Annotated in this window: 53 protein-coding genes (2 of these 53 running past the window's edge); 20 read left to right on the top strand and 33 right to left on the bottom strand. The window is 57.2% G+C overall.

Annotation, left to right across the window (positions count from 1 at the left end; genetic code table 11):
- A protein-coding gene (gene hslO, locus R2940_13970) for an Hsp33 family molecular chaperone HslO (GenBank protein MEZ4600890.1) crosses the window boundary here: on the bottom strand, positions 1–864 show its 5' portion. 21 nt of this gene lie to the left of the window's left edge; 864 of the gene's 885 nt are visible here — the first part of the coding sequence; it begins with the start codon at positions 862–864; the stop codon falls past the left edge of the window.
- Between the two features lie 209 nt (positions 865–1,073).
- Between hslO and R2940_13965 the strand changes: the two genes are divergently transcribed.
- From R2940_13965 to R2940_13950, 4 genes are all read left to right on the top strand, one after another.
- Complete coding sequence (locus R2940_13965) at positions 1,074–2,066, top strand: sugar phosphate nucleotidyltransferase (protein ID MEZ4600889.1); 993 nt, start codon at positions 1,074–1,076, stop codon at positions 2,064–2,066.
- Positions 2,067–2,159: 93 nt separating this feature from the next.
- Positions 2,160–3,755, top strand: a complete 1,596-nt coding sequence (locus tag R2940_13960) for a DUF445 family protein (protein ID MEZ4600888.1) — start codon at positions 2,160–2,162, stop codon at positions 3,753–3,755.
- A 55-nt stretch (positions 3,756–3,810) separates the two neighbouring features.
- Positions 3,811–5,058: a nucleoside transporter C-terminal domain-containing protein gene (locus tag R2940_13955; GenBank protein ID MEZ4600887.1), complete on the top strand. Its 1,248-nt coding sequence runs from the start codon at positions 3,811–3,813 to the stop codon at positions 5,056–5,058.
- A gap of 192 nt (positions 5,059–5,250) precedes the next feature.
- The gene (locus R2940_13950; GenBank protein ID MEZ4600886.1) at positions 5,251–6,411 is read left to right on the top strand and encodes a phosphatidylserine/phosphatidylglycerophosphate/cardiolipin synthase family protein; all 1,161 of its coding nucleotides are present in this window, start codon (positions 5,251–5,253) and stop codon (positions 6,409–6,411) included.
- Between the two features lie 76 nt (positions 6,412–6,487).
- Here R2940_13950 and hemL read toward each other — a convergent pair whose 3' ends face one another.
- From hemL to R2940_13925, 5 genes are all read right to left on the bottom strand, one after another.
- The gene (hemL, locus tag R2940_13945; protein ID MEZ4600885.1) at positions 6,488–7,771 is read right to left on the bottom strand and encodes a glutamate-1-semialdehyde 2,1-aminomutase; all 1,284 of its coding nucleotides are present in this window, start codon (positions 7,769–7,771) and stop codon (positions 6,488–6,490) included.
- 71 nt (positions 7,772–7,842) lie between these two features.
- On the bottom strand, positions 7,843–9,372 hold the full coding sequence (locus R2940_13940; GenBank protein ID MEZ4600884.1) for a sigma-54 dependent transcriptional regulator: 1,530 nt from the start codon (positions 9,370–9,372) through the stop codon (positions 7,843–7,845).
- A gap of 40 nt (positions 9,373–9,412) precedes the next feature.
- Entirely contained in the window at positions 9,413–11,116 is a 1,704-nt protein-coding gene (locus tag R2940_13935; protein MEZ4600883.1) for an ATP-binding protein, read from the bottom strand.
- 19 nt (positions 11,117–11,135) lie between these two features.
- Positions 11,136–12,284 (bottom strand): iron-containing alcohol dehydrogenase, encoded by a 1,149-nt coding sequence (locus tag R2940_13930; GenBank protein ID MEZ4600882.1) that lies wholly within the window; start codon positions 12,282–12,284, stop codon positions 11,136–11,138.
- A 269-nt stretch (positions 12,285–12,553) separates the two neighbouring features.
- Positions 12,554–13,771 carry a molybdopterin molybdotransferase MoeA gene (locus R2940_13925; GenBank protein ID MEZ4600881.1) on the bottom strand — a complete coding sequence of 406 codons (1,218 nt, stop codon included), beginning with the start codon at positions 13,769–13,771 and terminating at the stop codon, positions 12,554–12,556.
- A gap of 547 nt (positions 13,772–14,318) precedes the next feature.
- Between R2940_13925 and R2940_13920 the strand changes: the two genes are divergently transcribed.
- The 13 genes from R2940_13920 (at position 14,319) to R2940_13860 (ending at position 27,077) form a co-directional block, all read left to right on the top strand.
- Entirely contained in the window at positions 14,319–15,137 is an 819-nt protein-coding gene (locus tag R2940_13920; protein ID MEZ4600880.1) for a HesA/MoeB/ThiF family protein, read from the top strand.
- Positions 15,138–15,325: 188 nt separating this feature from the next.
- Positions 15,326–15,823 (top strand): 2-amino-4-hydroxy-6-hydroxymethyldihydropteridine diphosphokinase, encoded by a 498-nt coding sequence (gene folK, locus R2940_13915; protein MEZ4600879.1) that lies wholly within the window; start codon positions 15,326–15,328, stop codon positions 15,821–15,823.
- 325 nt (positions 15,824–16,148) lie between these two features.
- Positions 16,149–16,793: a fructose-6-phosphate aldolase gene (gene fsa / locus R2940_13910; protein MEZ4600878.1), complete on the top strand. Its 645-nt coding sequence runs from the start codon at positions 16,149–16,151 to the stop codon at positions 16,791–16,793.
- 57 nt (positions 16,794–16,850) lie between these two features.
- Positions 16,851–18,020 carry an ADP-forming succinate--CoA ligase subunit beta gene (gene sucC, locus R2940_13905; GenBank protein MEZ4600877.1) on the top strand — a complete coding sequence of 390 codons (1,170 nt, stop codon included), beginning with the start codon at positions 16,851–16,853 and terminating at the stop codon, positions 18,018–18,020.
- Positions 18,021–18,121: 101 nt separating this feature from the next.
- Positions 18,122–19,015 (top strand): succinate--CoA ligase subunit alpha, encoded by an 894-nt coding sequence (gene sucD, locus R2940_13900; GenBank protein ID MEZ4600876.1) that lies wholly within the window; start codon positions 18,122–18,124, stop codon positions 19,013–19,015.
- A 94-nt stretch (positions 19,016–19,109) separates the two neighbouring features.
- Positions 19,110–19,628 (top strand): peptide deformylase, encoded by a 519-nt coding sequence (gene def / locus R2940_13895; protein MEZ4600875.1) that lies wholly within the window; start codon positions 19,110–19,112, stop codon positions 19,626–19,628.
- Positions 19,625–20,572, top strand: a complete 948-nt coding sequence (fmt, locus tag R2940_13890) for a methionyl-tRNA formyltransferase (GenBank protein MEZ4600874.1) — start codon at positions 19,625–19,627, stop codon at positions 20,570–20,572. The genes def and fmt overlap by 4 nt, the downstream gene beginning before the upstream one ends.
- 1 nt (position 20,573) lies before the next feature.
- Positions 20,574–21,353 carry a DUF116 domain-containing protein gene (locus R2940_13885; GenBank protein MEZ4600873.1) on the top strand — a complete coding sequence of 260 codons (780 nt, stop codon included), beginning with the start codon at positions 20,574–20,576 and terminating at the stop codon, positions 21,351–21,353.
- A 29-nt stretch (positions 21,354–21,382) separates the two neighbouring features.
- Positions 21,383–22,222, top strand: coding sequence for a zinc metalloprotease HtpX (gene htpX / locus R2940_13880; protein MEZ4600872.1), 840 nt, complete (start codon positions 21,383–21,385; stop codon positions 22,220–22,222).
- Positions 22,223–22,343: 121 nt separating this feature from the next.
- A complete protein-coding gene (gene rsmB, locus R2940_13875; GenBank protein ID MEZ4600871.1) occupies positions 22,344–23,696 on the top strand; it encodes a 16S rRNA (cytosine(967)-C(5))-methyltransferase RsmB in 1,353 nt (450 codons plus the stop codon).
- A 288-nt stretch (positions 23,697–23,984) separates the two neighbouring features.
- The gene (gene rpe, locus R2940_13870) at positions 23,985–24,650 is read left to right on the top strand and encodes a ribulose-phosphate 3-epimerase (GenBank protein MEZ4600870.1); all 666 of its coding nucleotides are present in this window, start codon (positions 23,985–23,987) and stop codon (positions 24,648–24,650) included.
- Entirely contained in the window at positions 24,650–25,219 is a 570-nt protein-coding gene (locus R2940_13865) for a CoA pyrophosphatase (GenBank protein ID MEZ4600869.1), read from the top strand. Before rpe ends, R2940_13865 begins: the two co-directional genes overlap by 1 nt.
- Before the next feature lie 25 nt (positions 25,220–25,244).
- Positions 25,245–27,077 (top strand): bifunctional homocysteine S-methyltransferase/methylenetetrahydrofolate reductase, encoded by a 1,833-nt coding sequence (locus R2940_13860; GenBank protein ID MEZ4600868.1) that lies wholly within the window; start codon positions 25,245–25,247, stop codon positions 27,075–27,077.
- Positions 27,078–27,155: 78 nt separating this feature from the next.
- Here the strand turns inward: R2940_13860 and grxC are convergent, their stop codons facing one another.
- On the bottom strand, positions 27,156–27,410 hold the full coding sequence (grxC, locus tag R2940_13855) for a glutaredoxin 3 (protein MEZ4600867.1): 255 nt from the start codon (positions 27,408–27,410) through the stop codon (positions 27,156–27,158).
- 32 nt (positions 27,411–27,442) lie between these two features.
- On the opposite strand from grxC, the gene R2940_13850 reads away from it, so the two are divergent.
- The 3 genes from R2940_13850 (at position 27,443) to R2940_13840 (ending at position 30,917) form a co-directional block, all read left to right on the top strand.
- The gene (locus R2940_13850) at positions 27,443–27,850 is read left to right on the top strand and encodes a hypothetical protein (protein MEZ4600866.1); all 408 of its coding nucleotides are present in this window, start codon (positions 27,443–27,445) and stop codon (positions 27,848–27,850) included.
- 244 nt (positions 27,851–28,094) lie between these two features.
- A complete protein-coding gene (locus tag R2940_13845) occupies positions 28,095–28,262 on the top strand; it encodes a hypothetical protein (GenBank protein MEZ4600865.1) in 168 nt (55 codons plus the stop codon).
- A 393-nt stretch (positions 28,263–28,655) separates the two neighbouring features.
- Positions 28,656–30,917, top strand: a complete 2,262-nt coding sequence (locus R2940_13840) for a TonB-dependent receptor (protein MEZ4600864.1) — start codon at positions 28,656–28,658, stop codon at positions 30,915–30,917.
- 476 nt (positions 30,918–31,393) lie between these two features.
- Here R2940_13840 and modA read toward each other — a convergent pair whose 3' ends face one another.
- From modA to nuoL, 26 genes are all read right to left on the bottom strand, one after another.
- On the bottom strand, positions 31,394–32,182 hold the full coding sequence (modA, locus tag R2940_13835; protein MEZ4600863.1) for a molybdate ABC transporter substrate-binding protein: 789 nt from the start codon (positions 32,180–32,182) through the stop codon (positions 31,394–31,396).
- A gap of 16 nt (positions 32,183–32,198) precedes the next feature.
- Positions 32,199–33,353, bottom strand: a complete 1,155-nt coding sequence (locus R2940_13830; GenBank protein ID MEZ4600862.1) for an aminotransferase class V-fold PLP-dependent enzyme — start codon at positions 33,351–33,353, stop codon at positions 32,199–32,201.
- A gap of 15 nt (positions 33,354–33,368) precedes the next feature.
- On the bottom strand, positions 33,369–33,638 hold the full coding sequence (locus R2940_13825; GenBank protein ID MEZ4600861.1) for a DUF3343 domain-containing protein: 270 nt from the start codon (positions 33,636–33,638) through the stop codon (positions 33,369–33,371).
- A 14-nt stretch (positions 33,639–33,652) separates the two neighbouring features.
- Positions 33,653–34,399, bottom strand: a complete 747-nt coding sequence (locus R2940_13820; GenBank protein ID MEZ4600860.1) for a DUF364 domain-containing protein — start codon at positions 34,397–34,399, stop codon at positions 33,653–33,655.
- An 84-nt stretch (positions 34,400–34,483) separates the two neighbouring features.
- A complete protein-coding gene (gene cobC / locus R2940_13815; GenBank protein ID MEZ4600859.1) occupies positions 34,484–35,155 on the bottom strand; it encodes an alpha-ribazole phosphatase in 672 nt (223 codons plus the stop codon).
- Positions 35,127–36,272 (bottom strand): NTP transferase domain-containing protein, encoded by a 1,146-nt coding sequence (locus R2940_13810; protein MEZ4600858.1) that lies wholly within the window; start codon positions 36,270–36,272, stop codon positions 35,127–35,129. The genes cobC and R2940_13810 overlap by 29 nt, the downstream gene beginning before the upstream one ends.
- The gene (locus R2940_13805) at positions 36,265–37,320 is read right to left on the bottom strand and encodes an XdhC family protein (GenBank protein ID MEZ4600857.1); all 1,056 of its coding nucleotides are present in this window, start codon (positions 37,318–37,320) and stop codon (positions 36,265–36,267) included. The genes R2940_13810 and R2940_13805 overlap by 8 nt, the downstream gene beginning before the upstream one ends.
- A 4-nt stretch (positions 37,321–37,324) precedes the next feature.
- On the bottom strand, positions 37,325–38,659 hold the full coding sequence (locus R2940_13800) for an AMP-binding protein (protein ID MEZ4600856.1): 1,335 nt from the start codon (positions 38,657–38,659) through the stop codon (positions 37,325–37,327).
- On the bottom strand, positions 38,649–40,016 hold the full coding sequence (locus R2940_13795; protein MEZ4600855.1) for a radical SAM protein: 1,368 nt from the start codon (positions 40,014–40,016) through the stop codon (positions 38,649–38,651). Before R2940_13795 ends, R2940_13800 begins: the two co-directional genes overlap by 11 nt.
- Positions 40,013–40,453, bottom strand: coding sequence for a C-GCAxxG-C-C family protein (locus R2940_13790; protein MEZ4600854.1), 441 nt, complete (start codon positions 40,451–40,453; stop codon positions 40,013–40,015). Before R2940_13790 ends, R2940_13795 begins: the two co-directional genes overlap by 4 nt.
- A 78-nt stretch (positions 40,454–40,531) precedes the next feature.
- On the bottom strand, positions 40,532–41,263 hold the full coding sequence (locus tag R2940_13785; GenBank protein ID MEZ4600853.1) for a class I SAM-dependent methyltransferase: 732 nt from the start codon (positions 41,261–41,263) through the stop codon (positions 40,532–40,534).
- 39 nt (positions 41,264–41,302) lie between these two features.
- Entirely contained in the window at positions 41,303–41,506 is a 204-nt protein-coding gene (locus R2940_13780) for a DNA-binding protein (GenBank protein MEZ4600852.1), read from the bottom strand.
- Positions 41,503–43,815, bottom strand: coding sequence for a 4Fe-4S dicluster domain-containing protein (locus tag R2940_13775; GenBank protein MEZ4600851.1), 2,313 nt, complete (start codon positions 43,813–43,815; stop codon positions 41,503–41,505). Before R2940_13775 ends, R2940_13780 begins: the two co-directional genes overlap by 4 nt.
- Before the next feature lie 243 nt (positions 43,816–44,058).
- Complete coding sequence (locus R2940_13770) at positions 44,059–46,890, bottom strand: molybdopterin cofactor-binding domain-containing protein (protein MEZ4600850.1); 2,832 nt, start codon at positions 46,888–46,890, stop codon at positions 44,059–44,061.
- 120 nt (positions 46,891–47,010) lie between these two features.
- Positions 47,011–48,033 carry a molybdopterin-binding protein gene (locus R2940_13765; protein MEZ4600849.1) on the bottom strand — a complete coding sequence of 341 codons (1,023 nt, stop codon included), beginning with the start codon at positions 48,031–48,033 and terminating at the stop codon, positions 47,011–47,013.
- Between the two features lie 141 nt (positions 48,034–48,174).
- Positions 48,175–48,390 (bottom strand): hypothetical protein, encoded by a 216-nt coding sequence (locus R2940_13760; GenBank protein ID MEZ4600848.1) that lies wholly within the window; start codon positions 48,388–48,390, stop codon positions 48,175–48,177.
- Between the two features lie 331 nt (positions 48,391–48,721).
- Positions 48,722–49,210, bottom strand: coding sequence for a NifB/NifX family molybdenum-iron cluster-binding protein (locus R2940_13755; protein ID MEZ4600847.1), 489 nt, complete (start codon positions 49,208–49,210; stop codon positions 48,722–48,724).
- 105 nt (positions 49,211–49,315) lie between these two features.
- Positions 49,316–50,659, bottom strand: coding sequence for a (Fe-S)-binding protein (locus R2940_13750; protein ID MEZ4600846.1), 1,344 nt, complete (start codon positions 50,657–50,659; stop codon positions 49,316–49,318).
- Positions 50,656–51,462, bottom strand: a complete 807-nt coding sequence (locus tag R2940_13745; GenBank protein ID MEZ4600845.1) for a respiratory nitrate reductase subunit gamma — start codon at positions 51,460–51,462, stop codon at positions 50,656–50,658. The genes R2940_13750 and R2940_13745 overlap by 4 nt, the downstream gene beginning before the upstream one ends.
- 34 nt (positions 51,463–51,496) lie before the next feature.
- The gene (locus tag R2940_13740) at positions 51,497–51,823 is read right to left on the bottom strand and encodes a TusE/DsrC/DsvC family sulfur relay protein (GenBank protein MEZ4600844.1); all 327 of its coding nucleotides are present in this window, start codon (positions 51,821–51,823) and stop codon (positions 51,497–51,499) included.
- 33 nt (positions 51,824–51,856) lie between these two features.
- Positions 51,857–52,762, bottom strand: a complete 906-nt coding sequence (locus tag R2940_13735) for a TylF/MycF/NovP-related O-methyltransferase (GenBank protein ID MEZ4600843.1) — start codon at positions 52,760–52,762, stop codon at positions 51,857–51,859.
- Between the two features lie 118 nt (positions 52,763–52,880).
- On the bottom strand, positions 52,881–53,075 hold the full coding sequence (locus R2940_13730) for a hypothetical protein (protein MEZ4600842.1): 195 nt from the start codon (positions 53,073–53,075) through the stop codon (positions 52,881–52,883).
- Between the two features lie 410 nt (positions 53,076–53,485).
- Positions 53,486–53,884, bottom strand: a complete 399-nt coding sequence (locus R2940_13725) for a CoA-binding protein (protein MEZ4600841.1) — start codon at positions 53,882–53,884, stop codon at positions 53,486–53,488.
- Between the two features lie 22 nt (positions 53,885–53,906).
- Positions 53,907–55,331, bottom strand: coding sequence for an NADH-quinone oxidoreductase subunit N (locus R2940_13720; protein ID MEZ4600840.1), 1,425 nt, complete (start codon positions 55,329–55,331; stop codon positions 53,907–53,909).
- Positions 55,328–56,839, bottom strand: a complete 1,512-nt coding sequence (locus R2940_13715) for an NADH-quinone oxidoreductase subunit M (GenBank protein MEZ4600839.1) — start codon at positions 56,837–56,839, stop codon at positions 55,328–55,330. Before R2940_13715 ends, R2940_13720 begins: the two co-directional genes overlap by 4 nt.
- Positions 56,840–56,892: 53 nt before the next feature.
- Positions 56,893–57,671, bottom strand: the 3' portion of a protein-coding gene (nuoL, locus tag R2940_13710; GenBank protein MEZ4600838.1) for an NADH-quinone oxidoreductase subunit L. Its footprint extends 1,078 nt past the window's final position; the window shows 779 of its 1,857 coding nt (coding positions 1,079–1,857); its start codon lies beyond the right edge, outside the window — the gene reads right to left on this strand; its stop codon occupies positions 56,893–56,895.

Below are 57,671 nucleotides of genomic sequence, written 5' to 3'. Positions count from 1 at the left end.
ATGGAGCAGTTCGACCAGTTCCTGCCGGGGAAAGTTGTATTTTTCCATGCAGAATTCGCAGGTCACGAAGGTCTCCTCCTCCTCGGCAATCATGTCCCGCAACTCGTCTGGGCCCAAAGCCTTCAACACCCGGCGAATCTGCTCACGGCTGCAGGAGCAGCGAAAGGAAAGGTCGGTTTTTTCCATTTTGCCAAGAGGTATGTCGGTGAAGAGCTGTTCCAGGATTTCCTGCGGCCCTTTACCTTCCCGCAACAGGGCGGTAATGGGGGGCAGGGCGATGAGCCGCTGTTCGAGCAGAGCGACCAGCGATTCCTCGCCTGCCGGCAGGGCCTGGACCAGTAACCCCCCGGCCGCTGAAACCCGGCCATCCACTTCCACGAACACCCCGAGAGCGACTGTCGAGGGGACCTGCTCGGAAGTGGTCAGATAGTAGGCAAGATCCTCGGCAATCTCACTGCTGTAGAGCATGACCATGCCGCGGTAAGGTTCCTTCAGCCCCAGGTCCTTGATTACATGGAGGAAACCGGCCTTGCCCACGGCGGCCGGCACATCGAACCCCCGTGCGCCTACAGGCACCCCGGAAACCGGATTTTTGACCGATCCCCTGATATGTCCGGCGCTATCGGTTTCCGCATGGAGCTTCTGCAGAGGGCCATTGGCCTCGACCATCAGCACCAGCCGCTGATCGTTCTTGAGCAGGCTTCCCATGAGGGCAGCGCCGGTCACCAGTCGACCGAGGGCCACTGTGCCGGTGGCGTCCGTACCCTGGCGGCTGCAGATGGCTTCCACCAGATTGGTGGTAATGGCGGCAGTGGCACGAAGTGCCCCGTCAGCAGTGACAACGCGAACAAGATGGTCTCTCACATTCAGGTCCTTATGCAGGGGCTTGGGCCAAAGAAAAACGGCGACGCGGGCCAACCTCCCCGCCCAAAATCAGGTCATGCAGGCAAGTAGCGGTTGTTAACTGCGGAAAATGCAGCTATCATTCGAAGGCGCCAGGGCAGACCCCGGGCGTTCCTATGCATGCTACCGGATAGCATCCGATCTGACAATAACCTTGACAGGAGGAAAAAATGAAAATGATTCTGCCGGTGGCGGGGAAGGGCACCCGCCTTCGTCCGCATACCCATACCAAGGCCAAGTCGCTGGTGCAGGTTGCGGGAAAAACCGTGCTGGAACATATCGTGGAACGCCTGCTGACCCTGTCTGCGGAGGAACTCGTTTTTATTACCGACGATAACGGCCAGCAGATCGAGCAATTCATGCAGCGGAAGTTCCCCGACCTGAAATGCAGTTATGTAGTCCAGCACGAAAGACTCGGTCCCGCCCATGCGGTGGCATTGGCAAAACCTCGCATCGAAGAGGGGGACGATGTCCTGGTGGTTTTCAACGATACCATTTTCGTAACCGATTTGAGGCGCATTCCCGAGCTCTGCCGGGAAGCCGACGGCCTGATCTATTCCAAGGAGGTCGAGGATTACCAGCGGTTCGGAGTCAACGTGCTCAAGGACGGTTTCATCGTAGACATGGTGGAAAAGCCCGATACCCCCGTATCCCGTCTGGCCCAGGTCGGCCTCTACTATCTGAAGGACGGGCGAAAGTTCATGGAGTATCTTGACCGGACCATTGGAGCCGGGGAGACGGTCAAAGGGGAATATTATCTGCCTTCGGTCTTCATGCGCATGATTCGGGACGGGATGAAATTCCGTGCTCCCGAAATCGACGACTGGCTGGATTGCGGCAAACCGGAAACCCTGCTTGAAACCAACCGCTTTCTGCTGCAGAACAGGCATTATTGCGGTGGGGAGACCATCGATACGGTGATCATCGAACCGGTGCACCTGGCCGAGGGAGCCCGAGTACGGGGCTCTATCCTCGGCCCCAACGTTTCGATAGCGGCCGGGACAGTGATCGAGGAGAGCATCATCAAGGATTCCATCATCAATGCCGAATGCCAGGTGTCCTGCATGAATCTGATGAGCAGCATTCTCGGGGACGAGGTAAGGCTGGTGGGCAATCCCCGACGGATGAACGTTGGAGATCATTCGCTGATCGAGATGGAATAGGGGAAGCTTGAGTCCAGCGGATAACCAATAATGTTTGACAGGAAAGGAATGACGGCTCCCGGATATGGAATCGGAGGGGCGGTCTGAGTGCAGATGATCAGTTTTCAGCAGATTTTGCCCTTTGTGCTGCCCCCCCTGCTGGGGGCATTTATCGGTTACGTTACGAATTACATCGCTATTCGGATGCTGTTCCGGCCTCTGAGGGCCTGGAGGCTTTTCGGAATCAGAATTCCGCTGACACCGGGAATCATCCCCTCCAAGCGCCATGAACTGGCGCAGAAAATGGGTGAGATGGTCGGCAGCCATCTCCTGACGGCAGAGGATGTCGGCCATGCCCTGGAGAAAGAAGCCTTCCGGCGGGAGCTGCAGCTGGCGGTGTCGGAAAAACTCGATGCTTTCCTGGATCGGGATCTGGGACCGGTGGCGACCCTGGTTCCGGAAAAATTCCGCGACCGCTTTCGGGACCTTGTCGAGGTGCTGCGCTGGCGGTCGGTCAAGGCGCTGTTCGAGTATCTGGAGAGCGAAGAATTCGAAAAAACCTTCCGCAGTTATCTGCAGCATCATCTGGATGAACTGCTGCAACGGAATCCTGCCAGTTACCTGTCCGGTCCAAAACGCCTCCTGCTGATGAGTCATGTCAACCGTCGTCTGGGCGCTCTGCTGGCTTCGGAAGAGATCGGCCGTGCCCTGGAGAGACTGATAGACGAGCAGTTGGGCAAGCTGCTGGAATCTCAACGTCCTCTCAAGGATTTGCTGCCGGCTGATCTGGTCGATGCCCTGCTGGCCCAGCTGGAGAAGGAAATTCCGGCACTGCTGGAACATTTCAGCGGGATGCTTTACGATCCCGATTTTCGTGAACGTTTGATTGTCAAGGCTCGGGAAGCCCTGGAAAAATTCCTGGGCTCCCTCGGCGGCATCAGCAATCTTCTCAAAGGTTTCATCAACGTCGACAAGCTGGCCGAACGCATTCCCGGCTTCCTGGATCAGGCCGGGGAGGAGATCGCGGCCTGGCTGCGGGAGGAAAAGACCCAGCAACAGGTGGCGGAACTGCTCCGCAGAAGGGTGGAAAACCTGCTGGATCGTCCGTTGAAAAGCTATGTTCAGGGTGTTCCCTACGAAAAGGTCTCCGGGGTGCGCCGCTATATCCGCTCGAGGGCGGTAGCCTGGGTGCAGGGCCCTTCGGCCGTGCAGACCCTGCAGGGTCTCCTGAACAGGGGGTTCGACGCCGTAAAGGACCGCTCCTTCGGCGAAATGCTCGAGCAGGTGCTGCCCTCCGGAGGGCTTGATCGGGCCCGGGAGATGCTGGCCGCCCGTCTGCTGGAAGCCATCCGCAGCCCGGCTCTGCGCCAGGGAATGGACAGGCTCCTGGCGGACAAGGCTGAACACTGGTTGTTCCGGCACCCTCTTGGCCGGCTTTCGTCGCGGGTTTCGGCCGATGTACAGATGGAGCTACAGGAGGGGCTGTTCCAGCAGCTCTGCGAAATTCTCAAGAAGGAAGTTCCGCCGCTGGTGGAAACCCTCAACATCCAGCGGGTGGTGGAGGAAAAGGTCAACAGCCTGGACATCCTCAAGGTGGAAAACCTGCTGATGGGCATCATGAAGGAACAGTTCAAGTATATCAATCTGTTTGGAGCCCTCCTGGGCGCTTTGATCGGCCTGATCAACCTGTTGGTGATCGGCCTGGGCTGAGACGGGAAAACTGTTCGTGCATTGAGCTGCAAAGCTGTTACAGGGAGGGAACCTGATGGAGGTGTGGCGCAGCCTTGCCGGGCTGCTCGGGCTGCTGGCCGTCGCCTGGCTGCTCAGCGAAAATCGTCGACGAATTCCGGTCAGAACCGCAGGCCTGGGGGTGCTTTTACAACTCGGAATAGCCCTTGTGCTTTTCAAGGTGCCAGCCTGTCGCAGTTTTTTTCTCGTCCTGAACGAAGCCATCCTCGCCCTGGATCGGGCCGCCACGGCAGGAACCAGCCTGGTGTTCGGTTTTCTTGGCGGCGCTCCCCTGCCTTATGTGGAAGCGGTTTCCGGGATGTCTTTCATCCTGGCCTTTCGGGCTCTGCCCCTGGTGCTGGTGGTCAGCGCTCTATCGGCTCTGCTGTTTCACTGGGGGATTCTGCAGAGAGTGGTGGGGATTTTTTCCTGGCTGCTGAGACGGGTGCTGACTGTAGGTGGGGCGGTGGCTGTAGCCGCCTCGGCCAATGTTTTCGTCGGCATGGTTGAAGCGCCCCTGCTGATACGCCCTTATCTGCAACGCATGTCCCGCAGCGAACTCTTTACCGTCATGGCCTGCGGGATGAGCACCATTGCCGGAACCGTCCTGGTCCTGTACGCCCGGGTTCTGCAGCCGGCGATCCCCGACGCCCTCGGCCATATTCTGACCGCTTCCCTGATCAGTGCTCCCGCTGCCATCGTCGTAGCTCAAATGATGATTCCGCCTCTGGAACCGGCCACCAATGGCGGACTGGCCGAAATCGAACCGGCCTCCGGGACCATGGATGCGGTGACCCGCGGCACGATCGAAGGTCTCAAGCTTCTGCTCAACATTGTCGCTCTGCTCATTGTCCTTGTCGCCCTGGTCCACCTGTCCAACGAGCTGCTTGGACTGCTGCCTTCCGTAGCCGGAGCTCCGCTGACCCTGCAGCGACTGCTTGGCTGGCTGCTGGCGCCTCTTGCCTGGCTGATCGGGGTTCCCTGGTCGGAAGCCCTTGCTGCCGGCGCTCTGCTCGGCACCAAAACCATCCTCAACGAATTGATCGCTTACCTCGATCTTGCCGCTCTGCCGCCGGGAGCGTTAAGCCCTCGCAGCCGGCTGATGATGATGTATGCTCTCTGCGGATTCGCGAATTTCGGGTCCCTGGGAATCATGCTGGGTGGTCTCGGAACCATGGTGCCGGAGCGGAGAACGGAGATAACCGCCCTGGGAGTGAAGTCGATTGTGGCGGGAACCCTGGCCACCTGCATGACGGGGGCGGTCGCCGGTATTTTTTATTCATGACCGGCGAAAAGAAATAACTTCCGGTCATGCTTTCCATTGAAATGGACGGGCAAAAATCAGGTAACCTGATTAGGCACTTTGGGCAAGATGTCCGATGAATGATCGATAGCGGGCGGCGACGGTTTCGGGCAGTCTTTTTTCGACTCCGATACCGTTACCGCCGGAACACATTGAGTCGAGCGGATTTCCAGCATGCGAAAATATCGCTATCCTCAACGCCGGGGTGACACATATCGATTACTGGTGGGAGGCGGGGAATTTTTCCCGGAAATGGAAAAGAGCATTGCCGAGGCCGAATGTCAGGTGCTGCTGGAGATGTATCTTTTCGAATCCGGCGGAGTGGCCGATCGTTTCATCCGGTTGTTGGTGGATGCCGTCCAACGCAATGTCAGGGTCTGCCTGATGCTGGATGCTTACGGCGCCCTTGCCTTGCGCAAAAGCGATCGGCAGCAACTGGTGGCGGGGGGCGTCGAGCTGACTTTTTACAATCCTCTGGGATTGAAGCGCTGGTCCCACAATCTGCTGCGCAACCACCGTAAACTGCTTCTGGTTGACGATCGGGTGGCCTTTACGGGGGGAGCGGGCATCACCGACTCCTTCGATCCCTCGCTGAACCCGTCCCATTGGCAGGATACCATGTTGGCCATCAGCGGTCCCAGCCTTCGGGATTGGCGGCATCTGTTCACCCAGACCTGGAACCGCTGGGCGGAAAGGTCCCTCGACCCCGGTCCTGTGAAACCTGCGCAGCCGCAGAACCCCGAAACCCTCGGCCGTGTGACGGCCGGACGGAGGGTGGGCAGCTCGGAGATCATGCGCTCCTATATCCGGCTGGTAAGACGGGCCAAACAGCGCATCTGGCTGGCCACCCCCTACTTCGTGCCCCCCTGGAAGCTGCGCAGGGCCTTGCGCAGGCAGGCGCGGCAAGGCCGGGATGTCCGCCTGCTTTTACCCGGGCCTTACACGGATCACCCGGCGGTGCGGATAATGGGAGGACGATTCTATCACCGGATGCTGGTCAACGGGGTACGGATCTTCGAATACCAGCCCCGCTTTCTGCATACCAAGATGCTGTTGTGCGATGCCTGGGTCAGCACCGGTTCCTGCAACGCCGACGGCTGGAACTATCGCTGGAACCTGGAGGCCAATCAGGAGGCCCGGGATGAGGATCTGGCTTTGCAGGTGGAAAGGATGTTCCATGAAGAGTTTGCCCAAAGCCGGGAAATCTTAGGTCAGGAGTGGGGCCGTCGGGGTTGGACCCGGCGTTTGCGGGAATGGTTCTGGGGACGGGTGGCCGCCTGGCTGGTCCGTTTCAGTGACCGGGACGGCAGCGGGCGCGGGCCGGATGGGCCGTAACAAGCCAAAAGCTCTCACCACAGAGCTCTGTGTCCTCTAGTGAGCGAAGCGTACATGTGGTGAAAAGCTTTCTGGGTTAGAGGCTGCGGAAGGCTCGCCGGGCCACATCGATAGTACGGTCCAGGTCCTCCTGGCTGTGAGCGATGCTGACGAAGCCGGCTTCGAACTGGGAAGGTGCCAGGTTGATGCCGTTCTCGAGCATGGCGCGGAAGAAACGGCCGAAAGTTTCGGTATCGCTCTTCGCCGCATCGGCAAAGGAGTGCACCGGGCCGGGGTGGAAGTAGGTGCACAGCATCGATCCGACCCGCTGCAGGCAGGTGGGCCGACTGCATTCCGAGGCGGCCTGCCGCAGCCCCTTTTCGAGGTAGGCGCTCTTTTCTTCCAGCCGTTCGTAGAAGCCATCCTCCTGCAGCAACTCCAAGGTGGCGAGCCCGGCGCTCATGGCCAGGGGATTGCCCGAAAGGGTTCCGGCCTGATAGACCGGCCCTTCCGGGGCCAGCCGGGCCATGATATCCTGCCTGCCGCCAAAGGCGCCGACCGGCAATCCTCCACCGAGAATCTTGCCGAGACAGACCAGATCGCCGAGTACCCCGTAAAGCTGCTGGGCTCCGCCATAGGCGAGCCTGAAACCGGTCATCACCTCGTCGACGATCAGCAGGATCTCCTCGCTGTCGCAAAGCTCCCGCAACCCTTGGAGAAATCCGGGCAGAGGCGGCACGCACCCCATGTTTCCGGCCACCGGTTCGAGAATGATGGCGGCCAGTTGCCCCCGATGGGCGGCCGCCAGTTCTCTGACCTGGTCGAGATCGTTGAAGCCGGCTGTCAGTGTATGGCGGGCGAAATCGGCCGGCACGCCCGGCGAGGTCGGAACCCCGAAAGTCGCGGCGCCGCTGCCGGCCTTGACCAGCAGACTGTCTGCGTGTCCGTGATAGCAGCCTTCAAATTTGAGAATTTTATCCCGGCCGGTAAAACCCCGGGCCAACCGGATGGCGCTCATGGTCGCCTCGGTTCCCGAGGAAACCATTCTCAGCCGCTCCATCTGCGGGAACGCCTTCCGCACCATTTCCGCCAATTTAATTTCTACCTCCGTCGGCGCGCCGAAAGAGGCGCCGCATGCAGCAGCTTGGGCGATGGCTTCAACAACCTTTGGATGACTGTGACCGAGAATCATCGGTCCCCAGGAGCCGACATAATCGACAAAAACATTCCCGTCCACATCCGTGATCTTGCTGCCGGAGGCGCTGCTGATGAAAAGCGGATCGCAGCCAACCGACCGGAAAGCCCGGACCGGGCTGTTGACCCCCCCGGGAATTACCTGGCGGGCACGGCCGAAAAGAGCTGCGGACTTGGCGTGATTCATGGCGTTTTTCTCCAATAAATAAATGGGACCTATAGGACGTATAGGTCCTATAGGTCCCATTGTTCAACATCCTACTGATTATGCAGGTTGTACTTCTTGATCTTCCGATGCAGGGTATTCCGTGCAATGCCGAGGGCTCGGGCGGCCTCGGTGATATTCCAGCGGTGCTGCACCAGGGTGCGTTTGATGGAGGCCGCCTCGGAATCCTTCAGGCACTCGGTGCCGAGGGAGGATATCCCTTTCTTTCGCATAATCGAGTAAAGACTGTTTTCGAGTCCGCGCAGGGAGTGGAGCAACTGCGTCAGTTCTCCGCTGGTCAGGCGTTCGAGCACTTCGGGTTTGCCGTAATGTTCCCAGAAGTTGTCAAGGGAAGGAACCCCGTCTGCCGGTAAGGACTGTCTAAGGGCTTTTCCTGTATTGGTAAAGGGGATCAGTTTCTTGCCGTTGGAAAGTTTTCCGGCGAAATGTTTCGGTTCAATGACGGGACCATCGCAAAGGGCCACGGCCTGACGGAGGGTGTTGGCCAGTTCGCGGATATTACCCGGCCAGTCATATTGACAGAGCATCTCCATGATTTCCGGCGATAAAGTCAGTCCGGGATTGAACTGATCGACGAAATACTCGGACAGCATGGGAATGTCTTCCCGGCGGGAGCGTAGCGGCGGAATTTCCAGCTTCACGACGTTGAGCCGATAGAAGAGGTCTTCGCGAATTTCCTTTCGCAGCATGGCTTGTTCAAGGTCGACGTTCGAGGCGGAAATAACCCGGACGTCGCAATGAACCATTTTTTCCCCGCCGAGGCGCATGAACTCCCCGGTTTCCAGTACCCGCAGCAGCTTGACCTGAATGGCCAGGCTGGATTCCCCGACCTCGTCGAGGAACAGGGTGCCGTTGTTGGCCAGCTCGAAGATCCCCCTCCGCATGCTTCCGGCTCCGGTAAACGATCCCCGCTCGTGGCCAAAAAGTTCGCTTTCAAGCAGGTTGTCGGCCAAGGCCCCGCAGTTGATGGGAATAAACATCTGATGAGAGCGCAGGGATGTTGCATGAATGAACCGGGCCAGCACCTCCTTGTCGGTTCCGGTCTCCCCCTGGATCAGGATGCTGATGTCCTTTTTTGCCAGCCGGTGTGCGAGGGAGGCCAGCTGCTGCATGGCGGTCGTTTTCCCCACCAGAAATCCCTGGGCCTTGGCCATTTCGCGCCAGCCCTCTTCCTCTCTCGGCTTTCCCTCCAGGGCCGAGGCGGCGGCTTCCTGGACCAGACGCTCGATTTCGGCGATGTCGTCGAAGGGTTTTTCGACATATTCGAAAGCGCCGAGCTGCATGGCCTTGACCGCTGTCTTGATAGTACTGAAGCCGGTCATGATGATAACTTCACAATGGGGTTGCCGATTCTTGATGTGGCGAAGCAGGGTAAGGCCATCCGTATCGGGAAGCTTCAGATCGATCATCGCCACCTGGAATTTCCTGCTGTCCAGCTCCCGCAGGGCATCCGCTTCATTGGTGGCCGTGGCGCAGCGATAGCCGTTGCGCAGCAGCAAACGTTGAAAGAAACTGCATACGGATTCCTCGTCGTCGATAATCAGAACATCAATCGAGCTCAATGGATACCTCTTTTCCGGACGGTTTCAAGGGCTGCTGCCATCATTCGTACACGCTTTGGCAGGCTCCCCGAGACCCGACCCCTTCGTTTTTTAACGGCAGCAGCAGGGAAAAAACGCTGCCTTCTCCAAAAGTGCTTTCCACTTCCAGCGTTCCGCCATGCGCCTGAGCGATGCCGAAACTGAGGGACAGGCCCAATCCGGTCCCTTTGGTCGCCTCCTTGCTGGTAAAGAAGGGAGTGAATATTTTCTGAAGATTCTCTTTTTCGATGCCCTGGCCGTTGTCGCGCACCGACACCACGGCCCAAACACCGTCGCGGCACTCCTTGAGAAAGGTTTCGAGTTGAATGGTTTTGGGTCCTTTGGTCTTATCCAGCGCATCGCGGGCATTGATCATGAGATTGGTCACGACCTGCTGGATCTGCAGGCCGTTGGCCATGATTCTGGGAAGGTCGGGAGCCAGGTTTTTAATGATCCGGATATCGCTCTTGTCGATCAGATAGTCGACCAGGGCCATGGCTCGCTCGATTTCCCGGTTAAGATCGGTTTCCGTCATCGGCACCTGATCCTGACGGGAAAAAGTGAGCAGATTTTTAATGATGCGTTTGCAGCGCAGACCACAGTTGGCAACCTCTTCCAGGGATTCGGCCAATTCCGCACGATCGACCCACTCGCAGCGGAGCAGCTGCGCGGTACCGATGATCGCTGTCAGCGGGCTGTTGAGCTCGTGAGCCACCCCGGCCGCCATTTCCCCGATGGCCGCGAGTCTTTCCGAATGCAGCAACCGGCTTTCCATCTGGCTCTTTTCGGTCACATCCTTGACCGTTTTGGTCATGGCCACCAGTTCGCCGTTGTCGCCCAATACTGGATAAAAAGCGAAGTCGAGCACTCTCTGAGTTTCTGTTTCTGCCCGGCGATAAACCGGTTCCCGGGTCTGCCGCAGGATGTCCATCGGGCAGTCGGGACAGGGGGTGTTGCGGCCGTAGAGGATCGCATGGCACTTTTCTCCAATGACGGCGGGTGCGGACTGAAGAACGATCTTCGGCAGGGGGCGGTTGTTTCGCAGCAAAAGTTTGTGATCGGTATCGATAAGGAGAATCGGGTCGGGCACCGCATTGAAGGTGGATTCCCAACCCTTTCTGGCGCGGGAAACATCCTCATAAAGCTGTGCATTCTGAATACTGATGACCAGTTGATCGCCCAGATGCTGCAGAAAATCAAGATCCTCCTGAGTGTAGGCGGCCGACTGAAAGCTTCCCACCAGCAGGATTCCCTTGGCCACCGACCGCTGCAGCAGAGGAATGACCACCAGTGAACGCAGTTGCTCGGCAATTGCAGGATTGGAGATGAAAAAGGGGTCCTCGGCCGGCAGCTTGGACAGCAGCAGAGGCGTTTTGCCCGAGAAGGGGGACCACAGGAAGGACTCCCGGCTTACGGGCTGATGCAGAAGATTATTGAAGGGCAGCAGGGTTTTGATCTGAAGTTCGCCGCTCTTCAGCATGGCCAGACCAAGCAACTCGCAGCGCAATGCGCGCGGCAGCAGCTTGAAGGTTTCCCTGATCATGTCTTCCACGGACATTTCCAGGTTGATGGCCCGGGACAGGCGATAGAGAATCTCCAGCCGGACATTTTGACGGCTGATCTCCTCGTTCCGCTTCTTCAGCTCGGCATAATAATTCAGTTTGGAGGCGTTGACACCCGTCAAATCCTCGATCAGCTTGTTCTGCCCGGTGAGCTTCTGATCCATGGTCCCCTCGACGATTGTGCTAGAGAGCTCTTCTAAACAAATCGAAAAGATCGTTTGGTGTCACCGCCCGGGGGTTGGTCAGTAGACAGGCGTCCTTCATGGTGTTTTCGATCAATTGGGGCAGCAGTTCCTCGGTCAATCCGAAATCCGAAAGGGTATGCTGCAGACCGATGTCCGCCGCTAGCCGTCGCACGGCCTGAATGGCCTGTTCGGCATCGGGAAGGTTTTCGCCGGAAAGGGACTCTTCGCCCATGGCTGCGGCCATCTCCCGGAATTGGCGCCGGCAATTGGGAAGATTGAATTCCATGACATGGGGCAGGAGCACGGCATCGGTCTCGCCATGATGGGTGTCGAGGAGTCCGTCCACCTGATGGGTCATGGCATGGCCGGCGCCGAATATGGCATTGGAAAAGGCGATGCCGGCATTGAGGCTGGCCAGGGCCATGTTGGAGTTGGCTTTCATGTCATCCCGATCGGACACTGCCTGACGGAGATTGGCGAAGATCAGCTCGATGGCATTCAGGGCGTGGAGATTGGTCAGGGGAGTCGCTGCAAGAGACACATAGGCTTCAATTGCATGGGTCAGGGCATCCATCCCGGTTGATGCCGCAAGCTGCGGGGTGACGGTGGTGAGCAGATCAGGGTCGATCACAGCGATATCTGGTATAAGCGATTTGGAGATGAAGGACATCTTCAAATGGCGCTCAAGGTCTGTGATCCTGGAAAATTGGGTGACTTCGGTGCCGGTGCCCGCGGTGGAGGGCGCCACGATCATCGGAGGCAGGGGGTTGCAGATCTTGTTGATGCCTTCATAACTGCGAAGAGAACCGTCATTGGTCGCCAGCATGGCGATAGCCTTGGCCATATCCGCGCAGCTTCCGCCGCCCACTGCAATAATCCCGTCGCATTTCGAGGAATGGTAGAGAGACAATCCCTCATGGACCTGGAAATCCTTCGGATTGGAAGAAACAGAAGAAAAAACGACGAATTTCAGCTCCGCCTTGTTCAGAAAGTGAAGGGTTTTTTCGACCCAGCCGGCCTCGATCAAGCCGGCATCGGAGACAACCAGCACCTTCGAAGCGCCGATACGGGCCGCACTTTCCCCGATATGCCGGAGGGCACCCGTTCCGAAGATGATTTCCGGAACAACAAATTTACTGATGTCCATAGCGAAATTCCGGAAAAAGGTTCGGCCTTCAACCAAAATGGACGATGACTCCGAGGAGGAAGTTCATGTTTCTAGGACCGATGGGACCGATCAGAGGCCGAAGCGGAAACCGGTCTGTCGCCACAGGTCATCGAGCGGGGAGCCTCCCCGCCGGATAAACATGACGTATACCATATAATGATTAAGGCAGCGAAGTCAAAAGGAATAGCAAATGCAGCGACGGGAAGGACTAAGGCATAAAGGGCACCCGATTTTGGGAAAAAGTTCTGTTATCCTTTCAACATATCCACATGGCTTCCAAGCAGATGGATATTCACCTTGTCTCCCGCATTGAAATGATCCCGGGATTCAGGCAGAAGCGCCAGGGCATCCGCCTTGACCATGGTTTTCAAAATTCCTGTATTTTGATCGCCGGAGCAGCTGACATAATATTTTCCTTCGCGGACTTCGACACTGACCCGCTGGAAGTTGAGAACTCCAAGGCGTTTTTTGTTCAGATCAGTCAGCAGGGTGGCCTCGATCAAAGGCTTCAGAACCCTTTCATGCCCCATCATCTTCAGCAGCGCAGGACGAACCAGTTCCTCGAAGGTGATCATGGTCGAAACCGGATTGCCGGGCAGGCAGAACAAGGGCTGCTTGCCGATCAGGCCGAAGGTCGTGGGGCGGCCGGGCTTAATATCGATTTTATTGAAGATGAATTCGGCTCCCAGTTCCTCCAGAACGTCCCGGACATAATCCCGGTCCCCGGTGGAAACGCCGGCGGACGTGATGAGTACGTCGGCTTTGAGCCCTTCACGCATTTTCTGGATATGGTCTTCCCGGTTGTCCCTGGCGATGCCGAGCATGGTTATATCGGCGCCGATTTCCTTGAGGGCAGCCGCCAGGGCCAGGGTATTGCTGTTGATGATCTTTTCATCCGTCAGCGATTCGCCAAGTTCGGCGAGCTCGTCCCCCGTCGACAGAACGGCCACCCGCACACGACGGAAAACCGAAACGAACACTTTGCCGAAGGAGGCCAGCATGCCGATTTCGGCCGGACGTAACACGGTGCCGGACGGGATGATGCATTCCCCTGCTTTTACATCCTCGGCCTGCAATCGGATGTGAGCCCCTTTTTTGACCGGGCTTTTGATTGTAACCCTCTGTTCGGATTCTTCCGTCTCCTCGACCGGAACGATGGCATCGGCACCGAAAGGCAATGGGGCTCCGGTCATTATTTTTATGGCTGTTCCGGGTTGCAGTTCCATGTCGGCGGTGGCACCGGCGGGAAGAAAGCCGACAACGCTCAGGGTCGCCCGCCCCTGGCAATCAGAGGCACGCACAGCGTAGCCGTCCATGGCCGAATTGGTCCAGCGGGGCATGTTCCAAGGGGCGGCGATATCCTGGGTAAGAACCCTTCCGGCCCCCTCAAGGAGGAATACCCGTTCCGTGCCCATCAGGGGAACACGTTCAAGAATTATTTTTCTTGCTTCTTCAAATCGTGGCATGAGGCCCTTTCTTTCCTGCTGGGGATACAGCGGAGAAGTCCAATGCCGGAACAGGCATGTTTGTTTCCGGGTCGGCGTCGGTATCGGGGTCGGTAACGAGAGGACTCCAGTAGTTGGATCATAACTAATGAAAGGAAAAGAATCGACCCCTATTCCGATACCGCCCGATTCGATTCTTTCCCTCTATTTTGACCTTCTGTATTTCCTTGTATTCTGCCAAATGGTGCGTCAATGGGCAATGACCCTGGGACATAATGCTCTTCACACTTAAAGTTTTTGCGGCGCCACTATTTCCAAAAATTGCAGGAAACGCATCTGATTTAGGAGAGAGAGCCCCTTCTGCCAAATTTCCATCTATAATGAAATCAGGTTTCATCGGAGAGGGCGTGTAAAATGGAGAAAGCCAGCAAGCTTGAATTCGATTGATTTCAGGATCGGGATCTGAGACCATGTTGCACTGATTTTTTCAATTGTTACGGTAAGGAACCTTAGGGGATCGAACGTCATTTTTGATCTCTTGGCCTTGAATAAGTTGGAAAGGTGTGAGATGTCGGAATTGGTATCCTGGCTTAAGAACCGCGCCCAGAATGGACTGTTGCTCTGGGCTGACCATCAGTCTGCCGCTCACCGTTTCGGTGTGAGCTATCGTGCAGTCGAAAAAGCGGCGCTGGAAAACGGCCTCCTTCCTGGTCGGTATCAGCGAAACCGCAGCATGATCTCACTTGAGGACCAGCTGAAACTTTTCAGAAGCAGGGTGGCGGTCATCGGATGCGGCGGCCTTGGCGGGTTCATTATCGAGGAACTGGCCCGGCTGGGTGTCGGCCAGATCGTTGCCGTTGATCCCGATGTTTTCGAAGAGCATAATCTGAACCGTCAGCTGCTAGCCACACCTGAATTTTTAGGACTCAAAAAGGTGGCTGCCGCAGCCCGGCGAATCGACCGCCTCAATCCATCCGTCGACCTGATTCCTGTTGCTGCCGCCTTCGGCAAGGCCAACGGGAAGGAGATACTTCAGGGAGCAAATGTCGCCGTTGACGGGCTGGATAGTATTGCCGTCCGCCTGGAATTGTCCCAGGTTTGCCGGGAGGAGGGAATTCCAATGGTTTACGGCTCTATTGCCGGCTGGTATGGTTACGTGGGCAGCCAATTCCCGGGAGAGGATACCGTCGAAAAGATTTTCTCCAATAGCGGTACCGAATGCGGATTGGAGAAAAAGCTCGGCAACCCCTCCTTTACCCCTGCTGTGGTTGCCAGTCTTGAGGTTGCCGAAGTCTGTAAAATTCTTCTTGATCGGGGAACCCCGGCTCGCAGGCGGTGCTTGTCCATCGACCTCCTCGACCTCGAATTTGTGGAAATAGAATGCTGACAGCAAAGTTGGATAGGGGGTAGGGGCTTCGGGAATCTTTGAAGCTCTGTCCTGTTTTCCTGATAGAAGCTTAGGAACCGGTTCGGCATCCGCCCTGCCGGTTGCTTTTTTCAAAATCGTATAGACGGGTAAAGTTGACTGAACCGCACGGTCTATGTTTAAATTTACCGAGTTTTAAGGTGAGAGAAATGGTTACCGCTTATCTGGCCTTGGGGGCAAATCTAGGCAACCGGAGGGCAAGTCTGGCTGGGGCCCGAAGGGCTCTTGCCAATAAACCGGGAATAAGGGTGGTTGCCAAATCCTGTCTCTATGAAACCGATCCCGTGGGCGGTCCGCCGGACCAGAAACAGTTTCTGAATGCCGTTCTCAAAATCGAGACGGAACTTGAGGCGGATAGATTACTGGAAACCTGTCTGGAGGTGGAAAAACAGTTCGGTAGACGCCGGGTCGGGCACTGGGGTCCTCGCACCCTGGATGTTGATCTTCTGTTCTACGGTTCTGAAGTTTTCAGCAAGAAACAATTGACCGTTCCCCATCCCCGCCTTCATGAACGGGCTTTTGTCCTGGCGCCTCTGCTTGATGTCGCCCCTGGATTGAGGCATCCTGTGCTCAATCGCACCATCAACGAACTGTACCGGCAGTTGCCTTCAAGCAGGGGTGTAGAACGTCTCTGCGATAGCTGGTGATCGGATGTTTTTGCGTGTCCTTCAACTCCTGCTGGCCGCCTGGCTGATCTATATTCTATGGCGGCTTTTTTTCCGTGCGGCCATCTCGGGGCACAGCCCGAGGGAGCCTGAAAAATCGTTCGAGGGGGAAGATATGGTCCAGGACCCCCAGTGTGGCACTTATGTCCCTGTCAGTCTCGCACTGAAGAAGACGATTGATGGTCGACCGTTCTTTTTTTGTTCTGAGGAGTGCAGGAAGGCATACAAACCCCCGGTCGACGCCTCTCACGATACAGATTAAACCTCAGCGAAAAAAGACCTTCACCATTTTCAAAGGAACCTGACAATGAAATTTTTTATCGATACGGCTGATGTGGAAGAAATACGTGCTGCCCACGAGATGGGGCTGGTGGATGGGGTTACGACAAATCCCTCCCTTGTCGCCAAAAGTGGCCGCGACTTCAAGGAAGTGATCACCGAAATCACGACCATTGTTGATGGTCCGATTTCTGCCGAAGTGATCGCCCTCGATGCTCCGGGCATGCTCAAGGAAGCCCGTGAACTGGCCAAAATACATTCCAATATTGTCGTCAAGGTCCCGATGACCGGCGACGGCCTCAAAGCGACCCGCCAACTGGCGGAAGAAAACATCGGTGTCAACATGACCCTGGTCTTTTCCCCCTTGCAGGCTTTGCTTGCAGCCAAAGCCGGTGCGGCCTATATTTCGCCCTTCGTCGGGCGGCTTGATGATGTGGGGCATGACGGCATGGAGGGCGTTGAGCAGATCAAGACCATTCTTGACAATTACGGCTATCCTTCAGAAATCATCGTCGCTTCCGTGCGCAGTCCGCTCCATGTGCTGAATGCTGCGCTGGTCGGAGCCGATATCTGCACCATCCCCTTCAGCGTGCTCAAGCAACTGGTCAAGCATCCCTTGACCGACGTTGGTATTGAAAAGTTTCTGGCGGACTGGAAAAAGGGGCTTAAGTAGGGAAACTCCTGCAGACCGGGGGAAGTCCTAACCTGAAAAGTCAAGGATGTAAAAGCCATGAATATCCACGAATATCAGGCCAAGGCATTGTTTCGCCGATACGGCATTCCGGTTCCGGAAGGGGAGGTCGTTCAGAGTGCGGAAGAGGCGGAGTGCCTGGCCGCACGTTTTTCAGGGCGCTGTGCCCTCAAGGCTCAGGTCTATGCCGGAGGGCGCGGCAAGGGCGGTGGAATCCGCCTGGTGGCAACACCGGCAGAGGCGAGAGATGTTGCTGCACAAATGCTCGGCAAACAACTGGTGACACCCCAGACTGGCCCACAGGGTTTACCGGTCGAGAAACTCCTGGTCGAGAAGGCGGAGGACATCGATCGGGAGTATTATCTGTCCGTTGCCCTGGATCGGGGCGCGGGACGATATTCGGTAATCGCGTCGGCAGCCGGTGGGGTCGATATCGAAACAACCGCCCGTTTCTCCCCGGAAAAAATTCATCGCCAGCTGATCGACCCCTTTCTGGGCCTACGCTCTTTTCAGGCCCGCCGCATCGCCCTTGCCTTGGGCTTTAGCGGAAAGCAGGCCGAGTCCTGTGTCGGCCTGATACAGGCTCTCTATCGCTGTTTTCTGGAAAACGATTGCTCCCTGGCGGAGGTGAATCCGTTGGTTGTCACCAAAGACGGTCGCCTGCTGGCGATGGACGCCAAAATCAATTTCGACGACAATGCCCTTTTTAGGCATCAGGAAGAGCAGAACATGCTCGATCATGCACAGCTCGATCCCCTGGAAGTGCAGGCCGGAAAATTCGATATCGCCTATATCAAGATGGACGGCAACATCGGATGCCTGGTCAATGGTGCCGGATTGGCGATGGCGACCCTCGACATGCTGCAGGAGTCCGGCGGTCAACCGGCCAATTTTCTTGATGTCGGCGGCGGAGCAAGCCGCGAAAAAATTGCCGAAGCTTTTCGCATCATCCTTCAGGATCGTGACGTGGAAGGGGTTTTCGTCAATATTTTCGGTGGCATCATGCGGTGTGATATCGTCGCCAACGGCATTATCGATGCGGCGGGAGAGGGCGGATGCAACCTGCCGATCGTGGTTCGCATGGCCGGCTCCCAGGTTGAGGACGGCAAACGCCTGCTGAATGATTCGGGTTTGAACGTGACCTGTGTCGACAGCCTGGGCGATGGGGCGGCCCGAATCGTGGAGCGGCTTGCCCTGGACTTGGAGTAGGTTTTTCGGGGTCGGCGTCGGTATCGGGATCATAACTTTTTCGACCCCCATTCCGATACCGATAGCGAGCCCGATTTTTCAAAATCTGGCAGGGAGACAAGATGTCCATCCTGATTGACAACCGGTCCCGCATCCTGGTGCAGGGGATTACTGGCCGCGCCGGGCTTTTTCATGCAATGCGCTGCCGGGAGTATGGCAGCTGTGTGGTCGGCGGGGTGACCCCCGGCAAGGGGGGGACCAGCATCGAAGGTTTTCCCGTAGCGGATACCGTCGAACAAGCTGTCGGTGAATGGGGTGCCGACGTATCAATGATCTTTGTCCCTCCGCCGGCGGCAGCCGATGCCATTCTCGAGGCCGAAGAAGCGGGAATCAAACTGGCCGTCTGCATTACCGAGGGTATTCCCGTTCGGGACATGGTGCCGGTCAGGAAGTTATTGGAAACCAGCAGCATGCGGCTCATCGGCCCCAATTGTCCCGGGGTCATCACTCCTGGTCAATGCAAGGTTGGCATCATGCCCGGCGACATTCATTGTCTTGGAACGATCGGCGTGGTTTCCCGCAGCGGCACCCTGACCTATGAGGCGGTTCAGCAGTTGACCGATGCCGGTTTGGGTCAATCGACCTGTGTGGGGATTGGGGGCGATCCGATCATCGGTACCGGATTCATTGACATTCTGCGCATGTTCAATGAGGATCCGGGAACCGAGGGGGTTTTCATGATCGGGGAAATCGGCGGCAGCGCCGAGGAGGAGGCGGCAGAATGGATTCAGCGGCACATGACCAAGCCGGTGGCCGCGTTCATTGCCGGAGTGACTGCTCCCCCCGGCAAGCGCATGGGTCATGCCGGAGCCATCGTGAGCGGTGGCCGGGGTCGGGCGCGAGACAAGATCGAGGCCCTTGCCGGCAGCGGAGTCGAAATAGCGGTCAGCCCCGCCCGGATGGCCGAAGCCATGCTGCAGGCCCTGATACACAGCGGGCGCCGGCCGGCCGGTTGACTTGCGGCCGAGGCAACCTTATCATGAAGGCTGGCTGTTAAAGGTATCATATATGACGAGCCGTAATTCAGGCTGAGAAACGGATTGAAAAGCTATGGCGATCCTGGAAATAAGAGTTTATCCCGATCCGGTGCTGAAAGAGAAGGCCGCACCGGTAGCAGAAATCGATGAAGGCATAAGAACCCTGGCCAGGGACATGGCGGAAACCATGTATGCGGCCCCCGGGGTGGGCCTGGCTGCAACCCAGGTGGGAATATCCAAACGCCTTGCCGTGCTTGACTGTTCTCCCAAGGAAGGGCCGCGAGAGCTGATCACTGCAATCAATCCCCAGATATTAGTCGTGGAAGGGGAGTCCCTCGAGGAAGAGGGGTGCCTTTCGGTGCCCGGATTCTATGCCCCTGTGCACCGCGCGGCCAAGGTGCGCGTCCGTTATCAGGACCTGGATGGGAAGCTGGTGGAACGCGATGCCGAGGGTCTGCTGGCCGTGGCTTTCCAGCATGAAATCGACCACCTGGACGGGATCCTGTTTGTGGATCATCTGTCCTCGTTGAAGAGGGGAATGTTTCGCAAAAAGTATCAGAAGCTCAGACAGCAGGAGGAGCAGCGACTTTGATCAGGCCGGAGGGGTTACGTACCGTGTTCATGGGCACGCCGGATTTTGCGCTGCCTACCCTTGAGGGCCTCGTAGAGGCGGGCGTTTCTGTCTGCGCTGTCTACACCCAGCCTGACCGCCCGAGTGGCCGGGGAAAAAAGCTGACGGCACCTCCGGTCAAGGAACTGGCCTGCAGGCTCGGCATTCCCGTGCATCAGCCGGGACGTCTGCGCGACCCGGCAGTGATCGAGGAGCTGCGGCAGATTTCTCCAGATCTGATCGTGGTGGTGGCTTATGGGCAGATCCTGCCGAAAAGCGTCCTGGAGATCCCCCGCTTCGGCTGCATCAACGTGCATGCCTCCCTGCTGCCCCGTTATCGCGGAGCTGCGCCGATCAACAAGGCGGTGATGGACGGGGAACAGGTTACCGGAGTCACCACCATGTTGATGGATGTGGGCCTTGATACTGGAGACATTCTGGTCAAGCGGGCCACTGAGATCGGCCCTGATGAAACCGCCGGTGAACTGCACGACCGCCTGGCGCTGCTGGGCCGGGAAGCCATGGAAGAAACACTGCAGCGGCTTGTCGCCGGTAAATTGACCAGGGAGCCGCAGGATGACCGGCTCAGCTCCTACGCGCCCATGCTGAAAAAAGAAGACGGGCTGGTGGACTGGGAACAGGATGCCCGCTCACTGCACAATCTGGTGCGGGGACTGAATCCCTGGCCCGGGGCCTTTACCTATCTGCAGGGTGAAATGTTGAAAATTAGCGGCACCTCGGTGGAAAACGGTTCGGGAGGTGCCCCTGGAACAATCCAGGAAGCCGGGCCGGACGGGATCCGAATCGCCTGCGGCCAAGGTGTTCTGCGGGTCCGGGAACTTCAGCTTCCGGGGAAAAAACGTTTGTCTGTCGCCGACTTTCTTCGCGGTCGGCCCCTGCCGGCGGGCATCCGCCTGGGAGATTGATGTGAGTAACGCCTGTTGTACTGAGAAGGCTTACGGATCTTCGCAGGCGGTTTTTCTCGGGGTCCTGGCCATTATCGGATTGCTGCTGCTGCTACTGTCCTTTTTTGTCTGGTGGGTTCCGAGCATAGGGCTGGCCAATATTCATCCCCAGCTGCCCCGCTGGTTTGGCATACTGCTGGGGGTCGGCGTCATTGCTATCCTCACCGTTCTGCTGCTGTTGGGCCTGACTCTGGTCAGCGGCAAAGACCTTTTCTTTTCCAGGCGCCTTCGCGGCCTGGCCATTAAATATCTGCTGCCCGCTATCATTGGCATAGGGCAGGTCCTGGGTGTGGATCGGGATTCCCTGCAGCGTTCCTTTATTTCCTTGAACAACAAGCTGGTACGGGGACGCGGCTTGCGTGTCCCGGCCAGCCAGGCCATCATCCTGCTGCCCCATTGCCTGCAACTGCATGATTGTCCGATCAAGGTTACCGGAGACATCGAAAAATGTATACGCTGCGGCAAATGCTGCATCGGGGGATTGGCGGAACTGGCCAAGGAACGGGGTATCTCCATTGCCGTTGCCACCGGAGGAACCCTTGCGCGCAAGATTTTGACGGAAAAACGGCCCCGCTTCGTGCTGGCGGTGGCCTGCGAAAGGGACCTGACGGCGGGCATCCGCGATGCCTATCCCCTGCCGGTGATCGGTGTTTTCAACCAGCGCCCCGCAGGTCCCTGCTATAATACCCATATCGACCTTGCTGATGTTCGCAAGGCCCTCGATGAGCACGTCATTTCCTGAAAAGATACTCCTGGAGGAGTTGCAAACCCATGAACCTGTTTCGAACGATTCTGCTGATGACGGTCCTGACCCTTCTTCTGGTTTGGGCCGGAGGAATGATAGGTGGACAGAATGGGGCTTTGATCGCCCTGATTTTGGCCGGAGTGATGAATCTGGGCTCCTACTGGTTTTCGGATAAAATCGTGATCCGGATGTATCGGGGACGGCAGGTGGAAAGCGGTCCGCTTTACGAGGTCGTGCGGGAGATTTGCCAGCGCAACGCCCTGCCCATGCCCCGCGTCTACATGCTGCCCCAGACCACTCCAAACGCCTTTGCCACTGGACGCAACCCCCAGCACGCCGCTGTTGCTGCCACCGAGGGGATTTTGCAGATTCTCAGCCGCGAAGAGCTGATGGGAGTCATGGCCCATGAAATGAGCCATGTCAAACACCGGGACATCCTGATCGGCTCGATCGCCGCAACCATCGCCGGGGCCATTTCCTACCTGGCGCACATGGCTCAGTGGGCGGCTATTTTCGGCGGTTTTGGAGGGCGGGACGATGACGACGGCAATCCCATCGGAATGCTGTTGTTGATCATCTTCGCACCGCTGGCAGCCATGCTGGTGCAGATGGCCATATCCCGCTCCCGGGAATACGAGGCCGACCGGGCAGGCGCCAGACTTTGCGGCAACCCGTTCTATCTCTCCAGCGCCCTGCGGAAACTGGATGCGGCCAACTCACGGCATCCGATGCCAAGGGTCAATGAAGCCACGGCTCATATGTTTATCGTCAACCCCCTGCGAGGGGGAGGGCTGACCAGTCTGTTTTCCACGCATCCGCCGATGGCCGAGCGGATTCGTCGCTTGGAAAGTATGACCATAGGCTGAGCGCCTGCCGCACAGGGCTCAAATACCATCAGCGGGGGCATGTCATCATGCCCCCGTGTTGTGTTTATAGGTCCTATGGGACCCATTGGACCTATAGGTCTCATTTTTTAGGGGTAGGCTTTTGAAAAAAACCGATGTTCGCAGGCTGGCCTTTGAGATTTTAACCGAGGTCGAGGATGGAGCTTTTTCCGACCAGGCTCTCGATGCCGTACTTGCCGCCAACCCTCATATGGATGATCGTGACCGGAGGCTGCTCACGGAACTGGTCTACGGCGTTCTGCGCTACCGCGGCCGCCTCGATTACGCGCTTTCCTGTTTCTGCCGGCAGCCTTTGACCCGAATCGAACCAGCCGTGGTGCAACTGCTGCGCCTCGGCGGTTACCAGCTTCTGTTGCTCGACCGGATACCTCAACGTGCGGCAGTGCACGAAACGGTGGAGCTTGCCCGCCGCCTGGGCCTGGCCAGGGTAACCGGTTTTATCAACGGCATATTGCGAGCCCTGATCCGCGGTATCGACGCCATCCCCTGGCCGGACCGCAACTCTGATCCTCGGGCTTACCTGCAGCGGGTTTTGTCCCTCCCAAATTGGCTGGCGGGGCAATGGCTCGATCAGTACGGCTGTACAGAAGCTCTGGCTCTGGCCGAAGCAATGTTGAAGCAGGCTCCCTTCACCGTGCGGGTGAATACCCAAAAAACGACCCGTGAGGCCTTTCTTGCAGCTTTGCAGGAGGCGGGCTACCGGGCTGAAGCGACCGCTTATGTTGCCGAAGGGGTCATCGTCGCTGAGGGTCCCGGCCGCCGCCTGCCCGGAGACCGGGAGGGATGGTATCAGGTGCAGGATGAAGCAAGCATGCTGATGGCCTGCCTGATCGCTCCAAAGGCTGGGGAAAGGCTGCTCGACTGTTGCGCGGCGCCTGGAGGCAAGACCACTCATCTTGCAGCTCTGGCGGATAATCGGGCCGAAATCCTCGCTTTGGATATCGATGCCGAGCGGTTGGCTTTGGTCGAGCAGGGGGCCCGACGGCTCGGTCTTTCGGGTATCGCCTGTCGAACCTGGGACGTGACCTCGCCGTCCGCTTTTCTCGTACCGGACAGTTTTGACCGGGTCCTGGTCGACGCCCCCTGCAGCGGGCTCGGCGTACTGCGTCGAAATCCCGAGAGCCGCTGGCGGCGCACGCCTGACGATCTGCGGACCAACAGCGAGCGGCAGTCGATGCTGCTGGATCGGGTTGCACCGCTGGTGCGCCTGGGAGGACGCCTGTTCTACTCCGTATGCACCCTGGCACAGGAAGAAACCACTGTTGTCGCCGAAAGGTTTTTGTCCGGCCACGGTGAATTCAGCCGGGAGGATCTGCGGGAGCAGGCACCGCAGTCATGGCAGGAACTTTTCGACGAGCAGGGCGCATTACGGACGTTTCCCCACCGGCATCACGGCATGGATGCCTTCTATGCCGTCTCCTTTCGGCGGAATTGAGTGCGACCATTTTTTTGCTGGGGCGGCGCGGGCAAATCTGGTAAAAATCAAAAAACTGGCAATTTTTTGGAAAAGAAGAAACAACAAACCCAAAAGGCTGAATGAACAGGGATATGCAGGATGGACAGGATAAAACCCCAAAGACTTTGGATTGAAGCCTTTATCCTGAATATCCTGCCCATCCCTTGTTAAATTACAGGTTTGCCTGTAGTCTTTTTGTCCTTCGATTCAATTCTTAATTAGGCAATCAGCAGGATCCCCAAAGACCTGTGCATTGGAGCAGAGTAAATGATCAAAATCGCCCCTTCCATTCTCTCCGCCGACTTTGCCTGCCTGGGCCAGGAAATCGAGGCCATTGCTGCCGGCGGCGCCGATTACGTCCATGTCGATGTCATGGATGGCCACTTCGTTCCCAATATCACCATCGGACCGTTGGTGGTCGAGGCCGCCCGGCGGGTAACGGACCTGCCTCTCGATGTCCACCTGATGATCGAAAATCCCGATCTCTACATTCCCGAATTCGCCCGGGCGGGAGCCGACATCATCACTGTTCACGGCGAGGCGGTCCATCACCTTCACCGGACCGTGCAACTGATCAAAAGTCATGGACGAAAGGCCGGAGTTTCCATTAATCCCGCCACCTCCGTATCCATCCTGGACGTGATTCTCGAGGATCTGGATCTCGTGCTGGTGATGTCGGTCAACCCCGGTTTCGGCGGGCAGACCTTCATTCCGGCCTGTCTGGCGAAGATCGAAGCCCTGAGAAAAATGATCGATCGGCGCGGTCTGTCTGTGGAGCTGGAGGTGGACGGCGGTGTGAAACTGGACAATATCCGGGCAATTGCCGCGGCGGGCGCCGATGTTTTTGTTGCCGGCAGTGCCGTTTTCGGTACTTCCGATTATCGTGCCACCATTACGGCCCTGCGGGACCGGGCTGCCGGCCATTCCGCCTGATGCTGGACCCGGTTGTCATTCAAGCCGCCCTGGCAGATCATCCCCCTCGAGTCATTGACCGAGGAGTTCTGCGTCCGGCAGCGGTGCTTGTGCCTCTCTACTGGAAAAAGGACCAGGAGGTCCTGCTCTTTACCCTGCGAACAGACCATCTGCCGGACCATGCCGGGGAAATTTCCTTTCCCGGAGGGCGCCAGGACGAAGGCGATGCCAGCCTGGAGGAAACCGCTCTGCGAGAGGCTGAGGAAGAGATGGGGATTCGACCGGCCGATGTTTGTATTCTCGGGCGGTTGGATGATTTCGTGTCGGTTTACGGCTATCATGTCACCCCCTTCGTCGGGTCCCTCCCCTGGCCCTATCCCTTTCGCGCCAATCCCAGTGAAATCGCCGAAGTGATCGAAGTTCCCCTGGAGCGCCTTTGCGATCCGGCTGTCTTTCATATGGAAAACTGGGAACACAAGGGACGCCTCCATCCGGTAGGCTTTTTCACCATCGACCATCATCAGATCTGGGGCTTAACGGCTGCCATTCTCCGGCAGTTCCTTCAACGAATCGGGGTCATCGGATTCTGATTTGTCCTGATAGAGGGAATGAAATATGAACCCCAAACATGTAGTGCAGATGCTCAGGGAACAGGTCCTGGTCGGCGACGGAGCCATGGGGACCCAGCTTTACAGCCGCGGTGTGCCTCTGGAGGTGCGTTTCGAATCCCTCAATCTGACTCGTCCGGAACTGGTTGCGGAGATCCATCGGTCTTATGTGGCGGCCGGAGCCCGTCTGCTGGAAACCAACAGCTTTGCAGCAAACGCTCCCGCCCTGGCAACGGCCGGCCTTGAAAAAAAGGTTCGAGAAGTCAATCGGGCTGCGGCTCGGCTTGCCAGGGGCGAGGCCGGGGACAAACTGCTGGTGGCCGGTTCCGTTGGGCCTTTGCTCAGGCCGCGGGGAGAGGCGGCCGAAGGAACCGTGGATCGAAGGGCCGAGCTGTTTCGCGCGCAGATGGAAGGGTTGGCGAAAGGGGGCGTGGATCTTTTCCTGCTCGAAACCTTTTCCGAACTCGAAGAGCTGTTAACGGCCCTGCAGGTGGCGAAGGAGTTAAGCCTGCCGGTCATCGCCCAGATGGCGTTTTTTGAGGACGGCCGAACCCGGCATGGAATAACGGCCGAAGAGGCCGCGCGGCGACTGGAGGACGCCGGTGCCGATGCTGTAGGCGCCAATTGCGGTTCCGGGCCCAGGGAATTGCTGCTCGTTCTGAAGCGCATGGCCGGTGTCACCCAACTGCCTCTGGCGGGGTTCGCCAATTCCGGATTCCCTCAGTTTATTAACGGCCGCTACATCTATCTGGCAACGCCTGAATATTTTGCCCATATGGGTCAAGAATTGGTCCAGGTCGGCGCGACCCTGGTCGGCGGCTGCTGTGGTACCACCCCCGGTCATATCCGACATCTGGCGGCCGCTCTGGCCAACCTGCAACCCGCTGTCCGTCAGGCAGAAGTCGCTCCCCTCCTCGCACCCCGATCTTTTCCGCCGCCGGCGGAAAGACCCAAATCCTTTCTCGACAACTGGGGGAAAAGGCCGGTGGTGACCGTCGAAATCGGTCCCCCCAAAGGGTTGGATTGCAGTAAGGTTCTGCAGGGGTCCCAGGCTTTGGCGAAAGCGGGTGCCGACGCCATCAGCCTGACCGAAAATCCCCTGGCCCGCATCCGGATGGGCAACATCGCTCTTGCGCGGCTGATCCAGGAAGGGACGGGGATCGAGGTGATTATCCATATGACCGGCCGGGACCGGAATCTGATCGGCCTGCATTCGGACCTGATGGGTGCCCACCTGCTCGGCATTCGCAATGTTCTGGCCGTGACCGGCGATCCCGTACCGATTGGAGGCGAGAGTGGCGCGACCAGCGTTTTCGATCTCAATTCAATCGGGATTCTCGAGCTGCTGCAGGCTCTCAACCGCGGAACCACTCTGCTTGGTGCTGATATCGGAGGCAGGACGGGGATTGTGGCGGGGGCAGCCTTCAATCCCAATGTCAAGGATATCGAGGGGCAGATCCGTAAACTGGAGAAGAAGATTGCCGCCGGAGCCTGTTTTGTCGAGACCCAGCCGGTTTTTTCCCCGAAGGTGATGGAGGAAATGCTGGAGCGGCTGGCCCCTCTGCAGATCCCGGTGCTGGTCGGACTGATGCCTCTGGTCAGCGAACGCAATGCCGAGTTTCTTCATAACGAGGTGCCGGGCATCCGCCTGTCCGACGACATCCGCCGCCGCATGCGCGGGACCAGCGGGATGGAGGGGATAAGGGAGGGTTTGGCCATTGCCCGGGAACTGATAGATGCCGGAGGCAGCCGGACAAAGGGTTATACCCTGATGCCCCCTTTCGGCAAGATCGAACTGGCACTGGAGTTGCTTCAGTATATTAAAGGCCGAAGGTCTTAAAGCCTTGACCCTGTATATCCTGTTCTTTCAAATAAATAGCGTTTGGACCAAGTTGATTTTTTCAAGGGCCGGCAGTGATCATCCCTGCAACAAGGCATCCAAATCGCCTCTTTGGTCCAGCGCAAACAGGTCGTCACAGCCGCCGATCAACCGGTCGTTGATGAAAATCTCGGGAACCGTGCGGCGGCCAGAGCGTTGCCGCATTTCCTCTTCCTTCTCAGGATCGTCCGTCACGTCGTACTCGATAAAATCAATGTTTCTACCCTGCAGCAATTCTTTGGCACGGCGGCAGTAGGGACAGTAATTTTTGGTGTATATTTCGATTCTACTCATGAAGGCTCCATCAGCGGCAAAGGAGAAAGTTGATGTGGAAAACGGCTAGTGCAAGAGTATACCTCATTTTGCTTGGCGTCGTTTTTCTGGCCTCCTGCAGTATGGCCGGCCTGCAAACCGGGGAAAAGTTTCTATCGGCCCGAGACGATTTCAACCAACGTCTTCGCTGGCAGGATTACCAGGGCGCGGCGCGGCATCTGGCGGTAGAGCAGCGAACTCTTTTTCTGGAAAAGTACTCCGGAGGTGAAGATCTGCGGTTCGTTGCCGTGGAACCGGCATCGGCGGATCTGAGCGAAGAGAACCGGCGGGCGGAGACGGTAACCGTGCTCCAGTACTACCGCCTGCCTTCCGCGGTGGTGAAAACCTTTCAGCTGAAGCAGGAGTGGTTGTTCGAAAACAATTCCTGGAAAGTCGTCAGCCCCTTTCCTGAACTGCCGTGAAGAATGACTGCCGGGACAGGGTCGTCCGGGAAGTGAAACTGCTTGTAAATGAAGCAGAAAAATCCAATTTTTCAATGAAAACAGGGTTGCATTTTCCCTCGAAATGTTGTAATAATCCGTCCCCGGAGCCATTAAACCCTTTCAGCCGTATCTGTCAACGTGAGTTGAGCGCGGCAAGGAGGGTTTTTTACTGAACACCAGGGCCACTCCTGGCCGAATCATAAAAAAACTAGGAGGAAAGACAATGGAGTACCAGGGATTCAAGATCAGCACCAGAGTAGCAGGTATGGAAGGGTTCGAAGCCTCTATCGTTGACGCCGAAGGTCGGCCTTGCGGCAAAGTTTATTCCCGTGACAGCGAAGATGGCGCCATCGCTGCCGCCCGCCAGTTCATCGACGAAAAGCTGGGCTGAACCAAAACTTCCAGGCACCTGAGGTGCCCCCCCTTTGCAGGAATAAAAGCAAAGCCGGGTTTAAAACCCGCCTTCCGGAAAGTCCCCCGGTAAGGCGGGTTTTTTATTGGCGCAGGCATGGTGCATAGAACCTTGACCGGCCTTATTTTTTCCCCTTCTCACCCTTAAAAAGCCCTTTCTTGAAGGAAAAAAAGTTTGACATTATAACGCCCTCCGTGGCATTTTCATGTCTCTTAGACATTATAATGTCGTTATGTCTTGGCCTGCCCCCATTCCGCGCCTATTTCGTCCTCCGCCACCCTACGGACCCAACGAAACCCGCATGATTTGGTCGCAACCGGCCAGAAAATGTTATCAGGTGTTTTTGGTGCACTAGAAAGGAGGAGGCGGAAGATGACATATTTCACTTGCATCGGGTCTGTGCTGTTCGTTCTGCTGACCATGTTTTTCACCCCCGCGGCTGCCCAGGATGAGCATCAGAAAAAGGATGTCGTCACGTTGCCAGAGATTGAAGTCGAAGGCAAATTCAAGGAAGAAGAGTTTGTGGGGCCTCTTTTTACGGACACCAGCACCAAGACAAAAATCACGGACAAGGGGATCAACACCCTCGGACCCACATACAAGATGTCCGTGCCAAAGGCCATCAATCTGATCCCATCCGTGCACCAGCAGAGCGTGGACCCTCTAGGCCTGGGGGATATGAGCAATTATCACGAATCGTTCCGGTTCAGGGGTATTGAGCCGACGGGGGGAGGCAACCCCTCCACCCCAATTAACGTGGAAAACCTTCCGGTGTCGGGAAGGCCTGGAGGAGGTGCCAATATCTACGATTTGGAAAATTTCAGCAGCATATCCATTTATAAGGGCGGCCTTCCAGGGGACCAGGGATTCGGTCTCACGAATATCGGTGGGAAAATCGATATGGAAGTCAAGCGGCCAACAGACAGCTTCGGCTTCAATCTCAAGCAGGCCTTGGGCAGTCATGATGCCGGAAGGACTTATCTGCGGCTCGATTCAGGGGTTCTGCCATCCCGAACGGCCGGATTCCTGTCCTATTCCCATACTGCCGCAGACAAGTGGAAGGGAGAGGGAGATTCCGAACGGAACAATGCAATGCTGGGCTTAACCCAAAAACTCGGCGATAGACTCAAAATTGAGGCCTTCTCCATTTATAACGAAGTAGAGGCAAATCCGTATAGAGTGCTGAATTTTGGACAGGCTTCGTCGCTTGGCGAAAACTACAATTTCGATTTTTCCAAAAATCCATCTGATTATTTTTATTACGGATACAATAAAAATAAATTCGAGGATTACAATTTGTTTGGCAGTATTGAATATTCTTTCTCAGAAGATGCATCAGTCATATTAAAACCTTTTTATTGGAAGGATGAAGGTTATTACCAGGAAACGATAACCATGAGAAATGGTCAAAATCGGATTCGCAGATGGGATATCGATCATGATCTGTATGGTTTCCAGGCAGGATATTCTATGATGATCGACGCCTTCTCGTTTGATATCGGCTATTTTTACCTTGAACAGGAAAGACCCGGGCCGCCCACTTCCTGGAAATTATATCAGGTGTCAAACGACACGCTGATTTTCGACAGATGGCAACTTCTCTCCAATTCATCACGACATCGTCAGAATATGCCTTATGTTTCCGGCAAATATTTTTTCGGACCATTTCAATTCCAGGCCGGCCTTAAATACCTTGATTATTCAATGCCAAAAATAACCACATACAATACTCAAGGAATTCCGGATGTCGGTTATCAAACAGCCCTTGACATGGCCTCCTCCATTATCCCCGGCGCAAGCGCTGATTCCAAGGATTTCGAGGAGGTCCTTCCGAATGCCAGCTTGAGCTATGCCCTCACCGATTCCTTGAGCTGCTACTTTTCCTACGGCAGAAACTATGGCATGAGCGTGGCCCTTTATCCTTTTTATATTTCCCAACAAGCTGCTTTCAATAGCAGGGGGATCACCTTGCAGAATCTTTGGGACAACCAGGAATTGGAAATCGCGGACAGCTTTGATTTTGGATTCCGATATATCTCGGAAAAGCTGTATATCGTTCCCACCGTCTATTATGCCAAGCACAAAAACAAGACAGCCACCTATTACGATGCATCCCTTGATGCGACATTTCCAGCAGCCATTTTCGATGCGGAGGCCTACGGTTTTGAACTGGAGGCCGGGGTCATGCCTATTAGGAACCTGTCCTTGTATGGCTCTTTTTCTTACAACCGCTTCTATTTTTCGGAGGATATTAATGACCAGGCAGGCACAACTATTTCTGTTAAAGGGAACCAGGTGCCTGATGCCCCTGAATTTTTGGTAAAAGGGATCGCGAGTTACCGCATCGGAGACTTTACTTTTTCACCGGTTGTCCGATACTGGTCCAGCCGATACGGTGATATCCTTCAGGAAGAAAAAATCGACGACGCCGTAGTCTTCGACTTCGGTGTCTCCTATGATAAGAATTTCTCGAATTCCTGGGTCAAAGATCTAAACATTTCTCTATGGTTGAACAACGTTTTCGACAAAGAGTACATCAGTATCATCAATACTTCTGACTACACTACGCTAGGATCCACGTATCAGGTAGGGGCACCTTTCACGATATATGCAACGTTATCTCTGGCTTTCTGACGAGAGGTGACAACCTTTCCTGATTTCCGGTCTTATGGTGTTGAACTCCAATCGATATCGTTGATAATCTGTGTTGTCCTGAACAACATAGCCCCGCTTCAGCGAAAGCGGGGCTATGAATTATTCGGATCTCTAATTTGTAGACCGATTTAACTGAAATCGCCTTCGGGGTTGTTGTGTTTGTTGGTAAGTGCGTAAGATTTGCACAAAACGCATTGCCATTTGTATTGGCCCCAGTGGAGGTGGCAGAACCAGGCACCGCACTCGGAGCATTTTTTGGCATTCAGACTTTCGGGATCGAGTTCTATGCCGCAAGTCGCGCATTTTTTTGTTGCCATTGCAATTTCCTTTCAAGATTGACAGTATGATTGAGCTTCTGAGTATGCCGGTGTCATAAGCAGGTTGCTGGCGATCTATATACCCCTTTCTCTTCTCGACCTGCCATGGTCCGGTTTCTTTCTGCGGCTTCCACTGTTTTATTCTCCGGTTAAGGGCCTGAAGCCGAAATCTATGAATATGGCTGCGGCTTCACGACTTTTCAGGAATGCCATCAAGGCTTCCAGGGCCTCAGGATGTTTCGTTCCGCGGATGCCGGCCATGGAAAAGACGACAGGTGAATGACTGTCCGCAGGGGCCAGGGTGACGACTCTGCCGTTCGAGAGCAGTTTGGTTTCCGAACTGAAAACGAGACCGGCATCGACATTGCCGGAATCCACGTAGACCGTTATCTGACGCACGCACTTGGTAAATACCACTTTCGATTGAAGATCCTTCCAGAGGCCGAGGTGGGTGAGGGCCTCCTGAGCGTACCTGCCGACCGGCACGAATTCCGGCTGGCCGATGGCCAGAGTTTCAGCTTTCCCTGCCAGATCGGAAAACCCCTGAATTTGATTCGCTTTTTCCCGTGACACAATCAGAGCAAGATCGTTGCCGACCAGAGCACAGGAATGCATTTCATCGGTTGAGCCGGCGTCGATCAGGGCTTGAAGATGCTGTCGGCCGGGAGCGAGAAAAAGATCGACGGGAGCACCCTGCTCGATCTGTTTGACCAAAACACCAGAGGCGGCAAAATTGAACTCGATCCTGACGTCTGGTTGCTTCTCCGCATAGGTCTTTTGCAGGGTTTGCAGAACGTCCTTCAGGCCGACACCGGCAGAGACCCTGAGCGTGAGGGGTTCGGCCGCGGCTTGAGAAGTGGTTGTTCTTCCGGACAGACAAAAGGCCAAAAGAAGAAAGATGACGGATGTCGGAACGGGGAGACGCATGGTCTATTCTCCAGAGTCAGGTTTTTGAGACGATTTTTTCCACAGCCATCAGCAGTGTGTCGATGTCGGCTTGTGAGTTGAACAGCCCCGGACTGACGCGAATGGTACCAGAGGGCAGTGTGCCGATAGTGCGATGGGCGTCGGCAGCGCAATGCAGTCCTGTTCGGACGCAAATTCCATATTTCTCGTCGAGCAGATAGCCGATTTCTGCCGGATCCCGGCCTTCGACGTTAAAGGATACGGCTCCTCCATGCTGTTCTGCAGCACCTGGGCCATAGATGCGGATGCCGGGCAAGGCTTGCAACCCTCTAATCAATTGTTCGAGAAGGCCGGTCTTGTGCTGATGGATTCTGTCCAGCCCCTGTTGGCGGACATGGTTGATGCCGGCGAGCAGGCCGGCAAGGCCGGGGGTGTTAAGAGTGCCGCTTTCCAGGCGCTCCGGGAGTTCTTCCGGCATGGAGGTCGAGAGAGAATTCCCGCCGGTTCCGCCGTAGATCAAAGGGGCTGGCTGCAAACCGTCGGCGAGGTAGAGCAGGCCGGTGCCCGGCGGACCGAACAGGCTTTTGTGCCCGGGTGCGGCCAGCAGGTCAATGCCCATGTCCTGGACGTCGATGGGGAGCAGTCCGGCACTCTGGGCAGCGTCGATCATGAACAGGATGCCTTCCCGCCGGCACCATCGGCCGATGTCCGGCACCGGCTGGATGGTGCCGGTGACATTGGAGCAATGGGAGAGCACCACCAGTTTCGTTTTGTGCCCTGAGGCAGACGCTGCGTCACGAATGGTGGACGGTGAAACCAGGCCGGTAGGGTCCGCCGGGACCCGCACCACCTCAACCCCGCGGGTTGCCAGCAGGTGCAGGGGGCGGCAGACGGCATTGTGTTCCATGGTGGTTGTGATCACCCGGTCCCCCGGCTGCAACAGGCCGAACAGGGCCAGATTGATGGCCTCGGTTGCATTGGCGGTGAAAACCACGCGCGCAGAGTCGGAAATATGGAAAAGTTCGGCCACGCTCTCCCGCGTCTCAAAAATGATCCTGCTGGCTTCCATGGCCAGACGATAGCTGCCGCGCCCGGGGTTGACTCCGCACCGGCGCAGGGTCTGATCAACGGCCTGGTAGACGCTTTCAGGTTTGGGAAAGGTCGTGGCTGCATTGTCGAGATAGATGGGCATAAGGGGCTCTTTGCTCTATTCGGCAGAGGGGAGGGGCAGTGAAAAAAAACCTTCTTTTCGTTTACAGTAAAGGCGGGGCGGCAAAAGATTTTTTTTCGCCAGCTCGCGAAAAACTGCCACCTTGTCAGAGTCGGCGAAACGCAGAGCCATGGAGCAGCCTTCGGCAACTTCCCTTGGGGCAGGGACAAGGCGGCAGGGCAATCCGGCTTCGCGCAGGCTCTTTTCGGCCTTCATCACCCGTGTTGGGGAATTGAACAGAGCTATCAGTTCATTTTCGGAGATCATACCTCAGCATGACCTCAGTCGGCGAAGGGGCAGACGCGGTCCAGCTCGAGCAGTGCAGCGACCCCTGAAACTGTATTGCCGAAGAAGACCAAAGGTTTTCCCGCTTCCTGGAAACGCTGTAACAAGCCGTTGATCGATCCGTTGACGACCGAGGAGCCGGTGGCGAGGCCCACATCGCACCATTCGAGCAGGCGGTCGAGATCTTTTTCACCGTCCCAGATGGTGACGTCGAACTTTTTCTGCCCGATGTTGTCCTCGTTCAGGTCCAATACGCGGATCTTGGCGCTGCCGAAACCGGCCGTCATGGCGTCCAGTATGGCCGGCTGCAGGCCGATGATTCCGTATTTGCGAACGCCGAACTTTTCATAAAGAAGCTGGGTCAGCTCTTCGCCGCAGCGGGTCGGGTCTTCGTTGCGGCAGTGGATGGTTCCTTCAGCCTCGCCGAGACTGCGAAGAACGGCATTGAGCCCGGCAGTAAAAATGGCTCTTTTGCCGATATCGTCCAGTTCCATCTCGAGGAGTTCGCCGAGGCTGCCTTTCCAGTTTCCGGGATGATCGGTGAAGGCCTGACCCCGGGATTCACCGAAGGTGGCTTCTATGACCCGCTCCTTGCCCTTCTTGATGACGAAGTTCTCGTCCGCCCGGACCCCGATCGCTTCATCGGGAGTAAGGCAGCGTACCTCCAGAGGCAGTTCGGGCACCAGAGCGGCTTCCCTGCAGAGGGCGGCCAGGCGAATTTGAGATTGGTGCAGAATGTCCATTTTGTTCTCCTTTTTCCAGTTTGAGCAAACATCCTAGGCTTCTGGAAACTGCAGTTCAAGATAAAAACGGGTCAATATTTTCTTTCAAATACGGAAGCTATTCTCAGCCTGGTTGATCGATTTTACGCTTAAGCGGTCGCCTTGACGTTCGATGATATTGAGGCATCCATAGGACTGAGGAAGCTCGAGGAGTTCATCGAGGGGGCGGTCGAGCAGATGGCAGAGGATCGCTCGATTGACTCCGGCATGAGCGATAACCAGGAGATTTCCTTCCGTGTTGTTGATGAGCTCGAGAAAAGCAGGTACCACGCGAGCCTGGAGTTCGTGAAAACTTTCTCCTCCCGGAGTGCGAAATCTTGCCAGATCCCGCCCTCGGTTCTCGAATTGATCCGGGAACCGACGGCGGATGCTGGCCATAGGCTGACCCTCCCATTCCCCGAGGTTGATCTCCCGCAGAGACGGCAGCTTCCGGATTCCCTTCCCCTGGGGTCCGGCGATGATCCTGGCCGTCTCCAGGCATCGGCGCAGATCGCTGCTGTAGATGCGGTCGAAAGGGATGTGGGCAAGACGCTTTTTCAGTGCTCTGGCCTGGTCCCTGCCCAGGGCATTGAGGGGCAGGTCAGTGTGGCCGATGTAGCGTTTTACTTCATCCTGGCGGGTGTCGCCGTGGCGGATCAGGTAGCAGGTGCACCCGGGTTCACTGCCGCCGGACAGGGTTTCCGCCTGTTCAGGCTTGTTGGATGTTTTCGTTTTCACTTTCAGTCAAAACCTTCTCCAGAGAGCTGCCTAAAAAAGACTCCAGCTTCCCTTTGATTTTCAGTGCCGCCTGCAGGCGGGATTCTATCTTATCCAGAATTTCGGACTGACCGGCGTAGCGCTTCTTTTTTTCCTCGAATCGATTTTTGAGATCGAGACGGTGATGTCCGCCAATCAGTTTATCAGCCAGGTAAAGGATTTCGGCGGCTGAAGGTTTCGGGTCGTCCGAGACGCTCAGATCCATATGTTGACCGACGACGCTACCGACTTCCGGAAATCCCAGCTGACGCAGAGCTTTTTCCCCCGCTACGGCATGATGTGGTTGCGAGCGGACGCAGTCGTGAAGAAGCCCTGCGGCAAGAATCAGCTCCCGATCGATGCTCAGCCCCTTCCTGTTCAATTCATCTACCATCCGGACAGCGATTCGGGCAACCTGCCGGCAATGCTCAACAGTATGGCGCGGCAGGTCGAACTGGTGGGCCAGCAGGTGTTCGCATTCCTTCTCCGTGGGGATCCCCTGCCGGTTCCACCGATGACAGAGCAATTCATAGTCCTCCGGCGTATCCATATCCAGCAGCACGTATTCATCGGAAATCTCCAGTTCCAGGGTGTCTTCGAAAAAATTGCGAAGCAGTTTTTTCAGCCCGCCTTCACCATCGGCACCGAGGATAATGTCGCGATAGCGGATGCTGATCAGCGGCGGGTGTCCGTAGATTCCGTTGAATACCGGTTGGATGATACCTTGCCGACCTGTATGCCAGGCTCGCAGCAGGGTTTTTACCGTCGAAGGGCGCACCAGAGGAATATCCACCGGCAGAAGAAAAAATGCCGAGATCCCTTCCGGCAGGGTGCGAACGGCAGCCTGGATGGAAGTAAACATCCCCTCCCGGTACCGAGGATTGTCCACTCGCGGTACTTGCAGAGAATGCAAGAGGTCTTGGAGCCGATCCCCCTCGTGACCGGTTACCACCCGCAGATCGCGAATCCCCGACCTGCGGAACAGGGCAACACCGTGCTCAAGAACGGTTGATTCCCCCAATGGCAGCAGCGGCTTGAATTCCCCCATGCGCCTCGACTGACCGGCCGCCAGGATGATAGCGGCAAAGGAATCAGCCATTTTTCACCTGATTGCGGGCTCGGGCCAGGATCAGTTCGCCAACGATACTGACGGCAATCTCCTCGGGAGTTTCCGCCTCGATCGCCATCCCTATCGGAGCATAGACCTTGTCCAAGGCTCCCTGGGGAACCCCTTCGTCAAGCAGGTTTCGATAGATCTTGTCCCGTTTGCCGCGACTGCCGATCATGCCGATGTAGCCGGCTCCGGTGTGCAGGGCCTGGTGCAGCAGGGTCTGATCGTGACGGTGTCCGCGGCTGATGATGACCAGATAGCTGCTGGCGTCGATGTCCAGATGGTTCATGCAGCCTTCGTAGGAGCCGACCACATGAATGGTGCTGGCAGTGGGAAAACGCTTGCGGTTGGCGAATTCCTCCCGATCGTCGAGGACCACGGTGTTGAAGCCGACCATGTGGGCCAGGGCGGCGGTCGGTTGGCAGACGTGACCGGCGCCGAACAGAAACAGGGTAGCCGGCACAAAGCTGGGCTCTACATAAAAATCCCCCTGCGGCAGTTTGATCAGCAGCGGAAAGTTTTTGCCCTTGGCTTCGGTCCAGATGCGCTCGACTGTTTCGGCATCGAGTTGACCGGGTCCCATCACGATTGTGGAGTCTTCAATCAGGCAGCGCAGGCCTTCCCGGGTCTGGCTATCTTTCTGCAGAGGAGTCACCAGCAGCACCCGGCGTCCGTCCTCCAGGGCCTGCTGCCAGGCCTGAAACAGGGCCCGGTTACTGTCGTTTGCAGCGATATGCTCAAGCAGCACCTCCACTTCGCCGCCGCAAATCATGTCCATGGTATCGGCGTTGGCGCCGGTCATGTCGAAGACGTAGGTCTGCGCATGGCGATTGGCGTAGACCTGGGGTGCGGTCTGCTGGGCGCGGGCCTCGACCAGTCCGCCGCCGATGGTGCCGGAAATTTCACCGTTGGCACGAATGATCATCTTGGTGCCGGCGGTGCGCGGAGCCGAACCGCTGCTGCTGACGATGGTGGCGACGACAATGTCTTCTCCCGAATCGAGGAGCTGGCAGAGGTTTTTTATAAGGTTTCGCAAGGGATTAAAACTCCTTTCTCAAATCTTCAATGTTTCGTTTGACGGTAGCGGAGACGGGCAGCGGAGCCGCACAAAGAATGGCCGGGGGCAAATTCAACGTTCCCGCATCCAGAGCACGCCGAATCGGCGGGATCGTCGGCAGTCGGCGGTCGATTTCCCGCAAGGTGGCCTGTTCCAGGCCGGCAACGGATTCGACGGCCAATGACAGATGGTTGACGCCGCAATCCCGAGTCAGCATGGCCTGGAAATTGACCAGGCCGGGAACGGTAAACAGGTCTTCGTCCAGATCAGGCATGCCCAGCCGTTCACCGCGACCCAGGTCGACCCGCTTGGCCAATCGCCCCCGCAGCTTGCCCAGCCGGGGCAGCCTGCTGCCACAGGGGCAGGGATCGGATAGGAAAACGGAAAGATCGCCGGTGCGGTAACGGATCAGCGGCATGCCGGAGCGGGTCAGCGTGGTCACTACAACTTCCCCCGTTTGTCCAGCAGGCAGCACCCGCCCCGTGCCCGGATCGACGATCTCGAAGTAGAGGTCGGGCTCCCGCAGATGATATCCGGCCAAAGCCAGGCATTCGACCCCGCCTGTCAGGGCCATTTCCGTCATGCCCAAATGATTGAAGGCCGGGCATCTCCATAGCCGGCCGATCTCCTCGACCAGAGCCCGGGGAACGAAATCCGAGGTCAAAAACACGCTTTTGATCCGTCCAGGCGGAATTTTTGCCGACAGCGGCTGGCGAAGGACGGACAGAACCTGCACGGGGATCCCCACGACGCAGTCGAAGGATTCCTCCTTCAGAAGCGCGGCACAGGCGCCTGGGTCCCTGACCAGGCCGTGCACGTGACAGGATACGCCCATTGGTTCGAGAGCCCGGGCCAGAAGGTCCCCCGCGCTGGCCGGCAGTTCTCCCGGCAGCAGCACGAGTGCGCGGTATCCGCGTTTCAACACCTGGGACATTCCGCAACGAAAAAAAGCCTGAGTGCGCGCCAGTTCCTCCCCGGTGAAATAGAGTCTTTTGGCCGGGCCGGTGGTTCCCGAACTCTCCAGGGTGACCACGCGGTCGATCTGTCCCTGGCTGACGGCAAGCATCTGCAGCCCTTCCCGGCAGAGATCGGCCGAGGTGGTGAAGGGCAGCCGGGCCAATTCCGCCAGGGAAGCCAGGGGCAGCTCAACCCGCTCAGCCAACCTCGATCGATAGAACGGGCTGTTGGCGACAGCATGGGCCAGGGTCCAATTTATTTGTCGCAACTGGTGCTCCCGTAAACGGGTCAGGTCAAGTCTTTCATCCTGCTTCTGGCCCAACTCCTTGAGAATCCAGGCATCCAACGGGCTAAGTTGCATCTTCGTGACCTCGGTAAAGAGACCTTCCCTGCGCCGAGGTGAGATTGTACAAGCAGAAGGGAACCAGCTTTTCCTGGGGGGTCAGGACATGAATACAGCAATTCCGGGCCCGTTCCAGGTCGATGTTCCATACGTCCTGGAAGGCCATGGCCGAAACGGCAAAGGTATGGGTCTTGATCCTTTCCAGAAAGCTGTCCAGGCTCTCCGGAGCGCCGTTGCGAGGAGGTGTCGATTGCTGCGGGGCAGCCCATTGGCGGGTGAGAAAGTCCGTTGATTTGCGGGCACCCTCCGCAGCAGGAGTCGGCTTGTTGCAGCAGCAGCTGTCCTTATTGGTCAAAGGCAGCAGGGAACCGTCCGGGTTGACCAGGAAGTTGCCATGAAACGAGCAGTGGGAATGTTCGCAGCCGGGAGGAGCGAAATTGTCGACCCGCATTCGACCCCCGGTCTGCTGTTCAATGCCGCGGAGAATCTGCGGCAAGGTCATCCGATCCTGATCTGAAGGGGGAGCGGGAAAACGGCCGAAGTAGCTGATCGGCTGAAAATGGACGCCGCGAACCCCAGGAGCACGTTGCAAGGCGAAATCAAGGATGGCGCCGAGGTTGTTGCTGTTGACGCCCGGCACAACGGTCGGCACCAGAACTACACCCAGACCGGCGGCCAGACAGTGATCGATGGCCTTGATTTTCTGAGGCAACAGGGCTTTGCCGCGCAGGCGCTCATAAATGGCGTCGGTGGTGCCATCGAACTGAAGAAAGACCGAAGCCAGGCCGGCTTCCTTAAGTTCCCGGGCATAATAGGGGCTGTCCGCCAGTCGCAGGCCATTGGTATTGAGCTGGATGAAGGAAAACCCCTGCCGGCGCCCCAAGGCAATAATGACCGGGAGGTCGTCGCGGATCGTCGGTTCCCCTCCGGATAACTGGATGACGATGCTCTTCCCGCTGGCATTATGAACGGCCCGGTACCAGCTGTCGATGACGCTCAGAGGCGGGTCGGCAACTTCTTCTTTACCGCTGTCCGCAAAACAGACCGGGCAGCGAAGATTGCACCGGCCGGTCACTTCCAGGAGGGCAGAGCAGCTGTGCTGGCCATGCTCCGGGCAGAGGCCGCAGTCGAAGGGGCAACCCTTTTTGACTTCCCCGTAGCAGACAGGGGGTTGGGAAGGTGTTTTGGGCCGGTTCCATTCGGAGAGGTGTGGCGGTCCCTGCCAGATCAAAGCACGATATTCGCCGTGTTCGGGACAGCTCTTGACCAGATCTACCCGATCACCGACAACTTCGCGCCGGGCGGGAAGGCGCTTCAGGCAGGTGGGACAAAGACTGGCTGTTTCAATCGGAAGTGCGGTAAATCCTTCAGTCATGCCTTGCACTCCGAAAGTTCAAAATCGTTTTCCGCCAGAATTTCCTTGACCTTGAGATAGACTGCTCCCACGATCTGGCCACAGCGCAATTTAGGATCCGGGTCGTCGCCGACAATCGATGCACAGTCAATACCACCGTACTGTTCGCCGTAAAACTCCTTGAACCAATCAGCCAGTTGCATGCGCATCCCCATGAAAGCCACATGCTCCTCTTCGTCATCGGAACCCTGGGCTGAATAAAAGGCCAGCAGACACATGCCTCCCGTCAGGGCACCGCAGGTCCCATCCCCGAATCCGGCGCCATGAGCCAGGCCGGCCATGGTTCGAATAAGGTCCGGATTGGTCCTTCCGCAATTTTCCAGTCCGAGAGCCAAAAGGATCTGCGAACAGTAGTAGCCCTTTTGGGCCAGTTCCAGCATGCATGACAGTTCGTTCACGATGTCATCCTTTGCTTGGCCATTGTGAGCCCGTGGCTCGGATAAGGCCGTTTGAGGTGGTTGTCGATTTTTCCCCGATCAGAATTTCCTGGCAATCAGCAGGAAATATCCCGGTCGGATAGCTTGTACAGCTTGATGCAGTGAATGACCTTCGCTGTTAGGGGCAAACTGCTCCCAGAAAGATTCAAGAGAGCCGTGCAAAAGCACGAGGCGCGCCGCCAATTCAGCGAGAAGGTGGGATCGATCCTGCCAGACTTTGATTTCGAGTTTGGCTTCATGTAACCAGTTGAATAAACGCTCCCTGCTCACCGCGCCCGAAAGACAGCAATTTTTCGGAACGCTTCCGGCATCGGCGTTTTTGCGGCGATACAGATCGCTCAAAACCATCGTTCCCCCGGGGGCAAGCACCCTCTGAAATTCCTGCAGGGTTCGATCCGGGTCCCTGGTCAGTGAAAGAACACATTCGCAGGTCAGGCCTGCAAGGGATCCGTCGGCAAAGGGGAGATTTTCTGCCCGCCCGCGAACCAGAGGCAGATCGACATGCCGGGATGCTGCCTCCCCGAGCAGTCGAGCGGAAAGATCTATGCCGAAGGTCTGCAAGCCATGTTTTTCTCTCAGATATGCCGCAGTTGAACCAATTCCGCAGCCGATATCCGCCACTCGGCTTCCTGCCGGCCAATGCAGGAGCTTCATCGCCTCCTGGAGCAAAGTCAGGCCTCCGGGACGCAGAGTTTCCCCGGTTGCCTGGCGCAGGGCTTCGGTTTCGTAAAGGTGCGGTGCCCCCAATGGACAGGTGATACCGCTGCTCATGCCGGACTTGTGCATAAAGTCAGAAAGTATTTTGTGTTTCTATTTGTCTTCGAGAATCCGCTCAACTTCGGCCATTTTCCCGGTTGCCAGTTCCTCGGTGATAAGAACCAGTTTGCAACCGGTGCACACTGGCAGCTCGGCGTGGAAAGAACCCTTCATATAGGAGAATCCCACCTTCCTTTTCTCAAGGGGCTTGCCACACTCATGACAGATCCATTTGTCGGCTTCTTCCTGCGGTATCATGATTCCACCCCCGTGATAACCATTCGATGAGAAAAGGCTTTGAGCACCCGAAAGCCATCCTGTTCCGCCCGGTAATCCACCCAGAAGGTTGTGTTGCCGAGCTTGGAATTGGCTCGAAAGCAATTCATTTCCTTATTAAACAGACGGCGGCCGGTTTTTTCGGCCTGGGCGATCACCTGACGCAGGTCATTCTCCAGGATGCGCCTGCTGTCGATAGAGCGCATGACTTCGGGTTCGATATACAATTTGATATGTTCGTAGGATTCCATGGCACGCTCCGCGGTTTCGCCGTGACGGGTCAGCAGGTCCTGTTTGACCCGGAGGCGGTTGGTGCGCCGATCGGTCCAGGAGAGCCATCCCCTCGCCCAGGGATCGTTATCAGGAGATGAAGAGAAGAGGAGTTCGATCAGGTGCGCGGTGCGTTTGCCGGCGGCAACGAACTTGTCCCTGCACATGGCGCAATAGGCCAGGTAATCCCGTTCGCTCTCAGCTGCCCGCCGGGTGACGATGGCGTTGTCGAGCTGAGGATTGGCGTTGAAAACAAGGCCTCCGTAGCCGCAGCACTCTGCCATATCCCCGGATAGAGGGAGTTCTTCAATCCTGTAACCGAGGCCGGTCAGGATGGCTCGAACATCCGTCTGGGTTTTGGGATCGTCCCGGCTGATGCAGGGGTCCACCACCGCTATGGGTTGTTTGGACTTCTCCCCGTTTCCGGCTCCGATGGCTTGAACAGGAGAAGTCTGCCATAAGGGCGTTACGGGTATTTCGGGCAGATGCTCCTTGAACAGGGTCTGGCAGCTGCAACAGGCGGTAATCATCTGGGGCATGCCCATGTCCTGCCATTGCTTGCGAATGCCTGCCAGGGTTTCGCGAAACAGTTCTTCACGACCCGACCAGTAGGCGGGGGCACCGCAACAACCAAGGAGAATGCCGACACCGCCGGAGAGGCTTTCACACAAACAGTCGTAGGAGGTCAACACCTCTTGAGGGGCAGTGGCGCAGAGCATGCAACTGGGGAAATAGAGGTAAGCACTTTGATTTGTGCCTGGCTGATGACGACAGAGGGAAAAATCGTCGCCGGTGCTGAAGGCCATGTCCTGCAAGGGAAACTCATGGGCCGACGGGGGCATGAATTTCTCCTGCAACATGAATTGACGTTCCTGGCGGCAGATTTCTCCCATGGAGAGGTTGTTGGGGCATACATGCGCGCACAAACCGCAATCGGTACAGGAATTGATGAACTGATTGGAGGTGTGAGCGGCCCCGAGCAGGACCTTTTCGTTATTGAAGATTTCGCGAATGTACTTCTTCGGATATTTTTTATAGTGCGCCAGATACTGGCAGACCTTGACGCATTCCATGCACTCGCATTGAATACAGCGCTCTGCTTCCCGGGCGGCTTCGTCGGGTGTGTAGCCGGAATCGGGACGGGCCGGAGCAATCCGGTCCAGAGGTTCGATCCCCTCGAGGTTGGTAAAAAGCCTGGTTTCGAAGGGACCCTCGTCTTCCCGGCCGATGGTCATATGAGCCTTTTGCAGGAAGCGCTCGATGGATAAAGCTCCCTTGCGGCCCGCTGCGGCAAGCATGATCGGCGCATCGCCAGCGCAGCCGCCGGCGAAAACCCCCTCGACACTGGTGGCGGCGGATGCAGGGTCCAGAGCCATTTCCCCCTGGTCGTCCTTTGCAAGAGCCAGGGCGGAACAGGCGGAACTGCTGCGATCGATGAAAATGGCATCAAATTCGCTGCAAAGGCGATCAAAAACAGCCTGATTTATGGAATCTCCCAGCACGATTTCGACTTTCATGCCTTCAAGAACCGAGAGTTCCTCATCGATGATGGCAGCGGGCAACAGGTTGTCGGGAAATTTGCGAAAGGTCTTGCCAAGTATCTTTTCAGGCTCAAAAAGGGTCACCGCAAAGCCCTTCTTGCGCAGGTCATGGGCGGCAACCAAACCGGCTATATCGCCGCCGATCACCGCGATATGCTTGTTTTTCCGCGGCAGGGGTTTGACCGGATCGGGTGAACCATGTTTTTCGACACAAAGACGTTCCAGGCTGCCGATGGCCAGCGCTTGGCCCACCTCCGCTCGGCGGCACCGGGTTTCACAAGGGTGATTACAGATCCGTCCAAAAATGCCGGGAAACGGCATATGCTTTTTCAGGACCTGATAAGCCGCTTCCAGGTCGCCTTTGCTGATTTCGAGCATGAACTGGCGCACGTCCACATGCAAAGGACAGGTCGCCGTGCAGGCGGGAGGCTCTTCCTGGATGCACTTCGCCTCCCATTCGATGCGTTGGTCTTTTTCCATAAATGGTCAATCTCCCGTCGCGTCTTGATGGTGCCGAGGAAAAACAAGGGTGATGCCTCATAGTAAAATTCGTTCCATCCGGTTTGATTCGGATGGAACGAATTTGAGCTCAATCTCCGGAAATGTAAATATGGAGGTGGAGGACCACCTTGCGGCAGCCCTCCACCTCCAAGAATCCCTGGCGAAGGCTGGCGGCACCGGCCCCCGGAATTGGCCGGTGTCGCCACCAGGGATTACATCATGTTACTTGGCTGCCTTCTTGGCGTATTTGGCCAGAGGCGGTACGGAATCAACGCTGTCGGCTACCCAGCCGCCCTCGAGGGCGTCGGCAACGTCAAAGGCCTTCTTGTCGGACTGCAGGGCCTGAAGCACCTTCTCGGGGTAAGCCGGGAGGTGACGGATACGGGCGCCGCAGGCGTTGTCGATGGCGTTGATGATCGAGCAGTGGGGAGCGGTCAGCGGCAGTTCGCCGACGCCGCCGGCCCCACGGTAGCCGTGCTCACGAGGCTCGCAGACGTAAATGATTTCCAGGTCGTCTGTGATGTCGTTGCAGAACGGGAAGCCCGCCCCGATCATGTTGGAGTGCGGCTTGATGTGCTCGAAGTCCTCGGTCAGGGCCAGACCGATGCCCTGGGCCATACCGCCGTAGATCTGACCGTCGACGGCCAGCTGGTTGGTGATGGTGCCGACGTCGGCCACATGGACCATGCGCAGAACCTTGGTTTCGCCGGTGGTGATGTCGACTTCGACTTCGGACATGAACAGACCGTACATGTAGATGCAGAACGGTTCGCCTTTGCCGGTTTCCACGTCGCAATGGGTACAAGGAGTGGTCCAGGTGCCCAGGTACTTGGTGGGGATGCCTGCTGCTACCATCTCGTCGTAGGTGCGGTAGGTGCCGTCAGCCTTCTTCATGGCTTCGAGCAGCATTTCGCAGGAAACGCGGATGGCGTTGCCGGTTACGACGTTGTGACGGGAACCGCCGGAGGGACCCGAGCAGGGGGTGAGGGCGGAGTCGTTCATGAGCAGCTTGATGTTTTCCGGCTTCAGACCGAGAGGCCGGAGAGCTTCATGGGCAAAGGTCAGAGAACCGATGTCCGAGCCCTGGCCGTGATCCTGCCAGCTGTTGCCGACCATGACGTCGCCGTTAGGCAGCAGCTCGATCCAGCTTTCGGAGGTGTCGGGGCCGTCGAGACCGCAGCCGTAGATGCCGAGAGACACGCCGACGCCGCGCTTCTTGGTGGCGGTGGATGCCTGCTTGGCCTTGGCCACGGCACGATCGTAATGGGGCTTGAGGGCTTCGAACTGTTTCGGGAAAACGAACACTTCCGGAGTCTGCTGGGTCGGAGTGGTGGCACCCGGACGGTAGCAGTTCATTTCACGGATTTCGAAGGGATCCTTGCCCATCTTCTTGGCCAGTTCGTCGATCAGCGACTCGGAAGCGAAGAAGGCTTGGGGAGATCCGTAGGCGCGGAAGGGGGCACCCCAGCAGTGGTTGGTGCAGACCGTGCGGCCTTCACCGCGCATGTTGGGGATGTCGTAGCCGGAGAAGCAGTACTGCATGCCGCGGGTGGTCAGCAGGTCGCCGAACTCGGAGTAGGGGCCATGGTCGACGGACCAGTCGGTTTCAGCGGCCAGGAATTTGCCGTTAGCGTCGGCGGCAATTTTGGCCTTGAACCAGAAGGGAGAGCGCTTGCCTGTATAGAACTGCAGCTGAGCCCAGCTGTACTCGAGGTAGCAGGGCTGGCCGGTAGCCATGGTAGCCGCGGCGCAGAGAGCTTCGTTACTGGGGCAGAACTTGTAGCCGAAGGTGCCGCCGCAGGGATTCTGGCGGATGACCAGCTTGTCGGCGTCCAGACCGAGGCCGGGAGCGATCATGGCCACCTGCAGCTGGATGGCGATCGATTTGGACTGTACACAAACGCGGCCTTCTTCGTCAGTGTAGGCGAAGCCGACATCGGGTTCGATCGGCATCTGGGGCTGACGGCCGAGGTAGTACTCGCCCTCCACCACGTAAGCGGCTTTTTGCATGATCGGCTTGGTGTCTTCACCTTTCACCAGTTTCTGGGTGAAGTAGACGTTGGGGGTGCCGGGATGGATTTCGATGGCGTCTTCGGCCATGGCGGCCGGAGCGTTCATGTAGTGAGGCAGCACTTCCAGGTCGAGCTTGACGGCTTTAACGGCGGCATCGGCCTGCTTCTGGGTCTGGGCGCAGACGATGGCGATGGCGTCGCCGTACTGGAAGACTTTTTCGTCACAGAGGATCGGGCGGTCCCAACCGTCACCCTTGTTGGTGGGGAAGGTGATCAGACCGGTGATGCGGTTCTTGCCTTTGATGTCCTTGGCGGTAACGACCTTGACCACGCCAGGCATTTTCTCGGCGGCGGAAATGTCGACGCCTTTGATGTTGGCATGGGCTACGTCAGCATAGACCAGGGAGCAGAACAGGGTGCCTTCAGGCAGCTGCTCGCGCATGTCCATACCGAAGTCCCACAGACCGCAGACCTTGGCAACCGCGGTCGGACGGGGGTAGCGGGTGCCGTAGAGGCGGCCTTCGTCGCAGTCCTTGTATTCCAGAGCGGCTTCGCTCATGTCTCCGCGCAGAACCTTGGCGGCATCCATGACGGCGTCAACGATGGAGATGTAGCCGGTGCAGCGGCAGGCATTCTTGTGCTTGGTGAACCAGTCGCGCACGTCCTGACGGGTCGGATCGGGATTTTCGTCGAGGAGGGCTTTGGCGGAAACGATGAAGCCGGGGGTGCAGTAGCCGCACTGCAGGGCGCCGTGCTTGATGATGGCCTTCTGCAGCGGGTGCAGGTTCTGCGGGGTGCCCAGACCTTCGATGGTCACGATGGTGGCCCAGTCCTCGACGCGCTTCATTCTGGTTACGCAGGAGCGGACAAGTTTGCCGTTAAGGATTACGTTGCAGGCTCCGCAGGTACCGGTTCCGCAGCCGATCTTGGTGCCGGTCAGCTGGAACTGTTTGCGGATGACGTCCGAAAGCAGACTTTCAGGGTCAACGATGACCTTACGTTCAACGCCGTTAATATTGAGAATCCTCTTTACCAATCCCATACCTTTGTTCCTTCTTTTGGGTTTGGGGGCCTCAACGGGCGTTATGCCCGCCTGCCCCGTTTGGTCCTTTTCCTGTGATGCGGCTGTGAACCCCTTGTTTGACCTGCAGGACTTAATACCTTACTTGCCGAAACCGCAATCCGGATAGTGGCAGCTCTTGCAGCCGACGCAGAGGCCGCCGTGGCCCAGTGCGATAATGTCCTCGCGGGTGACTTCTTCTCCTGCCAGAATCCGTGGAATGATCAATTCAACAATAGTGGCCTTGTGGTACATGGCGCAGCCGGGTAGCCCCACCATGGGAATTCCGTTCAACTCGGCCAGCATGAACATGGCGCCGGGGTAGGTGGGGGCACCGTAACTGACGACCCGGGCCCCGCTGGCGCGAATTCCCGCCGGGGTCAGATCATCGGGATCGACGGACATTCCACCCGTAAGCACGATCATCTCGGCCTTTTCCTCGAGCAGGGAATGAATAGCGTCCACGATGGCCGGAAGTTGATCAGGCACGAAAACCTGCCGGAAGACCTGACTCCCCAGCGCCTTGAACTTTTCCTCGATGACCGGGCCGAAGCGGTCGGCAATCCGGCCGTAGTAGATTTCGTTGCCGGTCGTGATGACGCCGATTCGCAGGGAACGAAACGGTTTAAGAGTGACAACCGGCCCCTTTTCCTGGCAAATTTCCTCCAGGCGAAGAATGTTTTCCTCGGCAGTAAACAGAGGAATGATACGGGTTCCGGCCACAATCTTTCCGGCCGCAACCTGTTGATTCGTGTGCAGGGTGGCGATGGTCACATCCGGCAGGCTGTTCAATTGTCGCAAGACCTCTGTGTCGATCTTGAGCAGACCGGTACAGGTTGTCTGCAACTCCACTTTCCCCTGGTTTGGCTCGGAAAAGGTGATATCGGGCCCGGCGATCGAGCGGGCAATACGTTCGGCGGCTTCGTTTTCATGGATGAATCCATCTCCGAGATTCAGGACATAGATACGATCCTTGCCGAGTTCCTTCAGTCTGGGCACATCCTCCTGGGTAATGTGATGACCCTTCTTGAAGGCCCGCCCCTTGAATTCTCCAGGAGCGATGCGGGTAATGTCGTGATAGAGGATTCTGCCGACCGCCTTTTCGACGGAAATGATTTCCACCATGGTTTTTTCCTTCATATGACAACAAAAAAACCCGCACCAATACCGATAAACCTGGCATCAATGCGGGTTTCGTTACGTCTGGCCAAAGGTCAGAGGACGAAATAAGCGCGCTTGATAAAAATGAATTTTGTGTTTCGTGGGCTACTTGAACTGCTCGACTTTTTCGATGTAACTGACTCCTCCTTCTTTGAAGGAAATGATCAGTTTGCCGGTAAATGCATCATCGATCAGTCCCATTTTTTCCATGGTTGCAGCAATAATTTTCTTGCGAGCGGTCATGGACGAAGAAGATCTTTCCGCCGAGTTTGCCTGCTCTCGCAACTGGGCCTCTAACCGAAGGATTTCCGGAACGGACATTGGCTCCTCTTATAGATGGTTGCGTGGTAAATAAACGGCGAATTGAGCCCAATAAAAAAACCCGCACCTGGGCCTCTTCCATGAGATCGCTGCGGGTTTCGTTAGGTCTGCCGAGAGCAGAGGACGAAATGGGCGCTGTTACCTTCCTGCAACCCTGGGGTTGCCCGGAATTTTGCTGCTGGATTTAAAACAGCATTTGGAAGTCCCTTATAGCAAAGCCACAGATGCGCTTCAAGAAAAAAATAACCGAAAAAGACAAAAACTACCCTAATTCACCGAAAAGAACTAAAAATAACAACAAGTCCAAAAAGCGCTCTTTTTCGAATTTGTTCTAATGAGAAGTGCAGGGATTGCTGCCGTGATTGGCACAACCGCTTCCACCATGATTGACGCATACTTCCTCTTCCTCTTCATGGTCATGGTCATGGTCTCCGCAACTGTCCTCGTCGTCGCCGCCGCAACGCCCTTCATTCTGGCTGTAAAAAGGTTCTATTTTGTCCAGTTGGTGGTTCAGGAGCTGTTCCAGGGACTGTTCCAGGCTGTAAGTGGTGGCGGCAAAAAACATCAGTCCATGAAGATTGGACATGACCTGCAGCACGGCATCCGCAACACCGTCCACAACGATGGCTCCGAGTTCCCTATGATTCAGGGCTGCCTGAGGGTTGCACCCATGAAAAGGATTTGCAGGGTCGCAGTTCTCGACTTCTTCAATCTCCCGGGTTTCGCTGTCTACGATGAGAAAGAGAGGGGCCGAACTGAAATGGCCGTAGATCTCGCTTTGCAGTCCTTTATTCTTGGCTACGGGGAAACAGACTTTCATTTTTAATACTCCTTTGCTGAAGGTTAAATAAATAGGACTGATCCCAAAAAGGCGAAGGCCAGGAGATGAACCAGTCATCGATTTTCCGCCGGTTTTCTGGTTTGATTATCCGGCAGGTGAACACGGGTTTTTCCCTGTGTAAACGAGGCATTGGGCAAGCAGTTCCGTTATGCCGCCGACCCTGATATCACCCAGGCCATGGTTTTTCAGCAGCAGTGGCATCTGAGTTTTGCAGCTGGCGCAGGGCGAGCAAAGATAATCGAGGGGGGTGACGGCGCGAATCTGGTCGGCTTTCTGTTTGCCCAGGCGCATGCGCAGGTCGAGCATTTCTTCCATCAGGAGGCCCCCACCGCCCCCACAGCAATAATTGGACTGACGGTTCGGCGTCATTTCCACAAATTCCTCGACACATGCGCGCAAAAGGCGTCGGGGAGCCTCAACCAGGTTGCAGGAACGGGCATAATTGCAGCTGTCATTCAACGTCGCTCGCCACGGCCGCCTGACCAGGGGGAAACGATGCAGGTTTTCATCCCAGAATTCAAGGATATGCATCAATTTGAAGGAGGATTTCCCCCCGCCCTCCCTGATCATTTTGGCCGCCCGCCAGCCGTGTCCGCATTCACCTTGCAGGACCATGGGGCAACCCAGGCTGGTTGCCGTTTGTTCCAATCGCCTGCTGTGGCTGACCATCAGCTCGCGGTGAAGAAAAAGGCCGTAATTGGCGGCTTCCAGAATTTCAGAAGACAGTGTCCAGTCGACTCCCAGAAAGTGAAATAGCTTGGCGGCCCCCATCAAGGTTTCGACGTTGCTGAAGAATTCCGTGGACGAGGGGATGTAGAGGATGGAGGCTCCGGCACGATCGATGGGAATCGGTATGAAGAAACCTGTTTCCTCCTCCAGTTCCTGCTCCAGGAACACAGAGATGTCCTTCAGGGCCTCGGGTGTGATGCCCACGTTGTTGCCAAGTGCATGCAGGTTTTCGGCAATTTCCATGAGAAACCGCGGAGCCAGCCCCATTTCAGTCAGCAGGTTTCTCCCCGCCAGGACGACTTCACTGGGGTCCAGACCGAGGGGGCAGGCCAGAGCACACCGCCGGCAAAGGTTGCATTGGTAGAAACTGCTCAACCACCGTTCCAGGAGGTCCTTGATTTCCGTATCAGAAGCAGATTTACAAAACAGCGACCAGGGTTTCGGGTTTAATCGCCGGGCTTCTGAAAAAAGGTTGATGCGGGCGACAGGCGAATTGTCGGGATCGCTGGTACCGAGAAAACTGTGGCACGCCTGGGAGCAGTTGCCGCAGCGGGTGCAGCAATCGAGAACCAGGGTCAGGCTGCGGGTAAAGCGCAGATATTCCCTTAGCAGCCGGGAAAACTGGCGGCCGTCAAATTGGGTGTCCAGCCCGGCTTTAGCGAAGCTATCGGGTTTCGCTGTAAAAAACGGGGGTTTCATGACCGGTTCCTCGAATCGGATGCCTTGTCAGGATCATCGCCGGTGGCCGAGGGCCTGCTTTTAGGGGGAGAGTATCCGACACCGGGCGGTTCAAGGAGCAGCATCCTGTAGAGAAAAAACCCGAGCAGATGCACCAACCGGCTGAAAGGCAGATAACCGACCAGGAGCAGAACCGTCAGATAGTGAGCCAGGAACAGCGGTTCTAGGGGCAGAGGGGCTGCAGGGCCGCCAACAAGTCCTGCCAGGTACTGTCGGGTCGATACCAGCAGGGGGACATTGTGGCCAAGGCGCAGGAGTTGTCCCGTAATGGCTATAACCAGCAACAGCAGCGGTTCGAAATAGGAGCGCCACTGGCAGTAGCGGCGTGCCATGGGCAGGAAAATCCGTCTGGCCAGAAGGGCCGCCAGTGTAGTGATCATGATGAGTCCTGCCGCATTGCCCAGTACCAGGGAAAGTTGCCGTCCGACAGAATTCGGAACTCCCAGGAATCGAAAGGGATTTTCAGGCGACAAGAAACCGAGGGCATGGCCGGCCACCACCGCGAAAAAAGAGATGTGGAACAACCAGACAGCCAACCAGAGTCGGCGAGATGATTGAAAAAGACCGGTTTGCAGAAACAGGTCCCGGCCAAGGCGGGATATCTGGCCGGAAGGACGGTCAGGCACGGGATAGAGCGTGATTCGGAACGGAACGGGGATCCGCAGCCAGAGTCCAAGGCGCAGCAACAGCCCCCCGATGCCCACGGTTAAGGCCAGGTAGGGTAAGATACGGCCGATGATCAGATCCGAAAGAGTCAATTCCATTCTTTTCCAGCACTGATTGCGGAGGGTACGAACATCAGAAACAACCAACCGGTTTCGGCAGGCCCGCTATGCGGCACGCTCCCCGCGCCGGACCGGATGGAAAGAGTTCCTTGAGCCGCTCCAGGCTCAGGCCGGTGTCCTTGGCGATTCTTCGGCCCATAGGAGCGACCTTGAACTGACGGTAGTAATCCCGCAGATACAATATGACATGCCAATGTTCTTCGGACAGCTCGGGAACCTGCTCGAGTACCGCCAGATGCTGGGCGAGCTCCTTGCTCCAATCCTCGGCATCAATCAGGAAGCCGTAGGGTGTCAGAGCAATCTGTTTTCCCTTCCACACAAGAAATGTCTCTTCAGACATAGAGATGACTCCGGAAAATGATCGCGCCGATCATCAGCTCTTAATAGCCATCGCCTGACCCGTCGGCAGATAGAGAATCTGGTCCGGGGCAGAGGTAAAGTAGTCATCCAGTGCCCGACGTATGCCCGGGCAGGAAACGAATCCATAATCGTCGAAGACCATGAAGCCTCCCGGCACCAGGCGGGGAAAGAAGAATTCACAGCAATCCAGCGCCGATTGGTAGATGTCGACATCGACATGAACGAAGGAGAAGGATTTTTCTCCCCATCCGGCCGGCAGGCTGGCCGGAAACAGTCCGGGGTGCAGGCGGCACCCGGGGAAGGGCTCCAGCAGCGACCCGACCTCTTCCAGGCAGGTATCGCCAAAGTCCCCCTGGCGATGCAGATCGGTGTTGGGGTCGGCATCGGGAAGGCCGCAGAAAGTGTCGAACAGATGGACCTGCTTGTCCGTATCAACCAGAGCGGAAGCGATCAGGAAGGCCGTACCGCCCTTGTAGACCCCGACTTCGGCGGCGTCTCCGGGGAGGCTGCGGGTTCTGCGCGCAAACTGGTAAAGCAGGCCGAGGCGATCTTCACTCAGCAAAGTATGGGGACGCACCTTGCGCAGAAGTTCGACGAAGGACGGGTCGATTTCCGCAAAAGGCAGGGGTCGCTGAGTGGCGTCCTGAAAATGGCAACCTTCCTGCAATCCGAGCCCTTCCAACAGACGCCTGACCGCCGGATAATGTTCACCTACGGCGACCAGGATCTGAAAACCTTCCGGATCTATATCGAGCAGGTAATCGGGAGCGTAAATCGGATAACCTTCCAGAAACTGCCCTTGCTTGGCGGGGTTCCCATCCAAAAAACAGTGAAACAAGGGAGGTTCCGGGCGGGTATTCAACAAACGCAACAGAGACTGTCCCTGGCAGCCTGCTCCATAGATGATGGTGGATTGCATGAAGGGCAACTCCAAAAAACAAAAAGCCCGCACTTCTGCGAACGCACTGGTTCGGTGAAATGCGGGTTTCGTTGAGTCCGGGCGTTTTCCCCCGAAGGACGAAGTGGGCGCAAGAAGGTTATTTAAAGGTTTCCGTTTTTTCTATAAAGCTGATTCCGCCTTCCTTGAAGGAGATGACCAGCTTGCCTGTGAACTTTTCCGGTATGATGTTCAGGTCCTGAAAGGTGTCGCACAACTGCTTTTTCCAAACGGAATTCAAAGCCCTGATATTGGTGACAACCTGTCGACGAACATCTCGTTTGTTATCTGACATGACTCTCTTGACTTCGGCCTCTGCAAAAAATAATGGCCCAATGCTTTCGGACCCGCAACAATAGCCCGGATTAGCCATGAAAAACCGATCGCATCCCTAAACCGCCCGAACCTTCCGACTTTCGGACGTTCCTGCCCGGGCTTGATCCGCCCAGGTTTTGCCTGGTTCGCGATGATTCATGAATAAACCGGGCTTCGTTTCCCGACGTTATATACCATGCTATATCATGCTAAGTAAAGGCGTCGCAAGAAAAAATCTCGACAAAACGGCCGGAACCGCAGATCCCTCCCCCTCTGCGCAAAAGGTCGAACCGGGACCAGGAATTGCCGCGGGCAAGGAATCGGCCTTCATGTCAGAGGGGCGTGCTAGATTTCTGTAATCCTGGGGAATTTTCGGAGAACCAGGCCGGTTCACCCTTCATGGTAGCCGAGGACCACCAGCAGACAGCTGCCGTCGGCGATGACATTGATGCCCGCCTCCTCGCAGCGGGCGACCGCCGCCGGGCTCTGGGCGCCGGGCTGCATCCAGATGTTCCTGATCCCTTTGGCAATGGCCTCTTCGACGATCTGCTCGGTGATTTTCGGTGGGGTGATGATGGAAAGGCTGACCACATCGTCGGGGAGATCGCTGACGCCGGCCACGCAGTTCTGCCCTTCGATGACATCCGCCCGAGGATTGATCGGGACGACCTTTTTACCGTTTTGCAGATAGCAGCGCAGGACCTTGTTGCCGTATTTGTCCCGATTGGTCGAGGCCCCGGCCACGCCGAAGGCGCTGGAGGATAGAAAACGGTCGATTTTTTCCTGCATGACAGATCCCTTTCCTGAGGTGTTACCCGGTGATCCGGGCGATGAATTCGAAAAGCGGCCCCGGCCAAAGCCCGAGCACGAAAGTCAGCACCAGCAAAAGCAAAAGGACCGCGTTTTCCCCCGCGGGAACGGCGTCTGCGGAAAGCCCGGGGTCGACCGCGAAATCGGATGCAAACAGACTGATCGCCGGACGCAGATAGAAAAAGACGGAAAAGAGGGAAGCGAAAATCCCCAGGAGGGCCAGCCACGGATAGCCGCCGGCAAACATGCCGGAAAAAAGCGCGAGCTTGCCGGTGAAACCGGCTGTGGGCGGCAGCCCGGCCAGGGCAACCAGACAGACGGCAAGGGTTGCCGCAGGCAGGGGATGGCTGCGGCCGAGACCGCGAAGGTCCTGCAGCGACTGTCGCTCCCCCGGCCCGGCCAGGGCGGCCAGTGAACCGAAGGCACCGAGGGTCATGACCGTGTAGGCGACCAGGTAGAACAGCACCGCTCTCTGACCGGTGGCGTTCCAGGTCAAAAGGGCGGCGAGAATATAGCCCATATGGGTGATGGAAGAATAGGCCAGCATCCGCTTGACGTTTTCCTGAACCAGGGCGGCAAAGGTGCCGACCGCCATGGAGAGGACCGCGAGAACCCACAGGACAGGCACCAGAGCTGTGGGAGCAGCGGGCAGGGCCGACATCAGAATCAGCAGGGCGGCGACCACGGCTCCCTTGCTCCCGGTCGCGAGCAGCCCGGTGACCGGCGTCGGCGCTCCCTGATACACGTCCGGTGTCCAGAGATGAAAGGGCACCAGCGAGAGCTTGAATCCGATGGCGGCCAGAAGCAGGGCCCATCCGGCCAGCGCCAGGGGTGAAAGGGCGGCTCCGACGGAAAGACCGTTTAAGGCTTCGGGCAGGTGCAGCGTTCCGGAAGCGGCATAGATCAGGGCAATGGCGAAGGCCAGAAGACCGGCCGCGACACCGCCCAGGACCAGATACTTCAATCCCGCTTCGGCGCTCCGGACCGATCCCCGGTCGAAGGCGATCAGCACGTAGAAGGCAAGGGAAAAAGCCTGAAGGGCCAGAAAAAGCCCGGTTAGCGAAGTGATCGAGGAAAGCAGGGCGAGGCCCGCCGCCGCGAACAGCACCAGGGCGGTGAACTCTCCCGCCAGCAGGCCCTGCCTTTTCAGATAGCGCCAGGACAAGGCGAGTGTGGCGGCGGCGGCCAGAATCCACAGGATATGGAAAAAACGGGCCAGTGCGTGGGTCGCAAACATGCGGCTCACTTCGGTCACGGGAGGCTCCAGCAGGCCGGCAGCCAGTGCGGCGGCGAGAGCGGTGATGATCCCTGCCCCGACGGGCCAGGTGCGGTCATCCCCGGAAAAGGGCGCCACCAGAAGTATTCCCGTGGCTCCGCCCACCAGAATGATCAAAGGGATCAGGGCGATCAGTTCCGGAGCGGTCATGGCAATCCCCCGTTCATGCTGATAATTTGGGACCCGTCGAGCAGCAGGGCGGCCGTACCGCGAAGGGGCTCAAGGAAGGTTTCCGGGTAAAGGCCAAGCCACAGGACCAGCAGGGCCAGGGGAACGAGCACCAACCCTTCCCGGGGAGAAAGATCGGCCAGAGGCCCGGTCCGGCCTGGTCCCCAGAGGACACCCTGAACCATGCGCAGGACATAGGCCGCTGCCAGAATCAGACCGATGATGGCCAGGCCTCCCCACCAGGGGCGGGCGGCGAAGACCCCCAGGAGGATGAGAATCTCCCCGGCGAAATTGTTCAGTCCGGGCAGCCCCATGGTCGCGAGGGCGAACAGCAGGAAAAAGGCGGACAATACCGGAACCCGCGCCCACAATCCGCCCAGTTCCGGCAGCAGGCGGCTGCCTGTGCGACTTTCATAGAGGGCGATCAGAATGAAAAGGGCGGCTGTGGAAAGACCGTGGTTGAACATCTGCAGAAAGCTGCCGCTGACGGCTGTCGGATGCCAGGAACTCAGCCCCAGGACGATGAAACCGAGGTGCGCCACCGAGGAGTAGGCCACCAGGCGCTTGAGGTCGTTCTGGGCAAAGGCGATCCAACCGGCATAGAGAATGCCCAGCAGAGCCAGCAATCCCAGCAGGGACAGACTTGCACGGGCCTGGTCCGGAAACAGGGGGAAGGCAATTCGCACCAGTCCGAAGACCCCTGTTTTGCCCAGTATTCCGGCCAGAAGCAGTGTCCCCGCCAGGGGTGCGGCACAGTAAGCGTCCGGCTGCCAGCGATGCAGGGGCACCATCGGCATCTTGATCAGAAAGGCCAGCAGGAAGGCTGCATAGAGCCAGGGGGCGAGTCCGGCCGGCCAGGATGTGCCCTGCAGCGAGGCCAGAGCAAAGGTAAAGTCGCCCGTCTGCTGCCCGTGGAGAACGTAAATGCCGATGATGGCCAGGAGCATCAGCAGGCTTCCGGTCACCGAGAAAAGGAAGAATTTGAAGGCCGTTTCCACGCGGCGCCCGCTTCCCCAGATGCCGATGAGGAAAAACAGCGGGATGAGCATGAGTTCCCAGCAGATGTAGAAGAGGACCAGATCGAGGGCGGTGAAAACCCCGACAATGCCTGTTGCCGACAACAGGATCAGAGCAAAATAGGTCGAAGGCCTGTCGGCTTCCTTCCAGGAGGCCAGAACCGCGGCCACCAGCAGCAGGCTGGTCAACAGGATCATGACCAGGGAAAGGCCGTCCATGCCGAGGGTGAAACGGACTCCGAGGCGCTCGATCCAGGGGAAGTCTTCAAAGGCCAGCCATGCTGAGCCCTGCCGGCCGGTCAGAGACAACCCGATGGTGACCAGCAGCATCAGCAGGGCGGTGACCAGGGCCGACCAGCGTCCGGCCGCAGGCCGCAGACCGCCGAGACCGCACAGCAGTGCTCCGGCCAGGGGCAGCAACAGCAGCACCGACAGCCAGGGAACCATCGATATTTCGGTTGTCATTGCATCCATTCCACTTTCTTTCCCAATTCAAGCGCTTATCAAAGATCCGCCAGGCCAGCAGGTCAGATCGTTTGCAGCAGCACCCAGATCATGATCGCCCCGAGCCCGCAGGCCAGAGCGGTCAGGTAGTGCCCGAGTTTGCCGGTGGTCAATCCGCGCGCCAGACGCCCGCAGCCGCGGCTGAAGCGCACAGGCAGGGAGACGCCGCCTTCCAGAAGACCCTCATCGACTGTGGTTGACCAGAATCCCGCCATGGCCCGGAAAGGCGCAAGCACCAGCAGCTCGACGGCCCGGTCGGCCTGCCAGCCATGGAGGAAAAAGTTGGTGGCGGATCCCGTCCCCGGGTCCTTGACATCCTTTGCATAGCGCCAATGGGCCCAGAGCCACCCCGCAAGGCTCAGGACACCTGCGGCCAGGCCGAGGATAATTTCCAGGGAATGCCCGGCTTCGACCGTGGCCGGCGCTCCGCCCAGAAAACGAGCCAGCCACTGGTTGCCGCCCCACCCAAAGGGGAGATTGAGCAGGCCCCCGCCGAGGCCGAGCAGCGCCAGCGGGATCAGGGTCCAGAGCATGGACGGCGGCAGGTGGTGCGGTTCGCCCTGTCGCTGACCCCGGCTCGGCCCCACCAGATAGAGCAGGCGAAAAGAGTACATGGCGGTCATCAGGGCGGTCACCAGGCCGAGCAGGCCGAGAAGGACGTAGTAGCCGTCCCCCCGTGCGAAAGCGGCCGCCAGGATCGCATCCTTGGAGAAGAACCCCCCCGTCAGGGGAATTCCGGCCAGACAGAGAAGACCGGCCAGCAGGGTCCAGTAGACCAGGGGAGACTGGCGCTTCAATCCGC

The organism is Syntrophotaleaceae bacterium (genome assembly GCA_041390365.1).
Lineage (GTDB): Bacteria > Desulfobacterota > Desulfuromonadia > Desulfuromonadales > Syntrophotaleaceae > JAWKQB01.
This window is presented reverse-complemented; position numbering and strand designations above follow the sequence as displayed.

What these genes read in the sequence shown, in the direction of transcription:
- R2940_13965 (MEZ4600889.1), top strand. Translation starts at nt 1,074, where the DNA reads ATGAAAATGATTCTGCCGGTGGCGGGGAAGGGCACCCGCCTTCGTCCG.
- R2940_13960 (MEZ4600888.1), top strand. Translation starts at nt 2,160, where the DNA reads ATGATCAGTTTTCAGCAGATTTTGCCCTTTGTGCTGCCCCCCCTGCTG.
- R2940_13955 (MEZ4600887.1), top strand. Translation starts at nt 3,811, where the DNA reads ATGGAGGTGTGGCGCAGCCTTGCCGGGCTGCTCGGGCTGCTGGCCGTC.
- R2940_13950 (MEZ4600886.1), top strand. Translation starts at nt 5,251, where the DNA reads ATGCGAAAATATCGCTATCCTCAACGCCGGGGTGACACATATCGATTA.
- hemL (MEZ4600885.1), bottom strand. Translation starts at nt 7,771, where the DNA reads ATGAATCACGCCAAGTCCGCAGCTCTTTTCGGCCGTGCCCGCCAGGTA.
- R2940_13935 (MEZ4600883.1), bottom strand. Translation starts at nt 11,116, where the DNA reads ATGGATCAGAAGCTCACCGGGCAGAACAAGCTGATCGAGGATTTGACG.
- R2940_13930 (MEZ4600882.1), bottom strand. Translation starts at nt 12,284, where the DNA reads ATGGACATCAGTAAATTTGTTGTTCCGGAAATCATCTTCGGAACGGGT.
- R2940_13925 (MEZ4600881.1), bottom strand. Translation starts at nt 13,771, where the DNA reads ATGCCACGATTTGAAGAAGCAAGAAAAATAATTCTTGAACGTGTTCCC.
- R2940_13920 (MEZ4600880.1), top strand. Translation starts at nt 14,319, where the DNA reads ATGTCGGAATTGGTATCCTGGCTTAAGAACCGCGCCCAGAATGGACTG.
- folK (MEZ4600879.1), top strand. Translation starts at nt 15,326, where the DNA reads ATGGTTACCGCTTATCTGGCCTTGGGGGCAAATCTAGGCAACCGGAGG.
- fsa (MEZ4600878.1), top strand. Translation starts at nt 16,149, where the DNA reads ATGAAATTTTTTATCGATACGGCTGATGTGGAAGAAATACGTGCTGCC.
- sucC (MEZ4600877.1), top strand. Translation starts at nt 16,851, where the DNA reads ATGAATATCCACGAATATCAGGCCAAGGCATTGTTTCGCCGATACGGC.
- sucD (MEZ4600876.1), top strand. Translation starts at nt 18,122, where the DNA reads ATGTCCATCCTGATTGACAACCGGTCCCGCATCCTGGTGCAGGGGATT.
- def (MEZ4600875.1), top strand. Translation starts at nt 19,110, where the DNA reads ATGGCGATCCTGGAAATAAGAGTTTATCCCGATCCGGTGCTGAAAGAG.
- htpX (MEZ4600872.1), top strand. Translation starts at nt 21,383, where the DNA reads ATGAACCTGTTTCGAACGATTCTGCTGATGACGGTCCTGACCCTTCTT.
- rpe (MEZ4600870.1), top strand. Translation starts at nt 23,985, where the DNA reads ATGATCAAAATCGCCCCTTCCATTCTCTCCGCCGACTTTGCCTGCCTG.
- R2940_13865 (MEZ4600869.1), top strand. Translation starts at nt 24,650, where the DNA reads ATGCTGGACCCGGTTGTCATTCAAGCCGCCCTGGCAGATCATCCCCCT.
- R2940_13860 (MEZ4600868.1), top strand. Translation starts at nt 25,245, where the DNA reads ATGAACCCCAAACATGTAGTGCAGATGCTCAGGGAACAGGTCCTGGTC.
- grxC (MEZ4600867.1), bottom strand. Translation starts at nt 27,410, where the DNA reads ATGAGTAGAATCGAAATATACACCAAAAATTACTGTCCCTACTGCCGC.
- R2940_13850 (MEZ4600866.1), top strand. Translation starts at nt 27,443, where the DNA reads ATGTGGAAAACGGCTAGTGCAAGAGTATACCTCATTTTGCTTGGCGTC.
- R2940_13845 (MEZ4600865.1), top strand. Translation starts at nt 28,095, where the DNA reads ATGGAGTACCAGGGATTCAAGATCAGCACCAGAGTAGCAGGTATGGAA.
- R2940_13840 (MEZ4600864.1), top strand. Translation starts at nt 28,656, where the DNA reads ATGACATATTTCACTTGCATCGGGTCTGTGCTGTTCGTTCTGCTGACC.
- modA (MEZ4600863.1), bottom strand. Translation starts at nt 32,182, where the DNA reads ATGCGTCTCCCCGTTCCGACATCCGTCATCTTTCTTCTTTTGGCCTTT.
- R2940_13830 (MEZ4600862.1), bottom strand. Translation starts at nt 33,353, where the DNA reads ATGCCCATCTATCTCGACAATGCAGCCACGACCTTTCCCAAACCTGAA.
- R2940_13825 (MEZ4600861.1), bottom strand. Translation starts at nt 33,638, where the DNA reads ATGATCTCCGAAAATGAACTGATAGCTCTGTTCAATTCCCCAACACGG.
- R2940_13820 (MEZ4600860.1), bottom strand. Translation starts at nt 34,399, where the DNA reads ATGGACATTCTGCACCAATCTCAAATTCGCCTGGCCGCCCTCTGCAGG.
- R2940_13810 (MEZ4600858.1), bottom strand. Translation starts at nt 36,272, where the DNA reads ATGGCTGATTCCTTTGCCGCTATCATCCTGGCGGCCGGTCAGTCGAGG.
- R2940_13800 (MEZ4600856.1), bottom strand. Translation starts at nt 38,659, where the DNA reads ATGCAACTTAGCCCGTTGGATGCCTGGATTCTCAAGGAGTTGGGCCAG.
- R2940_13795 (MEZ4600855.1), bottom strand. Translation starts at nt 40,016, where the DNA reads ATGACTGAAGGATTTACCGCACTTCCGATTGAAACAGCCAGTCTTTGT.
- R2940_13785 (MEZ4600853.1), bottom strand. Translation starts at nt 41,263, where the DNA reads ATGAGCAGCGGTATCACCTGTCCATTGGGGGCACCGCACCTTTACGAA.
- R2940_13780 (MEZ4600852.1), bottom strand. Translation starts at nt 41,506, where the DNA reads ATGATACCGCAGGAAGAAGCCGACAAATGGATCTGTCATGAGTGTGGC.
- R2940_13775 (MEZ4600851.1), bottom strand. Translation starts at nt 43,815, where the DNA reads ATGGAAAAAGACCAACGCATCGAATGGGAGGCGAAGTGCATCCAGGAA.
- R2940_13770 (MEZ4600850.1), bottom strand. Translation starts at nt 46,890, where the DNA reads ATGGGATTGGTAAAGAGGATTCTCAATATTAACGGCGTTGAACGTAAG.
- R2940_13765 (MEZ4600849.1), bottom strand. Translation starts at nt 48,033, where the DNA reads ATGGTGGAAATCATTTCCGTCGAAAAGGCGGTCGGCAGAATCCTCTAT.
- R2940_13760 (MEZ4600848.1), bottom strand. Translation starts at nt 48,390, where the DNA reads ATGTCCGTTCCGGAAATCCTTCGGTTAGAGGCCCAGTTGCGAGAGCAG.
- R2940_13755 (MEZ4600847.1), bottom strand. Translation starts at nt 49,210, where the DNA reads ATGAAAGTCTGTTTCCCCGTAGCCAAGAATAAAGGACTGCAAAGCGAG.
- R2940_13750 (MEZ4600846.1), bottom strand. Translation starts at nt 50,659, where the DNA reads ATGAAACCCCCGTTTTTTACAGCGAAACCCGATAGCTTCGCTAAAGCC.
- R2940_13745 (MEZ4600845.1), bottom strand. Translation starts at nt 51,462, where the DNA reads ATGGAATTGACTCTTTCGGATCTGATCATCGGCCGTATCTTACCCTAC.
- R2940_13740 (MEZ4600844.1), bottom strand. Translation starts at nt 51,823, where the DNA reads ATGTCTGAAGAGACATTTCTTGTGTGGAAGGGAAAACAGATTGCTCTG.
- R2940_13735 (MEZ4600843.1), bottom strand. Translation starts at nt 52,762, where the DNA reads ATGCAATCCACCATCATCTATGGAGCAGGCTGCCAGGGACAGTCTCTG.
- R2940_13730 (MEZ4600842.1), bottom strand. Translation starts at nt 53,075, where the DNA reads ATGTCAGATAACAAACGAGATGTTCGTCGACAGGTTGTCACCAATATC.
- R2940_13725 (MEZ4600841.1), bottom strand. Translation starts at nt 53,884, where the DNA reads ATGCAGGAAAAAATCGACCGTTTTCTATCCTCCAGCGCCTTCGGCGTG.
- R2940_13720 (MEZ4600840.1), bottom strand. Translation starts at nt 55,331, where the DNA reads ATGACCGCTCCGGAACTGATCGCCCTGATCCCTTTGATCATTCTGGTG.
- R2940_13715 (MEZ4600839.1), bottom strand. Translation starts at nt 56,839, where the DNA reads ATGGATGCAATGACAACCGAAATATCGATGGTTCCCTGGCTGTCGGTG.